A 54,593-nucleotide genomic window follows, 5' to 3' on the forward strand; every position below is an offset into this window, starting at 1 on the left:
GCGACGATTTTCGGCGATGTCGTCGGCGAGCGATTGGCTGGTCGCATTGGTCGTTTCGCCATACTTGTCAACGAGCGCGGAGACGGCGTCATAGTTGCCGGATTCGAGTTGCGCCACCTGCTCGTCCACGCCTGCTTTGAATTGCGGCAACAAGGTCTTGATGCGCTCTGCGATTTCACGCTCCTTGCCGCTGGAAACGCGACCCGGATAGTAGTCGCTCCAGGTCTTGTCGAGGCGCGCCTGAGCTGCGTGAATCTTTTCGATGTTGACTTTCGTCTGGGCCGCGTCGTGAAGAGACTGGGCGCGGCGAACCAGCAGGCGGATTTCGAACTGCCTCGCTTGCAGGTCGGTCAGATCGAGTATCGGAAGCAGGTTCCCTTCATAGGATGCGTTGACATTCGAATTCAACCGCGAGAGACCGAACTGCCCAAAGGCACCGATCGCGACGATGAGCGCCAGACATAAACCGAATGCGAGAACGATCTTGAACCGGATGCTTTGTGTGAACGTGTGCATGCTGCTTTCCTGATGGTCTGCGTGGCTCGCGGTCATGCGGGACGCAGAGGTGGATTTTCGCGTAGTCGGTGCGCGTGAGCGGGTTTACGGTATGTCGCCGCCACGACTGAAACGCAGCGGGGTCAGGTTTTCCTGAATCTTGGGTAAGGAGCCACTGGATTTAGCCGCGTTGCATCGCGCGAAGTCGCGCCGGCACGAGGCAAGGGCAGTACTTCGCCCGTCGATGGCGTGACGCATCGATACCGCGCACCGATCTGGTGAATTCCGTCCCACAACGAGCGAAAACTTGCGCGGTGCTTTTCCAGGCTTCAGCCTCACAGGCTTGGCGCACCGGCACTGGCGCGGTCCTTGCTTCGAGCACGGCACGCTCGCAGTCGACACCCGTTCGCGCGCGAATCACTCTTCGGAAATCCCAGGATGGAAAACCAGTTCAATTCAGTTCGACGTCGTCGTTGGCTCGCTGCGCTGCTGGCCGCGCCCGCGCTCACCTTGTTCGCAACGCAAGCCGCCAACGCCGATGCACTCGATGCCATCGCCAAGCGCGGTACGCTGCGTGTGGCCGTGCCCGAGGACTATCCGCCGTTCGGCGCCATGGGCCCCGACATGCAGCCGCAGGGCTATGACATCGACATGGCGGCGCTGCTCGCGAAATCGATGAAGGTCAAACTGCAACTCGTGCCAGTGAACAGCGCGAACCGGATTCCCTACCTGCAGACCGACAAGGTCGACCTCGTGATCTCCTCGCTCGGCAAGACACCGGACCGCGAAAAGGTCATCGATTTTTCGCAGGCCTATGCCCCCTACTTCCAGGGCGTCTTCGGACCGGCCGACGTCAAGGTCGCCGGACCGGCGGATCTCGGCGGCAAGACCGTCGGCGCCACGCGCGGCGCGCTCGAGGAAATCGCGCTCACGAACATGGCGCCCAACGCCACCATCCGCCGCTTCGACGACAACAACGCCACCATCCAGGCCTTTCTCTCCGGCCAGGTGCAGTTGATCGCGGCGGGCAATATCGTCGCCGCGGCCATCCTCGCGAAGCATCCGCCGCGCGAACCGCAGATGAAGTTCGTCATCAAGGATTCGCCTTGCTTCGTAGGCCTTAACAAAAACGAGCCGCAGCTGCTCGCCAGGGTCAACACCGCCATTGAACAGGCGAAGAAGGACGGCTCGCTCCAGGCGATGTCGAAGAAATGGTTTGGTCAGCCATTGCCCGCCAATCTTTGACGCCCTTGCCGCCGCGCGCGGCAGGCGCTTTCACCTCTGCGCAACACGGATTCCTTTATGACCTATCAGCTTCAGTTCGGCGACCTCGCCGCTTACGCCGGCATGTTCGCGAGCGGCGCGGCTGTCACGCTTGCGCTCACGGCGGCCTCGACGCTGCTCGGCATCGGCCTCGGCATTGCGGGCGCCGCGATCCACCAGAGCCGCCGCGCGGCGGCGCGCACGGCAGTGCATGCCTACGTGGAGGCCATTCGCAACACGCCGTTTCTCGTTCAACTTTTTTTCGTGTTTTTCGGGCTGCCGGCACTTGGCGTGCACATCGGCGAATACACGGCGGCCGTGCTCGCCATGACGCTGAACCTCGGCGCCTATTCCATCGAGATTCTGCGCGCGGGCATCGATGCGGTGCCGCGCGGACATCGCGAGGCCGCCGCGGCACTCGCGATGTCGCGCCGCGAGACCTTTGTGCACGTACTGCTTCCGCAAGCGTTCGCGAAGGTATTTCCCGCGCTCGCAAGCCAGATCGTCATCACGATGCTCGGCTCGGCCGTGGTCTCGCAGATTTCGGTCGCGGATCTCACCTATGCGGCAAGTTACGTGCAGTCGCGCAATTTCCGCGCGTTCGAAACGTATTTCCTCATCGCCGGCGTTTATCTCGCGATGGCGCTCCTGTTGCGCGCCGCACTCACTGTGGCCGGACGACGCCTGTTCATGCGCAACGTGCGGGGCGCGCGATGATCGAATTCTCGTTCGCGCAGATCGTCGAGGGTCTGCTCCTGGCCGCGCGCTGGACCGTCCTGCTGTCACTCGTTTCATTCATCACCGGCGGCGTGGTCGGTTTGCTGCTGCTCGTGATGCGCGTATCGCAATCACGTGTGCTGCGCTCGCTCGTGCGCCTTTACATCGAAGTGTTTCAGGGCACACCGTTGCTGCTGCAGCTTTTTATCGTGTACTTCGGACTGCCGCTGCTGGGCATCGACGTCTCGCCGTGGATGGCGGCCACGCTGGGCCTCACGTTCTTTACCAGCGCCTATCTCGCCGAGATCTGGCGCGGCTGTGTGGAGGCGGTGCCAAAGGGACAATGGGAAGCGTCGGCCAGTCTCGCCATGAACTATTTCGAACAATTGCGCCACGTGATCCTGCCGCAAGCCGCGCGCATCGCCATTGCTCCCACCGTGGGTTTCGGCGTTCAGGCCATCAAGGACACCGCGCTCGTGTCGATCATCGGCTTCGCCGAACTCACCAAGGCCGGCACACAAATTTCGAACGCGACGTTTCGCCCGTTTCTGGTCTATGGACTCGTCGCGCTAATCTATTTCGCCTTGTGCTATCCGCTTACGCGGTACGCGCGGGCGCTGCAAAGGAAATGGCATGCCGCTCGTTAAGACCGAAGGCGTCGAAAAGCAGTTCGGCGCGCACCCTGTACTGAAAGGAATCGACCTCACAGTCGAACGCGGCCAGGTCGTCAGCATCATCGGGCGCAGCGGGTCCGGCAAAAGCACGTTGCTAAGGGCGCTGAACGGGCTCGAAAGCATCGACGCGGGCTCGATCGAAATCGACGGCGCACACGTCGATGCACGGCACGCGGACCTGCGCGCCCTGCGACTCAAGGTCGGCATGGTCTTTCAGCAATACAACCTGTTTCCGCATCTCACAGCCGGTGAGAACGTGATGCTGGCGCAAACGGTCGTCAAGAAGACGTCGCGCAAGGAGGCGCGCGCCATCGCGCAGCAGATGCTGGAACGGGTGGGCCTCGCCGGCAAATTCGATGCGTATCCCGATCAACTCTCGGGCGGACAGCAGCAGCGCGTCGCCATTGCGCGCGCGCTCGCCATGAAGCCGAGCGTGCTGCTCTGCGACGAAATCACGTCCGCCCTCGACCCCGAACTGGTCGGCGAGGTGCTGGGCGTCGTGGAAAGTCTCGCGCGCGAGGACATGACGCTCATCATGGTCACCCACGAAATGCGCTTCGCGCGCGCGGTCAGCGACAACGTGGTGTTCATGCACGAAGGCCGCGTATGGGAAAGCGGACCACCCGAGGAAATTTTCGGCCGCCCTTCTACGTTGGAATTACGACGCTTTGTCCAGTGACCCGGAATCGGCATTGCAATTGCATGCTCCTCATGGACTGGGCACGGTGACTCTCCCGACGCAGCTAATGATCGTGTGCAAGGGCTTCGAGACGAGCGTAGCCCGCGTCTTTCGCGGCGCGCTCCGTGGAGAAGGGTTCTTCGGCTACGAGCGAGCGCCGCACTTCGCGCGCATCGAAGTCGACGAGCGTGATGACCCATACCCAACCGCCGATCTGTTCGGCCGTCTGCACGAATGCGCGCACGTTGCCTTTGTCCTTGGTGTTCATTTGACCTCCTCGATGGAAAAGACGGCAAGCGTCGACCGTGCCGCACCGGACCGCGTGGGGTACGGCCCCGGTCGTGTCGCGCCCCGCGCGACATTTCATTTTAGGCAATGAGAGGGGCGAACCAGGCTGCCTGTGCCGCCTGGTGATGAATGCGGCACGACACGCGTTCGCACCCGTTTCCTGCACTAGAATGAGTTATTGCCAGCGTCGCGGACAATCTCTCCTGCCAGCGTGACGTGCGGGCTTCTCGTTAGAGGAATACCATGCCGACCTACCAGTACAGGTGCGAGAAGTGCGGCGAGACGTTCGAACATGCGGAGCATCTTGCCGAACATCAAACCGCTCATCCGACTTGCCCGAAGTGCGGAAGCGACAAGGTTCAGCACACACCCACGCCATTTGTCGCGAAAACGTCCAGAAAATCCTGAAAATCGATCTGGACGAAAGAGAACAAGATTCGGCCTCGGTGCGAACCGGGTCGTGGACGGTCAACTTCGGGGTCGTCGGAAATCGACTCGTACAAGCCACAATGCGGTCAAGCGCTTTCGCTTGCGTGCTCGTCGTCCGGCGGCGCCGCTGCGGTAATTTAATCAGGATTCCTTCAGATAACGCGTGAAAAGCGCATGCGTACGTTGCGCGGCTTGCCGGGCGCATCCAGCCTGGCCCTCCCAACGAAGCCGATGCATCAGGCGCAGTTGAAGTGCAATTCGAGAGTTGCAGTCCGCTTCAGGCGATCCACGTCCGCCCGGCGGCGCGCCACCTCAGCAAGCGGCAATGTGCGGAATCATCGCGGCCTGCCCGCGTAGCACGCCGGCATCGTCGATCAACTGCCATACGGTCGCGCGTTCGATCCAGAAGCGCTGCCCCGTCTTCGTGATGCGAATGCCGCGATAGTCTTTCACGAAGCCTTCACGTGTCACGGCATCGAGAAACGCCTGCCGCTCGCCGCGCTCAGGCGCCTGCGCGGAAAGGCGCGAAGGCAGCGCCGTTAGCTCTTCCCAGGTGTAGCCGAAGATCGCTTGCGCGCGGCAGTTTCCATACATGAACACGGGATCGGCTTGCGTGCCGTGCGCGAGCAGCCCGAACGGCGCGCTTTCATAAAGCCACGCCGCGCCTTGTGCATCGCTCATGCCTTCGGGCACGAGCGCTTCGCCAAGCAATCGGCGATAACTGTTCGCGATGTGGCGAAAGAGTTCGGTATCCATGCTGGGTGACATCGAGTGGGGTCCTGGAAACGAGGTTTTGCGCGGCCTGCGATTTTACCAACCACAAGCCGCTGGGCGCACCGCGGTTCGAGCTCGTGGAACCGGAAAAGAGCGCGCTGCCAACCGCAAGTGCCCAGTCGCGACGTGCGTGCGCAGCGAATCGGCATGCGGGAATCCGTATGAGGAAAGGCGCCGTGAGCGCCCGGACTCAAGAAGCGCGGACTCGCGCCGTAATAAGGAGGTCGGCGCGCCCAGCGCCATCGTATGTAGCATTCGATCCTTTCTATGAAGCTCAGCCGCAAGATTCCCCTCGCCTTCGCCGCGTCCCTCACCCTGATGTCAGCGGGAGCGTTCTATGGCATCCACACGCTCAATAACGCAATCGAGACTTACCGCGTCACCGTGCAGGACGCCGCTGCAAACGAGCGGATGGTCTCGGCGACGCTCGTCGAATTCAAGCTGCAGGTGCAGGAATGGAAAGACACGCTCCTGCGCGGCAAGGATCCGCAAAAGCTCGATCGTTACTGGAGCGCGTTTCAAAAGCGCGAACGCACGGTGGACGATCTTGCCGCCGCGCTCGAAAAGAAGCTGCCGGAGGGAGATGCGCGCGCGCTCGTCCAGCAGTTCGCGGCCGCACACACGGCGATGGGGCTGGGTTATCGCAAGGGCTTCGAGGCGTTCAAGGCGGCAGGCGCCGATCCCGTTGCCGGCGACAACCAGGTCGCCGGTGTCGACCGCGCGCCGGCCCAACTGCTCGACCGCGCAGCCCGCGAGATCGCCGCCACCAACGCCCAAGTGGCCGCAGAGGCCGGCGTGCAGGCAGAGCGCGCGACGATCGTGAGCGGCGTGCTCATGGTGGTCGCGTTCCTGCTCGCGCTGACGGGTGGCGTGCTGTTCAGCCGCACGGTCACACGCCCGCTGGGCCGGGCGGTGGGTTTCGCGCGCGAAGTGGCCAACGGCGATCTGTCCACGGACCTCCATGCGCACGGCGACGACGAAACGGCCGAACTGCTCACCGCGCTGTCGAAGATGCAGGCGAGCCTCGCGCACGTAGTGAGTGACGTGCGAGCCAACGCAGAAGGCGTGGCGGCGGCGAGCGCGCAGATCGCCGCCGGCAATCAGAACCTCTCCTCGCGCACGGAAGAGCAGGCTGCGTCGCTCGAGGAAACGGCCGCGAGCATGGAGGAACTCACGTCGATCGTCCGCACGAACGCGGAGAACGCCCAGCATGCGAGTTCACTTGCGGGCACGGCGGCGCAGACCGCTGCGCGCGGCGGCACGGTCATGCGCGACGTTGTCGGCACGATGCAGACCATCGCGGAAAGCTCGAACAAGGTTGGCGAGATCATCGGATTGATCGATGGCATCGCGTTTCAAACCAATATTCTTGCGCTCAACGCTGCCGTCGAAGCGGCGCGCGCGGGGGAACAAGGCCGCGGTTTTGCCGTCGTCGCGGGCGAGGTCCGCACGCTCGCGCAACGCAGTGCGAGTGCGGCGCGCGAGATCAAGACGCTCATCGAACAATCGAAGCAGCGCGTCGAAACCGGGTCGTCGCAGGTGGCCGACGCTCGCCGCATCATCGACGAGATCGTCGATGCGGTTCATCGGGTTTCCGGTACCGTCAATGACATTTCATCGGCCTCGAACGAGCAGTCGACGGGCATCGAACAGGTGAACGTGGCAGTGACGCAAATGGACGACGTCACGCAGAAGAACGCAGCGCTCGTGGAGGAAGCCACGGCAGCGGCGCATGCGCTGGCCATGCAGGCGCGCTCGCTTCGCGAGGCAGTGGCCGCATTCCGGCTACGAGACGCAGCCCTGGTCTGAACGCTTCTCCGAGTCCCTTTCTGGACGGTTGGCGCGATAGCGTGCTGCACGGTACGTTCGCGCCCTTTGCCCGATGCCATCGATGGGACGTTACGCCGCACGAATTCATGCAGTGATTACTTGATACCGAATCTTACGAAATGTAAACTAGTCGTAAGTTTCGGATTCAGGAAAACACCTTCCGCAGCCACCTTCAACCCGTAGCTGAATCCGAAGACAAGTTAGTTATCCTTTCTTTATTGCCAAGGGGAAAACATGAACTCGTACTTCAACCGACTCAGCGCCGCCTTCGCTATCGCCGGTCTCCTCGTGATCGCGCCGGTCATGGCCATGGCACGCGTGCCAACGCCAGCCAACGCGCATGGTAATCCGGTCCCAAAGAAACGGACGGCGGCTCCCGCCGTGACCCACGGCGAACGCGCCGGTCAATCAGGTCAACACGCTGCCGACAAAGCCGCCCCGTGAACGGTCCGGCGACCGAAGTCCGCGCACTGAAGACCGAACCTCTTTCTCCTGAACCACAATGGAGCAACTACCATGAAATCGAAAGCCTCTGCATTACTCGTCATTGTTTCCCTGCTCGCAACGTCCGCGACGGCATTCGCAGCGCAGCCGCCCCACCCTGCCCACCAGCCGAACCCCTCCATTGAGCGGGCGAACCGACCGGTCGGTGCGATTCCGCATCGCGACTGGCAGCGTGGCGACCGGTTGCCCGCGCAGTACCGTGATCACATCTTCAGGGTCGACAACTGGCGTCAGCATGGCCTTAAGGTACCTCCGCGCGGCCATCAGTGGGTTGGCGTGGCCGGCGACTACGCGCTTGTGGCCAGCGCGACCGGCGTGATCGTCGACATCGTTCCGGCCCGTGCGCACTGACCGCCCCTTGCTGCGACAGACAGCGTTGCGCCGTGGCGCTAAACCGCTTTGCCTGGATGTTGCCGGTGCTTCGGCCATTCAGGCTTCGCTGTCGCGGGGGAAATCTTTCACATTTCGACTCGGCTGGCGGCTTGCCTCCATGTAACGCGTAGCAGTGCAGATCAATGCGCGCGCACTTTCATACCCTCGCGTTGAGCCAGCAGTTCACGTATGCGCGCGAGGTGCAGATCGCCAACAGACGTATCGGCGGCCTTGCCCAGTCGCGCTCGACGCGCAGCCGGCGGCCACGCACCGAGGTAGCGGCATAGCGCCGAGACGAACGGCCGCTTTCCGCCACCACCCAGCCGTTGCGCCGCTACGGCGACGCGCTCTGCGCCGACGTTTGCGACCAACCATTCAAACGCCTGACGGTCCTCGTCATTCACAATGCGAATCAGCGAATTCATGTCGCGCTCCCACTGGACGTAAACACATACTGTTAATTTATACAGTACTTTGCGCTGCCGCAAGGGGTTTTTGACTTGACAGTGCTTCCAGATGATCCGTACTAAAAATTCCGGCTAAATCGCCCCGTCGATACGGGCAGGAGCGGCGGGTAATGCGTCGCCGGTGACAACTCGTTCGAATGTTGCGTAACGACTGTACGTCGCCAGTTGTCACCGGCCACCGCTGGCTGCCTTGTCTGGCTCAGTCACCCATCCGCGGCATGGGGGCGTCGAGGGGCGAACGGCATGCTTTAGATTGGCTTCATGAAACGGATGCCGGTGGCCTAGGCGATGCCCATTACCTTGGGCAGGTCGCGCGGCAGATCCTTCACCTCGCGGCTGACACGCTTAAAGAAGATGCCGGTGTGCGCTGGCGCATCGAAGATGAGCACTCGCGCAGGCTGTTCGGAGGCACCCCAAAAGCCGTGCGGCACACTGCCGGGCGCGTAGACGAAGTCGCCGGCGGACGCGGTGAAGCTTTGCTGCCCCACGCTGAAGTGCACTTCGCCAACGGTAATGAAGTAGGCCTCGTTCCAGTCGTGCGTGTGCGGGACGGGTTGCTGGAATATGCCCTTCACCCTGCTCGTTTATTGCACGTATCGCGCGTCGCAGAAAACCTTCATGCCATCCCCCTGGCAGGGCCATTTGCGCACTCAGAGAATTGCACGAGGCAGGCGCGATAGCGACGAACAGGAGATGGCCATGCATGCCAATTGCCGATTCACTCTTCTCGCCAGTGCGATTGCACTCGTGACGACTTCGAATGCGGGCTGGGCGGAGCAAACCGTCAACGCCACATTGCTATCGAACTCGATCCAGCTCGGGACACACAACGTGAAAGCCGGGCGCGTCACACTCGAAGTCAGGAATGCTGCGGACAACAACATGGAACACGAACTCGTTGTCCTGAAAACCGATCTCTCGGACGATGCACTCCCCGTCAGCAAAGGAGCGGTGCTGGAACGCAGGCTGCACAAAATCGGCGAAGTTGAAGATATCGCGCCTGGCAAGAGCAAGCGCGTGTCGTTCAAGCTTGTGCCCGGCCACTACGCGCTGATCTGCAACAAGCCGGGACACTATGCGGCGGGAATGCATACCACGCTTGTCGTGACGCCGTGAGCCTGGAGGCAAGCTCCGAAGATCGCCGGGGAAGTATGTCGTCCGCGCGTGTTGAGCGAAGCAGAAGTGCTCTATCCACGCGTCGACTGAAACTTACCCAGATCGTCAAGCAGACCAGGGCCGGTCGGACGCCAATCGAGGCGCTCGCGCGTCAGCTGACTGGAAGCCGGAAGGTCGAAGCCGACGAACATCGCCATCCATCCGAAATGAGCCTGAGCTTGTTCGGCCGTCAAGGGCACCGTCGGAATGTTAAGCACACGACCTATTGTTTCGGCGATTTCCTTCATCGGCACCCCATCTTCGGCGACTGGGTGGTAACGCTCGCCCGCCGTTCCCTTTTCTAGCGCGAGCCGATACAGCCGTGCGGCATCGCTCACGTGCACAGCGGAATAGCGGTTACGGCCTTCGCCAACGTAAGCCGAGATCCCTTTTTCGCGGGCAATTTCGATTGCCGGCGAGACCAGCCCGAAGCGGGTCGTGTCGTGCACTTGCGGTAGTCTCACCACGCGCACATCCACACCGGCCGATGCCACTGCGGCCCCGGCCAGTTCTGAGGCAACGCGCGGATTGGGATGATCGGGATTGAATACGTTCTCAACGCCGGGTTGTCCCTGCGCTGGAATACCCATGCCTACGCCCGAAGTGATGAGCAACGGACGCGCGGTGCCGGCCAGCGCTTCTCCAATCGCCATGATTGCAGACTTGTCCTTTTCGCAATTGGCCACGAAATTCGAGAAGTCGTGGTCGAAGGCCAGATGAACTACCGCATCGCATTGCGCTGCACCGGAGCACAGTGTCTCCGGCTCTTCGAGCGTGCCACGATGCGCTCGCGCACCCTTTGCCGCAAGCGCGGCGGCGCCGGCGTCGGAACGGGTGAGGCCAAGCACTTCGTGGCCTGCGGCTAGCAACTCATCCACGACGCGGGAACCGATGAAGCCCGTTGAGCCGGTAACGAATACGAACATTGAATTTCTCCGAATTGGGACACAGGCTGATAATTTAGACAGGCGACCCTTTGCGAAAAAGCGCAGACGTTATACGGGTATCGAAACTAACAGGATTTGTATGCCGGCAACGAACAGCAACTCGCTTGGAACCTACCTGAAGGACCGTCGCACGAGGCTCGATCCGGCGGCGCTCGGCTATCCCTCCCTGCGCCGTCGCACGCCCGGCCTGCGACGCGAAGAGGTTGCACAGCGCGCCAACGTGAGCACGGCGTGGTACACCTTGCTTGAACAGGGGCGTGGTGGTGCGCCCTCGACCGAGGTGCTCGAACGCATCGCGCAGGCGCTGATGTTGAGCAGCATTGAACGCGAGCACTTGTTTCTGCTCGCGCAAAACCGGCCGCCGGAAATCCGCTATCAGGAAAGCGTCGGCGTCACGCCACGTCTGCAGCGCGTGCTCGATTCGCTGGAGTGGAGTCCTGCGCTGGTTCGCAGTGCGACCTGGGACGTGCTCGGCTGGAACCGCGCCGCAGCAAAGGTGCTGACCGACTACGGTACGCTGCCGCCGGAGCGCCGCAATGCGCTGCGGATGATGTTCCTCGATCCTGACGTGCGCGCGGCGCAACTCGATTGGGAAAGCGTCGCGCGTGCGATGGTGGCAGTGTTCCGTGCCGACGCGGCGCGCGCTGGCGCTTCCGGACGCATGGCAACGCTCGTCGACGAACTGGGTGCTGCAAGTCCGGAATTCGCCGCGATGTGGCGCGACAACGATGTCAGCAGTTTTGGCGAGGGCGTCAAACACATCCGCCATCCGCTCGGCGGCCCGATGGCCTTCGAATATTCGTCTTTCGCTGTCGATGGCCGGCCCGATCTGGGTATGGTTGTTTTTAACCCGGCAACGCCAGGAGACAGGGAGAAGGTCAAGGCGTTACTCGCCGCATGATTTCCGTCGCGGCGCTATCCGCCCGTCGCGCCGGAGCATCTGTGGGCGAAATACTCCCGCAGCTCGCGCCACCCAACCAATTTTTCCTGATCGGAAACAGCCGCATACGCAGGGCTGCTCCACGGCAAGTGGAGAATCCGATACCTGTTCGCTGTTTCACTCAACGTTCGCATCCCTGTCTGTGTTGACGGTGTGGATGAAGACCCGCTATGCGTCTCAATCGCAAAGTGCTGTGGCTACTTCGCCTCTTGCGGTCGGATCGACGTATCAGAGTCGTCCGAAAACGGCTCAGCAAGAGCCATTCGCCTCCGCGAACCGAGTGGCGCTTGTGACGCCGTCGGTCACAAGAACTGTCCGTCGCGACGGACGAGGTGCCCTGAACCAACAAATGATCAATTTGTTGCGCATGTCGCGCAGGCTTTATCGGTGAGCTTTTGTGGGAGATCCGCCGAACAGCCGGGCGCAGATCGGGCGCGTCGTTTGCCGCCGGACGTAAAAGCGGCTACCCGAAGGCAGCCGCGTTACTGCAAGTGTGGCGCGCCGCTTCGCCGTCGCGATCGCCCCAAAACAGGCGACGCTCGCGAGCCGTTAGCCCGCCAGATCCGGCGGCAACTTCCCGCCGTTTGCCGCCAGCGCTTGCATCACCTGTTTGTGCAGCCAGACGTTCATGCTCGCCGAATCGTCCAGGTCGCCGTCGTATTTCAGTTCCTGCGCGAGCTGCTTGCGATGCGCGAGGCTACTGTCAACGCCGAGCGCCTTCATTGTGTCGACGATCGACGTGCGCCAGTTCAACGTTTGCCCGCTTTCGCTCACGAGCTGGTCCATGACGGCAGCGACGTCAACGTCAGTCAGCGGCGCGGGCGCGGGTGTGGCGTCGGGTGCGCCAGCCTGCGCTGCAGCGGGATCCGGTGTCGGCTCGGCCGCAGGCGGCGGCTGGTCGGGCTTCGCCTTGCCAAAGAGCTTGTTCACGATGTCACCAAAGATGCTCATTTTGAATCCTCCGCAGGTGGGTTATTGACGCAAGCACACTCCGCTCGCGGTACGGGTACTATCGAGATCCTACGCGACCTTTGTGTCCTCGCAACGGGGCGATATTTAAAAAAGCCCCGACGCCGGGGTTACCCGTCGACTTCGCCATGAAGTCGACGTTCGACGAGAATATGTCGGTTGTTTCCTAATGTCGCAAACCGGGCCAGTTCCAGACATTGGCCCGCACTCTTGGACAAGACATTCGAACGTCCGCATTGCCGCTGCTTTCAGCCACCATGCGTCAGATACTGGCCTGATTGAAGCGCTTCGTCAGCCCCTCGGCGCTTTCCTTTCGCTCGCTATGTCGATCAGGATCAGGCGTTCGCCGCTGCGCACGAGCGCAATATTCAGCGCCCAGTCGAACATGTCGCGTTGCAGGAAGCGACCGTCGAACCATTCGTTGCGATCCGCTTCGCTCACGTTGGTGGACATGGTTGAGGTCGGAAGCGGCAGAATGCCATCGCTGATCAGTACGACGTCGACGTCACCCACGCGCACGGCGTAGCGGGCAGGCACGAGTACGGCTGATCCTTCTTTGCCAAGGTTGGCGGTAACCGGCTGCACATTGCGGGTTGCTTTACTCACCTTATGTAGTCCTATTAATAAATTGGGTGAACCGCGCGCCGGGCGACGGCGTGGTCTACTTCGCTGGCACGAGAACGGGTGCGCCCTTGTCCTTGAGCAGCACTACGATGAACGTCGCGGGCTTCGTCTGGCTCGCATTGCGCCCAACCGTATGAACGTCGTTCGGCCCCTCATAAAACGTCTGTCCCGGACCGAGGGCGACTTGTTTGCCGCCCCTGACCTGCATCACGATGTTGCCTTCCAGCACGTAGATGAAACCGTGCGCATTGTGCCGATGCACGGGGTCCGACGCGCCGGGCGGATATTCCACGCGGATCATCAGCGCTTCCTTGCCCGGATAGTCGTCCAGCGCCTTGGTCGATACCGCTGGTTGTTCGTCGTGGCACGTAATTCGAGCTTCACGTACAAGCATCGAAACGTGGATGTGAAGCAGATCGGGCGCGAGCTGGGCGTGCGGTACGTGCTCGAAGGCAGTTGGCGTCAGGCTCAGGGCCGCGTTCGCATCACCGGCCAACTCGTCGATGCGAGCACCGGCGCGACCCATTGGGCTGGCCGCTTCGAGGGCATGCTCGACAATATTTTCGAGTTCCAGGATCAGATCGCTCACAGTGTGGTCGGCGCGATTGCGCCGCAGCTCGAACAGGCGGAGATCACGCGCGCCCGGTATAAACCGACCGAGAGTCTCGATGCATACGACTGCTACCTGCGCGGCATGGCGCGGCTTCATCGAGGCACCCGCGAAGCGATTGACGAAGCGTTGCCGCTATTCCAGCGCGCGTTTGCGTGCGACCCGGAATACGCCTCGGCGTACCTGCCGTTTTCGCGGAAGGCTTGGTGAGGGCTGGATTCAGCCCTGCACGCTGCAAGGATTGATGCGGGCTGGCGAGCACACCGATGTTACTCCCAGCTGCAGATCCGTTTCCGGCGAAGGCGAGCGTCCCTTTCGGGGCGCGTGATGCCGTTTGCAGGCCACGCGCGCACGAATCAATCGTGGCACGAATCAATCGTGGCACGAGTCATCGGGCGCTAGCCGGCCACTTCCGGTCCTTCGTGATGCTGAGCCGACGGGCATTCAAACGGCGGCTTCAACCTCTGGAGCCGCCGTCCGTCTGTTTCAGGATACGCGGAACAAACGCACAACTCGCGCAACGCACAGGAATCGTTTAGCGCCAGCCACGCACCACTCAGTTGTCCGCCTGCTACTTATGCGTAAATCGCCTCACGGTACTGGTAACGAGGTCGACGTAGAAGAGGTCCCCGTCCGGACCGGATTTCAAATCCACCGGTCCTCCCTGCAGGCCCCTGGCAAACGTCTGTGGCGTGTTATTCGGCGGCTGCATTGTCCAGATGCATTTCCGAAGAAGATCGCCAAAGTACAGGGCCTTGTTGAACGCAGGCGGGTAGGTTGTGCTGGTGCCGTCAGTGAATCCAATTGCGGAGATCACACTACCGTTTTGATCGGGCCCCAAGCCGGACGGCTTGCCACCGCAGGTCCTTCCCTTGCTGTCTTCGGCCGTAACGTAACTCGTGTGAGCGTACGCATAGAACGGTTTAGTGACACTCGCAGGGCTGACGCTTCCGCAATAGCCAGTGCTCTGGTAGGCGGGTTGAAGAGCGGCACCGAAGTTGTTGTTGGGGTCCCATCCTTCAAAACACGGCCACCCAAAGTTCTGGCCGGCGACGGTGAAGTGATCGATGGATTCCCAGAGGTTCCAACCCACATTGCCGATATACAGTTCATCCGTCAAACCGGGCAGCCGGGCGAAGCGGAAAGGATTGCGCAGGCCGTTTGTGACAACGGCAACGCTTTGGGTCGTCGCGCCCGGGTTCGTTACCTTGAGAATAACGCCATCGTAGTAGGGCGACGTGCCCTGACTGCGAAACGCCCCCTGCGGCACACTTGTACCATCGCCGCAAGCGGTATCCAACTGGCCGTAGTCGACCTGCTCGAAGCTTGCGCCATCGCCGGCACTTACATATAGCGTTTTGTTATCGGCTGCGAAGACCAAGCCCCCGATGCTGTGAGACGTATAGTAGAAACACCACGGCTGGTTGGTGGAGCCTGCGGGGGGGAGAATCTTCGTTTCGCCCGACCCTGTTAAAAGCGAAAGTTGGCCGCCGGTAAGGACTTTTCCACTACACGCTCCTGTCATAGGACGCGTCGTGTAAAGAACGTAGACGTTCCCATCATTCTGCGGATCGACTGCAAGTCCGAGGAGCCCCCGGTCAGCATCATTGCAAACTTCACTCCCCAAGTCGGCGAACAACGTACAGGTAGGTGTCGCCAAATCGCAATTCCAGACCTTGCCCCCTTTTTCGGCGACGAAAACCCTGGTCTTGCTTCCGTTGAAGCTTATCGCGGTCGGCTGGGTGAGACAGCCTGCGTACAAGATCTGCTCGGTAAAACCAATGGGAAGCTTCGGCTGCGGCCTGGTCGTGGACGTGGGCTGGCATGTAACCGACGGCCCGACAGCAGCCACATTGGGTACAGCAGCGGGCTGAGCGCGCGCCACATCAGTGAACGCCGATAACATGAGTAACGCTGCCAGCGCGGCGATCACGCGGCTTTGGCTTAGCCAGCCTTCTATGCAGTGCGGCATCTTATCCTCCTGTCCACGAATTGACTCATCGCGAAACCATTTAACGATAGGCCGTTTGCCCACGGGCGCTCCCGACACATCACCATGAATGTGCACGCCCGGGAGCGCATAACACGTGCCCCAACAGGGTCGCCTCGAAACCGTGATAAGAGTCGCCTTTCGGGAGCCGACACTGCAAAGGCTGGAAAGACATGAAAGCCGCCGTTTTGGCCGTCCAGGAAGCGGCAGGGGGTCGACTTCCGCCGACCGCATCGGACAGCGGCCGTGCCACATGCGGAGATCCAACCTGGCTAGTGGTGAACCATTCGAAAGGCAGGATGTGCCGTTAAGAGCTGACTCTACGGATCAGGAAGTGTCACTGCAGATTGTCCAGCAGGCAAAACTGAGGTTGGAAGCGCCCTTACTGGATTCTCGGCCCACTGGGTCAGCCGGCGTGCAGATGACTCGATCCTTGCGCTAGTATGGACGGGCAAAAAGGAGGATCGAAGACAGCCCACGACCTGGTGCTGCCGTCACCTGCCCGCTTTGTCCCGCTGTTCAGTCGCTGGCATCGCCGCGTTCAGACGGAGGTCGAAATGAACCAACAATCCGTGCTCGGTATCATCCATGCGCAGGAACTACTGATGGTGTCGCTCATTCGGATACTTCCGCCCGACGAACGGCGCAAAGTTTCCGACGAGTTCCACAGCCAGGTCGAGCTGGCCGAAGCGCCGCATCTGAGTGACGGCCATGACCGCGCGATGGTCGAAGCCTTCAGGGCGCATATCCGCAAGCTGTCGATGTTGCTGGCATCGTTAAGTTGATCGGGCCGACGTTCGCGCTGCAGACTGCCGCGCGCAAACGGGAGCGCAGAAGGCAGGCCTGCGCGCGGCCGTCATGAATGCGTCGACGGTCTCCACGCGGCAATGGTCACGAAACGCGCCCGTGATGCACTGATCGTCGCCGGGTTAGAAGATGCCCTCCGGTTCGGGCTCATTCATCGCGCGCTCGGCCAGAAGAGCTTGACATAGCGTCCCTGCCTTTGAGAGGTTCCCGGAAACCCGCGCGCGACGGACGCAGGAGGGAGCGAGTTGAGCGTTTCTTGCACATCGCCTTATCAAGAGGGCAACCCGGGAGGAAAAACCGCGAGCTCCTTTCTTTCGCACCATCGTGCGCCCGGCTCAGAGAGCGTTGCGCGCCTCACGGACGCAAGGCCGCAGCCCGTGCAAGCACTTCGATCCGCTCAAATGTGAACTCGATGCTGGCGTCATGCCCAGCCTGGTACACTCGCGTTCGGCTTGCCGACACGACTTTGAGACTGCCAATGCGTTCAAGATAGAGAGCGTGCTCCGACATGCCATTGAGTGATGTATAGACCGTCCCTGTTCGGGCGACTATCGCTGATTCGCGTCATGGCGCGGCGCAGGTTTTCCCGCTGATTTTCCGCGCGATTCAGTTTCTACTAGCTGCTCCAGGACTCGATGTTGAGGACGATACGTGCGACCGGATTGTCGTCGGCGGTCTTGGGAGAGAACTTGAGCTGGGCGAACGTTGCGAGACCGAAAGCGACTATCGCTAACGTCGCAGTCGCTGCGATGCGGTTGACGTATTTCACAGTTACCTCATTTTTGTTCAGGAGCATGTCCGCCCGCAACCCGGCGAAGCCGGCCACGGCCGTCAGAACGCGCCAGTTGACCGCCATTGGACTGCTCCGAGGACGAGATGCCCAAACTATAAATTGATGTTTAGCAGCTTGTTTGCGACAAGCCGTCGCAACCGATGCCTAAATTTGAAAGTCTCTTCTGTGGGAGGTTTTCCAAAGACGCATCGGCTCGAATTTCAGTCCGTCCGGTGGGTGCCAGGCACGATGAGGACGACAGTACCCACAGTGACAACTGCCATGCGTGGTCGAGCGAGCGTGAATGGCTGACGAATGACCCGAGGCTGCCGCCGGCAACCCGATCCCTGAAGTCGCGAGAACTCTCGGCGTTTTTTGCAGGCCGCCGCGCTTCGCACCGGAGCGCAGATCACAAGAAACGCTATTGGCGTTGAAATCTCATCTCGCCGACAGGCCGAGCGGCGTCCCGGGACGCCGCCCCCCTTCCGCCAATCGTCTAGCCGATGCGCGAGACGTCACTCACTGGCCGCCGCATCGCCCTTTTTCTCGGTCAATCTGTTCCTCACCGCGGTGACGCCCAGCACGGATCTTGCCGCGTTGCCGGCGCGCGAAATCTGCCAGCTCTCCGGCACCGACCCCGTCAGCGTGACGACGCCATGGCTCACCCTGATGTGAATCTCTGAATGATCGAGCTCCGGTACCCGCCCGAGGGCACGGCGAACGTCACGAACGATCGATGTATCCGGCCGGGTTCCGGGCGTCGACGCCGCTACCCGTTGCACGCTCACATCGGCCGCGTTTGCGCCTGTCTGCGCGCTCGCTTCGACGGCGCAACTCGCGATGGCGACGCACAACACTGCGCCGAAGACTCCGTTCGCACCGTTTCTGCTCATGTTGGCTCCTTGGGTCTTTGTCGACCGGTTTGACGATACACAGCTGGAACGAGTCGAGCGCAGGGCGCGCAATGCTCCAGCATAGCCTCGATCGTCAAAACGCCGCCGTCTTGCGCGCACACAGTCACATGGCGCCAGGCTCGGCGGGTCCGCCACTGTGTCGCTTCAAGGCCCCACGCGAGGGGCGCGGTTGCCCGAGATCGTGCACCCGTTCGACGTCAAAGCGTCAGCAGCCCACGATACAGACCATAACCGGCTGCGACTGCCGCCACGAGGACCGCCGCGAAAGCGCCTTTCTCGATCCGGCTGAACACCGGTTGACCGGCCTCTCGCCTCGCCTTGGCGAACAGGACGACGCTCGGCGCATAGAGCAGCGAGGAAAGCAGCAGATACTTGACACCGCCCGCATAGAGCAGCCAGGCCGCATAAAGCACGGAGATCGCTGCGATGATCGCGTCCCTGCGCCGCTCGCGCGCCGAACGTTCATAGGTTTCGCCCCGGATTGCCAGCAGTAACGCGTAGGTCGCCGACCAGAAATAAGGCACGAGAATCATCGACGTGGCGAGATAGATCAGCGAGAGATAGGTGCCTTTTGAAAAGAGCGTGATAAGCAGAAATCCCTGCACCATGACGTTCGTCAGCCATAGCGCGTTCGCGGGAACCTGGTGCGCGTTTTCCTTGCGCAAGAACGCCGGCATCATGCGGTCCCGCGCAGCCGAGAAAAGAATCTCCGCACACAGCATGACCCATGACAGCAGCGCGCCGGCAAGCGAAATGGCCAGGCCTACGCTCACCAGCACCACGCCCCAATGCCCGATGACATGCTGGAGCACGCCTGCCATCGATGGGTTCTTCAGCGCGGCGAGCTGGCGCTGCGTCATGATGCCGAGCGACAGCACGTTGACGAGCACCAGCACCAGCAGGACGGTGAAAAAGCCGATCACGGTCGCCTTGCCGACGTTCTTGCGCTCGGCCGCACGGGCCGAGAATACGGTGGCGCCCTCTATGCCCACGAACACCCACACGGTTACGAGCATCATGTTGCGGACCTGGTCCATCACGCCGCCGAGAGCGGGATTGCCGCGCGCCCAGAAGTCAGCCGAGAATATCTCCACGCGAAACGCTAGCAGGCAAATCAAAATGAAAAGCAGGAGCGGAACGATCTTCGCAACCGTCGTGAACTGATTGATGAAACTCGCCTCTTTAATGCCGCGCAGCACCAGAAAATGCACGCTCCACAACAGGACGGAAGCGCACGCGATGGCGGGCAGCGTATTGCCCTCGCCGAATATGGGAAAAAAATATCCCAGCGTGCTGAAGAGCAGCACGTAGTACCCGACATTGCCGAGCCACGCGCAGATCCAGTAACCCCACGCTGAGGCAAATCCCATGTAATTGCCGAATCCGGCTTTGGCGTACGCATAGACACCGCCATCGAGATCCGGCTTGCGGTTGGCGAGGGTCTGAAATACCAGCGCGAGCGCGAGCATTCCAAACGCCGTAATGATCCAGCCAATCAGCACGGCTCCCGCACCGGCGGAGGCGGCCATATTCTGGGGCAAGGAAAATATCCCGCCGCCGATCATCGAGCCGACCACCAGTGCGACGAGCGCGCCCAGCCCCAATCCGCTCGTGGACTTGCGCTCGCCGGCAGCATCGAACCCGTGGGTAGCGTCGCTCATATGCGCTCCGTCTCTGCACTATCAGGTTGACGGGTCATCCAGTGGTTTGCGGGCTCTGGTCACACGGCGCAGCACCGCAATCCGTTCCCGCCTGTACGACGGCCCCGGCGACGCCGTTCCACTGCGTAGTCATTGTTGGCAGGAATGCAGGCAAACGCAAGGAAAACACGGTGAATCAGCGAGCGCCCGGGTTGCCGCAGTTTATGCCTTCCGGGTGACGGCGAGGCCGTTGCAGACGTTGCGATATGATCGCGCTTTTAATGTCATGGAAAAGCCTTCATGCAAGTGCTGGTCGACGCCGACGCCTGCCCCGCCGTCATCAAGGACATGCTCTTTCGGGCCGCGCGGCGCGCCGAGGTCCAGGTGACGCTCGTTGCGAACCAATATCTGCGCACCCCGCCATCGCCCTTTATCAAATCGATTCAGGTGCCGGCGGGATTCGATGCGGCCGACGCCCGCATCGTCGAACTGGTCCAGCCCGGCGACCTGGTGATTACCGCCGACATCCCCCTCGCGGCCGCTGTGCTCGACAAGGGCGCATACGCGCTCGACCCGCGCGGCAACTGGTTCACGCGCGAAAATATTCAGGAGCGCCTGACAATGCGCGACGTGATGGATCAACTGCGCAATGCCGGCATCGAGACCGGTGGCCCGTCTGCCTTCAGCGCACGCGACAGCAAAGCGTTTGCCAGCCAGTTCGACCGGTTTCTTGCCCGGCATCACGCGCCGCCTCGCGGTACCGATTAATACCAGCATGCGCGCACCCGCACGTTTGGAATCGTTGCGCTAATCGTGCCCATGGCGCACACAGGCGTCGCAGAACCGTATCGGTTGCCGCCCGAAGACGGCATGCGCCATTGCCACGCGCGGTATCGGCGCATTGGCGGCGCCGCTCTGCCTCGCCGCTTGAAACACAGGGGCGATCACGCTCAACGGCGTGATCGCCATTCTCCGCGAGAGCAATGCCGACTCTCAAGCACTCCTTAGAACGCCACGTAAGGCGCCGTGCCGCCAGGCGCCGTTCTCCCGGCGATCGCGAAGTACACATTACGCCCGAAGAAGAACGGCAACCCCCAGTCGAATGTATTGTTCAAGCCTGTCGCGGCGAGGTTGTCGAAAGCGGAGGCCCGTGTCCGCGCAAGGTTGTTTTCGTTGGCGACCATGAAGGACATGTTCGCAGGCGTCGCGGGTCCGGCGTTGCCGGTGGACGTCGCCGACAACGCCAGCGTGGCCGCCGGGCAGTACCATCCCGCCGTGCCAGAGCAAGGGACAATGCTGCTGTCCACGAAGAACAGGCCGTTGGATCCACTATCGATGTATGACTCGGTCATGCTCTTCCCGCTGTACTGGGTCGTAAAGGTAAGAGCCGGGTCATAGCCGAGCACCGACGTAGCGGCAAACGTGTTGTCCGATTGCGTGCCGATCCCGAAGACAAGGGAACCGTCGACGGAAGCCTGTCCCGTCGCCGAAATGGCGGGCAACTTCACGATCACGCCATTGTTGTCCACTGCAAACGCCGCCACGGGATTCTGGACCTGGTTCGCTGCGCTTTGCGTCGTCGAATGGCAGATTCCAGTGGACGTGTTGCACGAAAAGTAAATGTCGTTCGTCGCGTTGGTCGTGCAGCCGGGACAATCCTGCACCAGACTGCCAACGCCCAGAATGCCATTCGCACCAATGAGCGAAGGCGCGTCCGCGAGCGTGTAACCCGTTGCGCAACCGCTCGGCGTCGAAGGAAAGCCCGACGTCGCGCCGTCGATCTGCATCGGCACGTCGGAAGCGACCTCGCCGGCCAGCTTGATGTCGGCGCTCACCACCGGCCCCCAGAAATACCGTCCATCCGCGAACGCATAGCACTCGCCAATGGCATTGCCACTGCTATCGGTTTGCGTGGGAAGCGAGGTCGTCAAGCTGCCGAGCGCCGAGGCCGCAAGACGCAGCCCGACCGAGCCGGTATCCACCAGCACGTCATCCACCGTCACGCATTGATTGGTGCCGTGCACGCACACCGTTACCGTCGTCACCGGTAGATTCGGTGCATAGCCCGCACCTGTCGGCGCCAGCGAAGTATCCACGTGAATCGCCAATACATTGCCGCTGCCCGACGAACCCGGCGTGCTCGATTGCGCAGTCTGACCACCGTTGCTGCTGCCACCGCCACCACCGCATGCGGCCAGCAGGAGACAGAGCGCCATCGCCCAAAGTGTGTTGCGCATCGAACTCATTGCAGATCCTCCGGCGAGACGCCCGCGGGAATCGCCGCAGGCAACCACGCCGTGCCGTGCATGTTGTTCATCCGGCCGCCGCCTACATACATCATTTGCGACGTCTGGACCTGAACGTGTCGGTGCAGGTCGCCATGGACAGGCGTCTGCAGCGAAGCCCTGAATTCGGAAAAGTGAACGCCGAGGAGTTGCGACAGATCCGGCGGGCGCGGTCCCTTCCATGAGACGGCAAACACCTGCCCCGCGGCGTTCGCGTATTCGCGCACCGTCGTGCCCGTTTCCAGCGTGATCACCTGCGTGGTGTAGGCGGAGGTCGACGACGTCGAGGCCATATGCCCACGCAGACTCGATGCTTCGATTTGCATCGAATAGAGTTTGTCGCCCAGTGCAGCTTGCGCAGAGGACTCGCAGATTGCAAATGAAGCAACGCCTGCCATTGCTGCGAACAGCAAGAAACGCGTTGCCCGGCATTCACACAGTCGGATTTTCATGTTTATCGTCTGTTGTCTGATCTTTTGTATCGAGATCGCCGCCACCAGAAATGGCGGATCTCTTCAGCTATCGCCGCGGCGCCGGAGACCTGCATCTGAGCTTTCCTGGCCACCGTCATCGATCTGGTACACCCGCGTACGCACCGCAGGAAGCTCGGGGGGCTGCTGGGCAATTCCCCATGCTCTCAGCAAACCGTCGAACGACGCCACGACGGTGGTCGACCGGGGCTCCGGCAGAGGCACGCCGGTCGAGCGGTAGCGCGCGGATCCTCGCGCCCCTGTGCCGGTGCCGATCCGCTCGGCGGCGCCGTTGCGCAGGGCGTAGCGAACGACATCCGACGCTTCGCGAGAACTCATCAGCCCCGACGCCGTCATCTCGCTGACCGACGCACTCTCGCGTTGCGCCAGCCAGCGCAGCAGCGTGAGCGCACTAGCGTGAACTTTCATTCGAGGCCTCTCTCCGTGCACTTTGCTTCGATTTTGTTCCGGCCTTGTCCGCGGATCTGCGCGCGAAGGCGATTGCGCCGGCCGGCGTGAACGAGGGCGCAAGGAAGGCACACGAAGGGAGAGCGAAAATCGCGCACAGGCGTGGGCTGCGCGCATGGATATGCCACTGGCTTTGCATTGCTTTTTTCACCGCGCACGCAGGCGCGCGCGGTAACCCCCCGGTACGGCCGGTGCGCCGCGTGTTTGAATTTGTGTCCATCTGCTCATCAGAGGCTATCGGCAGCCGGCTGATGAATCTTTAGCCGCGTGTCGACGCAAAAGCAGATCGATCGGCTCGCAGCGCGAAATTGGAGGATGGGCCCAGAATGTGGGAAGTCCGCAATGAAATATTGCTGCTCAGTCAATCGCGCGCCATGCGCCGCAGCCGCATCGAATGCAGCCGCTGGCTCAGGCCCTTGAACACGCTGTTCTCGTGCGGATCGCCAAAGTGCAGCAGGACCGTGCAGCGCACGCTGGAAGGCGCACAGGCCTGATTCGCGTGAAGCGAGCGCATGCCCCAGAAGAAGTACAGATCACCCGGAGTCAAAGATACGACCCTGGCCGAAAGCCACCGCTGGACGAGCGGCAAACGCCATACGGGCCCGAGCAGCTTTTCGACGACGACCTTCTCGACGATATTGACGATCGCCGAGCGCCGCACCTCGCGCAGGTTGGGAAACATGACCAGGCTTCCCTCCGGTTCGTGCAGCCCATGTGGAATCTGCACAGGAAGCAGTATCGACACCACGTAAGAATCGTAGTGGAAATTATTCGAGTGCCGGATTCCCTGCGTTCCCGTCAGCACGCGCATCACCGGCAGGATCCGGTCACTGGGTGGCGGCGCGCCCATCTTGCGCTCGTACAACTGGCGCAATAGCGCGAGCAGGCCCGGATCATGGTAAAGCTCGGCGAGACAGCTACTGGCCATCCATTGAGCGCCGTAGAAGCCGAAATATCGGGCGCCCTGCTGCTCGATCAGCTCCGCTATCGAGTTGCGGAGCCTCGCGAGAAGGGCTTGCGGCAAGACATCGCCCAGCACGGCCACGCCGGTTTCGTCCATCGACCGTGCCAAAGCCTGCGCGCTGACCGCGCTCATGGGCTTGATCGCGTCATCCGGCAATTCGTGATTCAACGCGATCATCGCAGTCCCTCGCCCGGCTCGCCGGTCTTCGACGAGCGCGCTTGCAGTCAACGCAGATTCGCCAGACTGAAGCGAAAAGCCCATGCGTTCCGTGCGCCTTCGTACAGAAACGCGTCGCATTGATGAGGCGGGCATATTCTGCGCGCATGCAACAATGCCCGGCATAACCGGGGCGTGAACAGGTTCCGTGAGCGATGCACCACTCGAGCACCGGATCCATCGTGACTTTGTCAGAATATGCAGCAAGGAGGGGCCGACGGCGGCCAGCTTTCTGTAAGGAGATCGTCATGCCAGAGCTAGTGACTTGTGTGTGGTTCGATGAAGGCAGAGCGCTTGAGGCCGCGGAGTTCTACGCCGCGACATTTCCCGACAGCCACGTCGACGCGAAACATGCGTCCCCGATACCGGGCATCGGACAAGGTGCCGAACTGCTGGTCGAATTCACGCTGCTCGGCCAGCGCTTCGTGGGCCTGAACGGCGGACCCGACTTCAAGCCGAGCCAGGCAGTGAGTTTCATGGTCAAGACCGACGATCAGGAGCAAACCGACCGCTACTGGAACGCGATCGTCGGCAACGGCGGCGAGGAATCGGAATGCGGTTGGTGCAAGGACCGTTGGGGCTTTTCGTGGCAGATCACGCCGAAGCGCCTGCTCGAATTCGTCAGCGGCGCGGATCGCGAAGCCGGCAAACGTGCGATGCAAGCGATGATGACGATGCGCAAGATCGATATCGCCACGATCGAACGCGCGGCGGCAGGCAGCTAACCGAGGCAGACGAGAGCGTATGGAACGATATCTGTGAGATTCGCTGGTACGCGCACGGGCAGCGCCCCGCAACGCCTGGCGTGGCGCATTGCCGGCCATTGCGCCCCGCCTTTCTCATTCGCGGGCGTCCGGGCGATCGTTGTCGTCGCGTTGACGCTCGCCGCCAGCACCCGCGCAATCGCCCAGCGCACGCCTTCCCTGCCGCTGCACTGCACCGATCTTGCTGGCGCTGTGCTGCCGCCCGCCAGCATCGGCTTGCCGACCAACGGCGCGCTCGTGATGAGCGCGGCCATGATCCCCGCCACGGCGACAGGCAATCTCAACGGCGACTTCTGCCGCTTGACCGGCGTGATTCGCGCACAGAGCGCAGGCACCCCGGACATCCGCTTCGAAGTGAACTTGCCGAGCCAGTGGAACCACCGCGCACTGCAATTCGGCGGCGGCGGCTACAGCGGTGTCGTCGTGACGGGAACCGGCCCGATGCCCTTCTCGCCCGAACGCGCGCCGCTCGCGCGGGGTTACGCGACCTTCGGCGACGACTCGGGCCACAACGGCACGTCGTCGGAGGCAAACTTCGGACTGCTTGAGGAAGCCGTGACGAACTTCGGCTTCGCGCATCTGAAGAAAGCGCACGACGTCGCGCTCGCATTGATCGAGCGCGGCTACGGGCAGGCGCCGGAACACGTCTATTTCGGGGGCGGCTCGACGGGCGGCCGCGAAGGCTACACGGTGATCCAGCGCTACCCCGACGACTACGACGGCGTGATCGCGAATTCGCCGGCACTGAATTTTTCGGGCGTGCGCCTGACGGGCGTCGTGGTGGGCAGACACGAATACCGCACGCCCGGCGGGTATCTTTCGCCGCAATTGCTGGAGCGCGTGTACGAGCGCGTGATGCAGGTGTGCGACACGCTCGACGGCGCCGCCGACGCGATCATCAGCGACGTCGAGGCGTGTCGCGCGAAAGAACCGGAGATCATCGATTCGCTGCGCTGCCAGAACGAGGACCAGGCGGATCGCCGGCACGTCGGCGACGACTGCCTCACGCCGCCGCAGGTCGCGACGCTGGAAACCCTTCGTGACGGCCTGCGGCTGCCCTACGCCCTCGCGTGGAACGTGGATAGCTACCGCGGCTACAACGTCTTCGAGGGAACGCGCTTGACGAGCACGCTGGGGCTCGCGCACTCGCCGCAGCGGCAAACGCAGCCCGCCTTCGCGCCAAACGGGTACCTGTACGCGCAGGGCGACGCCTACCTCAAATACTTCATCACGCACGACCCGAACTTCGATTCGACGAACTTCGACGTGACGCATCCTGGCCGCTATCGCGAGCGGCTCTTCACGCTATCGGCGACGATCGGCGCGATGAATCCCGACGTCTCGCGCTACATCGCGCGAGGCGGCAAGCTCATCACGTTGCAGGGACTCGCCGACGAGGTCATCAGCCCGAACCAGACGATCGCGTACTACCAGGCGCTCGTCGGCCGCTACGGTGAGGAACGCGTGGACAGCTTCATGCGGCTTTACATGGTGCCCGGTTACCAGCACGGCAACGGCGTGTTCATTCCCTCGGTGGATCTGCTCGGCGCGCTCGACGACTGGGTCTCGCACGGCAATGCGCCGGAAACGCTGTTCGCGACGGACATCGCACAAGCCACCAACGGCCGCACTCGCCCGCTGTGCCGCTATCCGGCGTTCCCGCGCTATCTCGGCAAGGGCAATCTGAATCTGGCGACCAGCTTCACCTGCGCGATGCCGTGACGGTCGAGGCGCCCCGACTACGCCGACGGCACCCGGCGCGCGGCGCGCTGAGGCAGCACCACGATGCAGCCGACGACGAAGATCAGCAAAAGCGCGGACGCATAAAACCGGCTGAAATGCAGGCCGCCGTCCGCTATGGGTTTGTCGAGGAAGTCGCCCAGCGTGGCGCCGAGCGGACGCGTGAGCACGAACGCGAACCAGAAGAGCGCCGTGCGCGAGACGCGCGGCCACAACCAGAGCAGACCCACGACGACGAGACCCGCGCCGAAGATAGCGGCGCCGACTTCATAGCCGAGACCGAGACCGCCACGGTCGTCGCCCGCCACCCAGTCGCCGAGCGCGGTGCCGAGCGTTTGCGAAAACAGGATCGTGATCCAGTAGAACCACTCTACGCGTGCAGTCGCGACGCTCTCGATCGAAACCGAGCCCTCCACGCGGTACCAGATCCCGAGGCTGGCGACGAGCAGGAGCAGGATGATCGACACGCCACCTGGATAGCCGACGCCGAGCGAGCGGTCGAAGAAATCGGCGAGCGTCGTACCGAGCGTGGTCGTGGCCACGATCGTCGCCCAGTAAAGCCACGAATAGAAGCGTTGTGCGCGGATTTGCGCCGAGACCAGCACGACAAAGCCCGCAAGGAAAATAAGCGAGCCGATCAGATAGCCGAGATTCAGCGACATCGACACCCAGTCCCCGCCTGTCTCCCCGAGCGTGGTGCAGGCAATCTTGATGATCCAGAAGCCGATGGTCACTTCGGGAACCTTGCTGACTGCGTGTTCGACGAGACTTCGGGTACTGGTGGACATGAGAGCTCCTTGCGCCGCTTGAGGGGCAAAATAAACCAAGGCTGGACTATAAGCGCCCCTTGCTTAACTGACGCTTAAATGGCGCCCGATAACAATTTGATACACGGTTGACACTTCGGCGCACGCCTTGTTCTCTTGACATAAGCCATTTCTAAGGTTGCCGGCGTACTCTTTGGACATAGGCGGTGAAAAAACGTGGGCTTTACTGCAAGCGGTTTTGCAATACCTGCGCCCACTTTTTAGTAATCCGAATCTATGTCGTTTAAATGGAGTGTCATCATGAAAGTGCTCTTCGCTTCCGCGATTTTCTCGCTCGGCCTTGCTTTGTCTCCCGCGGTCTTCGCCCAGAACACCGCCCCCAATGATCAGGCGCCGCAGATGCAACAACAGGCAACGTCCCAGCAGTACGGCACTCAAGCCGGGACCGATTCCGGCTATGGAATGGAAAGCACCGGCACGTCGAATGCGTCGTACGGGCGCACGAGCCAAGGCGCGATCATGTCTCACCAGGGACGCAACGATCTTTTCGCGCATCATTGATTCCCGATGACAATGCGCGCCACCCGCCTGCGCAGCGGATGGCGCTAGCATCGTCAATCGGTACACCGATGCAACCGGTCGCGACCGCCGCGCTCAACAGTAGCTTGCGTCGCGCCGCATCTCCCTCACCCGCGGCGCTTGTCGTGCGCCAGTTCGTTGGCTGACATTGCGTTGCCTTCCTGCAAAGGCTCACCGGCTAGCCGACGCTTGCCGGCCTGATCGCTTGCGACATTCGAAGTCTCGCCTTCCGCGTCGTATTCCGCGGCGATCTGTCTCTCTGCGCGGCCCCAGTATTCATCCGCCTTGCCCTGCTGCGCGCCGCCCTCTTGCCAGAGTTGATACGCGCGCCGCCGGATCCGCTCTGCCCGTTGCTCGTCCATGGTCGTTCCCTCCGATGTGCGCGCGGCCGCAGCGTGGGAATCCGGCCGAAAGCCGGGCGTCGACTCGCGCGCTGCATGTGGCGAATGCGCAAGCATAGTGCCCAGAACAAGCGTCAAACTGGAGCCGACAATGCGACCCGTTGAAAAGAATCGCCGTGGTGAGCCGACGCTTCCGTCCCTCACCGCGAAACGGCAATGCCGATGCGAGCGGCCCATCGATGCTGGTTGTATTCAAGCAGGTCTTCGGCATAGCCGTTGAAATAGTTGAGAAACACGTAGCCGCCCCATGCATTTCCGAACAGTTTGGCGAGCGGGTACGTGAATTGCACATCGACGCTTCCATAGGTCGATCTCGTGCCCTTTCTCAATGTGGTCGCGAGTTGCCAGCCATCGGGGCTGCCGTATTTCATCAACAGATCGACATAGCCCCGATAGTGTGCGATATCCGAATTCGTTTCCTGGATGTGCTCGTACGCGTAGATTTTAGGTGCAATGGTCAAGTGGTTGGCATTGATGTCGCCGAAATCCCAGATCGGCTGCACGTACAGAATGTCGACACCGCGCGAGCCGGCACCCGCAGTCCCATTCGACTCGTGCTCGTAGCCTGTCTCGATGCCCATCCGGGTGAACCACTTGGTCCTCCACCCGGTGTCTTCGAGATAGTAGAAAAGCGCGGGCTTGTAGCTCGTATCGTGGAACGGCGAGTCGTACCCGCGAATATTCCAGAGCGAAGTCTGCGTGTAGGCAAAATAGAGGTTGTCGACGAAACCGCGCGAACGCGGATCATCGGGCAGCACGAAGCGGAATTTGACACTGATCTGGAATCTTGCGAGGTCCGCGTCGTTCGAGGACCAGCCGTCCGAGAAATAGTTCGGCTGGTAGAACGAAAGACGCCCCAGCAGAAAGGTGCCGAGATCCGGCACGATCGAATTCGAAGGCTTCACGGTCGAAGGCGGCATTTGCGCGGCGAGCGACTCGTTGCCCGCCATCGGCCCTTCGGCCGGCGCAATCGCGAGTGGACTGGATGCGGGAGCAACGGCCACTGCAGCGGTTGCCGATGCCGGCGACCCGGCGTTCGCCGTAGCGGAGTGCGGCTTGCGCGTGAGCAGGACCAGCGAAGGCGAAACGTCTACGCCGGGTACGTCCACACGCACCGCGCCGCGCGCCCACTCGGGCCATGGCGCGCTATAGCTCACCGCTTTCAATTCGCCGGCCGCGAGCCTTACATGCTCGGGTGCGCCCGAATCACGCGTGAGCAGCACGGCTCTCGGCAACTGCTCGCCGTTCGTGAGCGTGATGCTCAACGTGCGGGGCACATCGACCGAGGTTCCGCCAGGCGCGTCGCCGCTGTACACGATCGTCACCACCAGCGGCTCGTCGGAGCGCGCTTCGCGCGGCGGGCGCATGATCGACACAGCAGCGCGACTTTCCGACACATAACCTGCGAACGTGGTCATGGCTAGCGCTGCGCATGCCAGCCTTCCCCACCGCGTCCGCGAAGTCGCAACGGAGCGGAAAGCGTAGCCCATGCAAGATGCGAATCGAATCGCCACGTTGCCTCCTTTTATCGCCAGAATGGCTCCCCGCGAGCCAGATCCAGTTGATGCTTTTCGTGAGTGAAGCGTGGTGCCGGTGCGAATCGTGCCCCATTCCCTCTTGCAAACGCGGCGCCGAAATTGAATTGTTCGCTGCCGCTGCCTATGATCAAAACGATTCATTCCTGCTTGCCGGACAGCGCAGGCTATCGCCGGCGAGCGCATCTCGCGAGGACTGACATGAAACCTGTCCTGGTAGCGCTAGCCCTGCTTGGCGCTTCAACGTGCTGGGCGCAGGCCAGCGCTCCCGCCGCTTCGGCGCATCAGGCTCACACCGAGACAGTCGACGACCGCGTGAACGAACTGCATGCTGAACTCAAGATTACTCCCGCCGAAGAAGAGAAGTGGGCGAAAGTGGCCGACGTCATGCGCAACAATGCAAAGACTGTCGATGACCTGATCCAGCAAAGGCACGACAACGCGCACACGCAAACCGCGGTGGAGAACCTGCAGTCGTGGAACGAGATCGCCCAGGCGAATGCCGATGGGAGCAAGGCGATGCTCGATGCTTTCTCGGCGCTTTATGCGGACATGCCCGACGCGCAAAAGAAGGTTGCGGACGCCGCTTTCCGCCCCGCGCAAGCGCACATGAAATAAGCGGCCGGGTGCCGCGGGAAGCGCACGACCCGGCCTGACTCGTCCAGAGGCACGACGATGAAACCCTGTGTGGTGAAGTTTGCTTTCGTCCCGGCGCTGGCCGTCCTCTGTGCCATGCAAACCGCACAGGCGCGCGTGAACGTCAACCTGGGCGTGGGCTTTGGCATTCCGGGCGCCTTTTACGCACCGCCGCCGCCCGTATTCTTCGTGCATTCCGGGCCCATGTGGCCGCCTCCTGTCATGTACAGCCGCCACGGCTTTTCTCCGTGGCATCATCCGCCGCGATTCGCGGGCCCGAGACACGTCCGCCATCCGGGCTGGGGGCCGCCGCCGCCGCGTTGGCGCTAGATGCAACGCTCATCATTGCGCGGCAAACGAATAAAGCCACGGCTCGCGAGGCTTGCAAAGCCGTGGCCCATCTCACTGCTTAGCCCGCATTGCCGGCCTTACGCGCCCAGCGCGGGGTCGCTATAGCTCGGGCGGCCCGTTTCGACGTGACCCGCAATGCGGCGCACGAAGGTCGCGTCGCTATCGACCGTGATCGTCAGGTCGTACCAACCGTATGCATTGCGCAGGTCGAGATAGAGCGGCTCCGTGTCGCCGCCGCGCACGGTGCGCTCGATCTTCGTTTGCGGATCGTAAGCGTTGACGATCGTGAACTGGCAGCGCGCGCTGCCCCTGTTCTCGAGGCGCAGTTGCAGGTTGCCGTTCGCCACGTCATAGCCCTCCGCGACTTCGGGCCGTGCCGTGTCGTCGCGGCCCAACCAGCCCGACTTGAGCAGCGTGCCTGCGAAGCGGCGCAGAAAGCCGTTGGGGCCGTGCACGCTGAAGTCATAGGCACCGGTGGCGCCAATCGCGAGCTTGTCCTGCAGATGCTTGCCGGCTTCGACCGTATAGGTGCGCGGCGCATCGGTGCTGCCCGCCGTGTAGACGAGGAACACTGCACCGGCGCGCCCGGAATTGACGAAGCGCGCGGAGACCTCGCCCGAGTTGCCGTTCGCATCGAAGCGAACGAAGAGCTCGTATGGCAGCGCGCGCGCATTGCGCACGCCTGCTTCCTGCTTCGGCACGCTGCCCGTGACGGGCGGCACCGGCACGTAGTCGGGGTGACGGAGCTTGTCGGGCGGCGCGTAGCCCGTCGTGGAAGGTAGCGCGGGCAGCGCCGCGTTGGGCGTGGCAAAGTTGAACGCCGACGTGAGGTCGCCGCACACGGCGCGGCGCCACGGGGTAATGTTCGGCTCGCGCAAATCGTGATGGAGTCCAAAGCGCTTTTCGATGAAGCGGATCACGGAAGTATGGTCGAACGTCTCCGAGCACACCCAGCTGCCGCGCGACCACGGCGAGACCACGAGCATCGGCACGCGCGGCCCGAGGCCGTACGGCCCCGCGGCGTACTTGCTGCTGCCCGGGAAAATTTCGTTGGTGGTGTCGACAGTCGAGAGGCCATTGGCACTCGAAGCCGGCGGGAACGGGGGCGCCAGGTGATCGAAGAAGCCGTCGTTTTCGTCGTAGTTCACGAGCAGCACGGTCTTGCTCCACAGGTCCGGGTTCGACGTGAGGATCTGCAGCACCTGGTCGACGTACCACGCGCCGTAGTTCGCAGGCCAGTTCGGGTGCTCCGAATACGCCTCGGGCGCGACGATCCACGAGACCTGCGGCAGCGCATTGTTGGCCACGTCCTGCTTCAGCACATCGAAATAGCCGCCGCCAGCGAGCACGTTCGTGCCCGTGCGCGCACGGTCGTAGAGCGGGTTACCGGGCTGCGCGTTCTGGTATTGATGGAAGTACAGCAGCGAGTTGTCGCCGTAGTTGCCGATGTACGGGTTGTCGCCCGTCCAGCCCCACGAGCCCTTCGCGTCGAGACCTTCGCCCACGTCCTGATAGATCTTCCACGTAATGCCCGCGTTCTGCAGCACCTCGGGATACGTGGACCAGCCATAGCCCGCTTCCGCGTTGTCGATCACCGGGCCGCCGCCGCTGCCGTCGTTGCCCACCCAGCCCGTCCACATGTAGTAGCGGTTCGGGTCGGTCGCGGTCATCGTCGAGCAGTGGTATGCGTCGCAAATCGTGAAAGCATCGGCGAGCTGGTAGTGAAACGGAATGTCCTCGCGCGTGAGGTAGGCCATCGTGGTCGTGCCCTTGGCGGGCACCCACTGATCGTAGCGGCCGCCGTTCCAGGCCGCGTGCGTCGTGGTCCAGTCGTGCGGCAGATCCTGGAGAAACTGCATGCCGAGGTTGGCCGCAGTGGGATGGAACGGCAGCACTTCGCCCGCCCCGGCCGCGAGCGGCTGATTCCACACGGGCTTGCCGTTGGGCAGCGTGATCGCACGCGTGTCGCCGAAGCCGCGCACGCCGCGCAGCGTGCCGAAATAATGGTCGAACGAGCGGTTTTCCTGCATGAGGACGACGATGTGCTCGACATCGCGGATGCTCCCCGTGCGATTGTTCGCGGGAATCGCGAGCGCATTGCGGATGCCCTGCGGCAGCATCGTCAGGGCGGTGGCCGAACCGGCGCTCATCGCGGCAGTACGGAGAAAGTCACGGCGGCTTCTCGATGTCATGTTCTGGTTTCCATCTTCAGGTTGAGAAAGGCACGCGCGGCATGCCGCCTTGACGGCGGCAGGCGGCGAAGGCCGCGCGGCCGGGTTGTCAATCGACGGTGTGAATGACGGGTGTGACGAGCGGGTCGATTTGCACCGCTTGTGCGCTCGCATCGGCCGGCGACCTGGCCGGCGAGCGCACGGCGTTTGCAGGCAAAGCGGCGCCGTCTTTCCCCGTATCGTTTGCATTACTGAATGAACTGTCGTGAAGATTCGCTGCGGCCGCATCCGGTGCGAGCGTGAATGCATTCGCAAACTGCGGGCGCTGCGATTGGCCCGGCTGCGCTTGCGAGAGTTCGCGTGCGGCGCTCGTGGTGAGCGCGACGCGCGCGTCGCTGTCGCGCGCGCTGCATGCGCCCAGCGTGCAGACCGCCGCCGCGCACGCCAGCAGCACGGCGGGCACACGCATCGTCGCGAATGCAGCGGGCAGGCTCAAACGTCTGCGCGGCGCGCTTTGCAAAGGCAGAAGCGCCGGCGCGGATTCGACCGTCATCGAAGTCTCCGTCCCAGATAGAGGCACAACAACGGCTCGAGGAGCGGCCCGAGCGGGAGCCTTGCGCGCGAGGAAAGCCGCGGCAAGGCAACGTCAGAGAGTAACGAAGCCGCTTTTAAGTTTTGTGACGGCGTGAGAAAGAAGCCGGGGTGCCGCGCAAGCGGATCGGCCTTACGCCTGGTGGATCTGCAATTCCGCGTAGCCGGTCAGCGGGTCGGGCGCCCGCGAGAAGCGATGGTCGGGGAGCAGCACCAGCAGCAGTTCGACCGTGGTACGAACCACGCAGCCGCGCGCGACATGCCCGCCGAACACGCGGCCTTGCGCGTCGGACACAGCCATGTGCAGATGCGCGCCATCGGGCGACACCGAGCCCGCCAGCGTGAGAATTTCGAGGTCGCCGCGCAATTCGGCCGGCGACTCGGCGCCTGCGAATCGCAATTGGGCGGCACCCAGGCTGCCGATGCCCTGGATGACGAACGCCGCCTGCGATGCGTATCGATTCAGCAAGCCTTCGACGGCGACGCGCAGATCGTCGCCGGGGGATAGCCGGACGGGTGTGGTTTGCATGCTGGTCTCGGGGTGGTCGTGTCCGGCACAGGTTAGGGCTGCGAGAGGAACGAGGCAAGTGAGCATGTGCAACGGCCCGCACGAAGCGGGCCGTCGTTGAATTCGCGCGCTCAGTCACCGATCACCGATGCGCGTAGATCGAACCCAGACCGGGAATGTCATGTGAAGCCGAAACCATTGCCGCACCCGCTGCCGACGCTGCATTGGCCACGCCGCCATACGCCGACGCCAACGCGCCGTTCTGGGCATCCACTCGCGCTTGCGCGGCCTGGATGTTCTGCGGGTAGTCGTTGTAGTCGGCCGCCGGGTTGTAGCCGGCCTTTTCGAGCTGCACCAGTTCGGCGCGAACCTGAGCACGCGTGAGCGGCTCGCTGGACTGCGCGAAGGAGACGACCGGAACTACGACAGCAGCGGCAACGATCAGCGACTTGAAGAGTTTCATGGTATCCACCTTTAAGCATCGGTTGAGTCGGGCCACGGTTGCATGGCACGTGCATCCAGTCATCTCGAAGTCTCGTTTGCGACTTCGCTGGCTGGCATGGGTGTATTTGACCCCCCGCACGTATCCCGCTTGTTTCCGTGGCCCCCGCTTTTGCAAGCCGCTTTGTCCGTTGCCGCGGTGGATACACAGAGATACGAAAGTCCCGCCCGGCCCGGGCTACCTGCTACCCGCGCAGATCGCGCAGCGACGCACCGTTCGGGCGCAGCCGCAGACCCGGATCGATGCGCCGCCACGGCAGGTCGGCGGGATCGGCGGCCATGGGCCCAGGCGCCTTCGCCACGAGATGCGCGGAGGCAATTGCATCGAAATCGGCGCGATAGTGGACCGAACTCTTGTTGACGAGAATCTTCATGCGCTCCGGTTCGATCCCCGCCGCACGATAGAGATTGCGGTCGAAGATCTGCATCTTGACCGAGCTGACCGCGATCCTCACGCCGTCGATACGCAGGCACGCCACCGGCCCGATCCCGGTCCACATGCCGTTCATCATGGGGCCGTCGAAGCGCACCCGCCCATCGGCGACATGCTCCACCACGAAGCGCCCGGCGAGCGGCGCGTCGCCGGGCACCCCCGAGCCGCCCGCGAGCGAGAGCTCGATAGTCGCGCCCACGCCCGCCTCGTGCGCCTTCGCGGCGGCCTGCGGGTCCCAGATCAGGCCCACGGCCGCGTCGCGTGCGCCGTGGCGCAGCAAGGCGCGCACGAGGCCCATGGTGTTCGAGTCGCCGCCCACACCCGGGTTGTCCTGCGTGTCGGCGATGACCACGGGCTGCGTGGCATGCGCGGCGAGGCGCATGGCTTCGCGCACGGCGGCGTCGGGGTCGAGAAAGCGCACTTCCCAGTCGCGTTCCTGTGCGACGATGGCCGAGGTCAGCGTATCCACCGCCGCCATCACGGCGGCTTCGTCGAAGCCGTAACCCCAAACGGTCGCGCCGCACTCGGGGAAATCGGCAGCGGGAAATCCGGGCGCGAACGAGAGCGAAACGACCGCATCGCTCTCCAATGCCGCAAGGCGCTCGTACGTGCCGCGCGCCGGTTCGACGAGCGTGCACATGCCGTTCACCGGGATCAGGAACGGAATGCGGCGCGCGAAACGTTTGAGCCTGCGCCCGGGCGCCTCGACGAGGCGCATGAGAATCTGCGCGGCGCGCGCGCCCGTCTCGGCCATGTCCACGTGCGGATAGGTGCGATACGCGACCATGGCGTCGGCATGCGCAAACATCTGCCCGGTCACGTTGGCGTGCAGATCCAGCGAGACCACCACGGGCATGTCGCGGCCCACGACGGCCCGCACGCGCGCAAGCAGTGCGCCTTCGCCGTCGTCGAGATGCTCGGCGACCATAGCGCCGTGCAGATCAAGGTAGATGGCGTCGAAGCCGCCGCGCCGCACCGCATCGACGATCTCTCCGGCAATGCGCTCGAAAGCGTCTTCGGTCACGTGCGCGGAAGCGCTCGCCCCCGCCCAGATGACCGGCACCAGCGTATGGCCCGCCGCCTCGGCCGCCTTGATGAAGCCTCCGGCGGGCACGTTCACGTCGCGCAGCGAGAGCACGTCCGCGCCGCGCGCGAGCGGCGGGAAGCCCTCGCCCTGGACGAAACTCTGCCAGCTTGCTTTCGTCGGCGCGAACGTGTTGGTCTCGTGCTGGAACCCCGCGATGAGAATTTTCATGTCCCTTACCTCATTTATATAGGATGACTGATCAAATGATATTGCGTGGGCATGCGTTGAATACGCCACGCGCGTTCAGTGCTTCGCGCTCGAGAGCCCGACCGTGAGAATCAGCAGCGCGGCGACGAGCGAAACGCCCGCCATGGCGAGCAGCGCCGGCTGAAGGTTGCCCGCCGCCGTCTTGATCCAGCCGATCGCCGCGGGCCCCCAGAAGCCGCCCGAAAGCCCAATGGTGTTGATGAGCGCGATGCCGCCCGCCGCGGCCGGCCCCTTGATGTATTCGGGCGGAATTGCCCAGAAGACCGTATAGGCCATCCACAGCGCCATCGTCACGAGCGTGAGCAGCGCGAGCGTTGGCGCCAGATGATTGCCCGTGGCGGCGCACATCGCGAAAAGCAGCGCGGCGGCCGCTGCCGGCACCGCGCAGTGCAAGCGCCGCTCGCCGAGCCGGTCCGATCGACGGCCCATATAGAGCATGCCAACGGCTGCCGCAACGTACGGAATCGACGTGTACCAGCCGAGTGTGATGAGATTGCCCACGCCCTGCGCTTTCAGGATGGCGGGCAGCCAGAAGCTGATGGCGTAAATCGACGCAATGATGCAGAAGTACGCGAGCGCCAGCACATACACCTTGCGATCGCGCAGCACGCTGCCAAACGACGTGGCGTGCGCCTCGGGCAGACCGACTTCGGCTTCGAGCCGGCGCTTTTCGGCGTCGCTCAGCCAGGCGGCATCCGCCGGACGGTCGGGCAGATAGAGGAAGGTCGCAATGCCGAGCGCGATGCACGGCAGGCCTTCCACGAGAAACATCCATTGCCAGCCCGCGAGGCCCGCCCTGCCCGCCAGCGAACTCATGATGGCCGCCGAAACCGGGCCGCCGACGATGCCGCCGATCGGCCCGGCCAGGAACACCATGGCAATGGCGCGCGCCATGCGCGAAGGGCCGTACCAGCGCGAAAGATAGAAGATCATGCCCGGCGCGAAACCGGCCTCGAAAACGCCCAGCAGGAAGCGCATGGCGTAGAACGCGTTCACGCTGCGCACGAACAGCATGCACGCCGACGTGATGCCCCACAGCACCAGAATGCGCCCGAAGGTCTTGCGCGCGCCGATTTTCGGCAGCAGCAGATTGCTCGGCAATTCGAACAGCACATAGCCGATGAAGAAAATGCCCGCGCCCACGCCATAGGCGGCATCGGAGAACCCGAGATCGGTCTGCATCTGCAGTTTTGCAAACCCGACGTTCACGCGATCGAGGTAGGCAAACAAATAGCAGATCAGCAGAAACGGCAGCAAACGCGTGTTGATCCTGCTATAGAGCGCGGAAGCGTCGAGGCTTCGCGCGGTGGGAAGAATGGCCGCCATGTCTGTCTCCTGTCGATGGGCGTCGTGCGCAACGCCATCCTGACCAGGGCATTCCACGCTAGCAAGAGCAACAAAGTTCACATATCGTTCTTTTTCAGTCAACGGTCCTTGTACGGAACCGAGAGCCATGCGCGAAATCAATCAGCAGCGGCTGCGTTATTTCCACGAAGTGCTCACGCACGGCACGATCCGCGGCGCCGCGGACAGCCTGAACACCTCGCCTTCCGTCATCACGCGGCAAATCAAGCTGCTGGAGGACGAACTCGGCGCGCAACTGTTCGAGCGGCAGGCCCGCGGTGTGAGGCCCACCGAAGCCGCGGCGCATCTGCTGGAGTTCTGGCGCGGCTATCGCGCGCAGCAGGAAAAGTTCGAGGACCAGTTGCACGCGTTGCGCGGGCTCCAGCAAGGCCGCGTGGATCTCGCCGTGAGCGAGGGTTACGTCGATGCGCTGGTGAGCGAAGTCATCACGCCGTTCTGCGCCCAGTATCCGAAGCTCGAAATCGGCCTTACGACCCTGCCCGTCGACGACGTGCTCAACGAAGTCGTGGAAAGCCGCGCGCATATCGGTATGGCGTTCAATCCGCCGCCGCATGAGCGCATCGAATATCGCGCGAGCAGCGCGCAGCCCGTTGTCCTGCTCGTGCGCAGTGATCATCCGCTCGCGCGGCGCGGCACGCCAGCCACGCTCGACGACCTCCGCGCGTGGCCGCTCGCGTTGATGCCGAGCACGTTCGGCATCGGGCATCTCGCGACGATGCTGGCGTTCGCGGAAAACATCGAGATTCGCGCCACGCTCACCACAAATTCGCTTACCGCGCTCAAGCGTTTCGTGGCCGCTGAAAACTTCGCGACGTTGATCGGCGCGTTCGCCGCCTCGCGCGAGATCGAGGCCGGCGAACTCACGACTGTGCCGATCGATCACCCGCTGTTTCTGGGCACGAAGGCTCGCGTGCTCGTGAAGTCGGGGCGGCCGCTCGTCGCGGCCGCGCATGAACTGCTCGAGTGGATCCTGAAGCGCATGACGATGTTTCAGGCGGCGCACTAAAAGTGGCCCACGTCCGCGACGGCCTGGGCGAACGCCTGCGGCGCTTTCTGCGGCAGGTTATGGCACCTGCGTGAGGCGGCGTCCGGTTCCGCTCCTTCAGCGTTCAGCCTCTAGCCTTCAACCGAACCGGACACAATAAACCGGCGGCAAATGCGCGGAGATCAGCCGCCAGCTTTCGCCGCCGTCGGCCGACGTCCACAGTCCACCCGTCGTCGATCCCATGGCGAGGCGCGTGCCGGACTCGTCGATGTCGAGCCCGTGCCGGTACACGAGGTCGTACGCCGGCGCGGCCGGCAAGCCGTTCGAGAAACGCTCGAACGTGCGCCCGCCGTCGCGCGTGCGCGTGACGACGAGCCGGCCATCCACGGGAATGCGGTACTGATCTTTCACGGCTGGCACGAACCACGCGGTATCCGGCTCGCGCGGATGCACCGCGACCGCGAAGCCGAAGCTCGATGGCTGCGCTTCGATGCGCCGCCAGTGAGCCGCGCCGTCGGTCGAGCGGAAGATCGCGCAGTGATGCTGCGTCCACAGCACGTCGGGGTTGGCCGCGCATTGCACGACGCGGTGCGGATCCTGCACATTGGCTTCGCCGCGGCGCTCGGGCGGCATATAGTCGGCCTCCATGCCATCGGCGGTGAGGCGCCAGGTCGCGCCGCCGTCGTCCGTTTGCCAGACGCCGCCGCACGATACGCCAACCGTGACGTGCCGGCTGTCGCGCGGATCGACCATCACGGAATGGATGCCCGGCGCATCGTAGCCGCCTCCTACCCATTCGCGACGCTCGGGGCGGTCCCAGAGCGCGCGGTTGAGTGTCCAGGCGTCGCCGCCGTCTTTCGAGCGGAACAATCCGCCGGGGATCGTGCCGGCCCACAGTACGCCCGGCTCGTCCGCGCCGCCGGGTTCGAGCGACCAGATCTGCTGGAGCGACCAGGGCGCGGGCGGCCGGCCCAATGCGTCGGCGACCGCGGACTGCACGTCGTCGGCGGGTTGCGGCGGGTAGACGGGCACCGCGCACTCCTCCCAGTCCGTCATGCCCGCGCGCCGTCTATGCAGCTTCACGCCGAAGTGGCCCAGATTGAGCGCGGCATAGAGCGTCCCGTCGCGCGGATCGTGCATCGCCATGCTCACCGGCTCGCCGACGAAATGCGGTTCGCCGAGCAGCCAGCCCTCCCGGCCATCGGCTTGCAGAACGAACAGCCCCTTGCGGGTCGCGACTAGCAATCGATCGCTCATCTACCAGTCCTCCTCAACCGCCCGAAAGCGCCTGCACGACGTAGACGCGGCTCGCCTCGCCGAGCGCATCGGACAGATGCTCCCGGTCGCGCAAGCGCACGCCGTCCACGAACACCGCCAGATGCTTTCGCAACGCGCCCTGATCGTCGAGGATATAGCCGCGCAAACGAGGCTGCTCGGCGAAAACGGCATCGAACGCTTCGCCGAGCGTGCGCGCGTGGATCTCGCGTTCGGGCATCGCGACGTGCCGTTGAATCGAGGCTGCGAAGAAGATGTGCGCCATGGCGGGCCGGCGGTGCGGAAGTGGCCGCATCCGCTGGTTGTGTAGTGTAGGCGATCCGCCGCGAGCTTCGAGGTGCCGCCGGTGCGCGCCCGCGAGCTGCGTTGCGCCGCAACAGCTGCAGGGGCCTTGGCGCGGCTACGGCGCGCTGCCTTCGGGCCTCGTCTTGCTGCGCAGGCACGGCGCCGGCAGGCGCATGCGGTAGAGGGAAATCGCCTGGATCGTCAGCACGCACAGAATCGCGCCGCCATACGCGGCCAACAAGTGCCAGCGCGTGAGCGTGAGGCTCAGCACGAAGAAGAACGAGGCGAAACCGAGCAGCCCCGTCGTCATGCCGCGCATCAGTTGCTGCGCCGCTTCATGGCCGATCATGCGGTGCGCGAACACGGCGAGGATGATCGCCATGAACGGGAAAGACGCCAGCACGCCGCTCGCTTCGGGCCCGACGTAAGGCGCGATGAGTGTCACGCCGACCACGAGCCCCGCGATGAGCGCCATGCGCGAAGGCAAGTCCCACCAAGGCGGCGCGAGCCGAGCGGTGCGGGCGGGCAGGTTGGGAATGCGGTGGAGCGCCAGGGCGATAGCGAGAATCGCGACGGGATACAGGCCGTTTGCAGGCAGCGCGCTCCACTGGAGCGCAGCGGCCACGAGGGCGAACGTCGCGCCGGCGCCTGCGAGCGCCACCGTCCACCCGCCATTGGCGAGCCGGCAGTACGCCACGCAGAAAGCCGCTTGCGCGGCGGTCGCGACGAGCGAGCCCGATGTCGCGTGCGAGGCAAATGCCGGCCCGTGCTCGAGCGCGAGAAAAACCGAGACCGGTCCCGATGTGAGCGGCAACCCCACGAGCAGCCCGCCGACTGCTTCGCCCCAGCGGCGAGCGGCGAGACTGGCGGCCAGCAGCAACAACGGCGTAACGACGAGTTTGAAAAGCAGAAGATCCATGAGGAACGATGCAATGCGGAGAACACCAACCTTCGGGAATGCGCCAATGGCGTAGCGCTACGTCCCGCCTTGCTGCCCATATTGAAGGTCGCCAATGCGGCTGACAAACCATTTGTCGTCATATAATGCGTGAGTCAAACTCACACGTCGCACACGCCTTCCGCTCCATGTTCGACCGGCTGCCCCCTCTGCAAACCCTGCGCGCCTTCGAAGCCACAGGGCGGCTCTTGAGCATGACGCTGGCCGCGCAGGAACTGCACGTCACGCACGGCGCGGTGAGCCGGCACATCAAGACACTCGAACGCCACCTGGGGGTGGCGCTGTTCCAGCGCCTCACGCGGCGCATCGTCCTGACCGAAGCGGGCGCCGAATTCCTGCTGGCCGTGAACCGCGCGCTCGCGGAACTGACCAAGGAGTCCGAGCGCCTGCGAGCGCACGACAGCGTCACGCGACTGAAGATCAACGCGAGCGTGTCCTTTGCGAACCGTTGGCTCGCGCCGCGCCTGCACCGGCTCAAATCGCGCCATCCGGAACTCGACGTCCACCTGGACGTGACCGACAAGTACGTCGATCTCAACGACTCGGATGTGGACGTGGCGATCCGCTACGGAAGCGGCCGGTATCCGCGCGTGCTGGCCGAGCGCATTCTCGATGAGACCGTGACACCCGTCTGCAGTCCCGAATATCGGGCGAAGATGGGCGGCATGGCATCGGTGGAGAGTCTCGCGCGCTGCACCCTGCTGCACGAGGGCGGCATGCTCGCGAACTGGGAGCAATGGCTGGCGCTGGCGGGTTTGAGCGGCGTGCGCAGCGATCGTGGCACGGCGTACAGCCACGGCAGCCTCGCCATCGAGGCGGCGATCCGCGGCGAAGGCGTGGCGCTGGGGCGCAGCGTGATCGTGGCAGACGACATCGCGACCGGCCGGCTCGTGGCGCCGTTCCCGCAATTGCGCCTCGAGTCCGAGCGCGGTCATGACCTCGTCTACCGCATGGACAGCCGCGACGAACCGAAGGTGCGTGCCGTGCGCGACTGGCTCACCGACGAGATCCAGCGCTTTCTCGCCCAGGGCGGCGGCTAAGCGAAGCGGTCAGCCGCCAAAAGCGAGTGAATCGAACATCGGGCGGGGATGGCCATCGCGTGCCGATCAGAGCGCTGCCGCAACCGGCGTGCACGGCGCCACGGCGCGAAGCATGCAGTCCGCCGCGAAGTCGACGTCTTCCTGCGTCGTGAAGCGTCCGAGGCTCAGGCGTACGGTGCGGCTCGCCGCCTCCTCGCCGAGCCCGATCGCCGTGAGCACGTGCGAAGGCGAGCCCGCGGCCGAGTTGCAGGCCGAAGTCGAAGAGATCGCGAGGTCGCCGGTCAGCAGGAACGGGAAGAAGCCCGGCAGATCGAACGTGAGGCTCAGCGTGTGCGCAATGCGCTTCGCGTGCGCGGCGTTGAGCGTGACGCCCGGCACCGCCAGCACCTGCTCCAGCAGACGCTCGCCCAGCCGCGCGATGCGCTCGCTGTCTTCCTGCATCTCGTTGCGCGCGATCTCGCACGCCACGCCCATGCCGACGATCTGGTGCGTGGCCAGGGTGCCCGAGCGCAGGCCGCGCTCATGGCCGCCGCCGTGCATTTGCGGCGCGATGCGCTCGAACGCCTCGGGGCTCACATAGAGCGCGCCGATGCCCTTCGGTCCATACACCTTGTGCGCCGACATCGAGAGGAGATCGATGCCCATCGCTTTCACGTCGATGGCTGTCTTGCCGAGCGCCTGCGCCGCATCGACGTGCAGCAGCGCGCCGGCCGCGTGCACCACGCGCGCGATCGCCGCGATGTCCGTGAGCGTGCCCACTTCGTTGTTGACCAGCATGAGCGACACCAGCCCGGTATCCGGACGCAGCGCGGCGGCCACGGCCTCGGCCGTGATTTCGCCTTGTGCGTTCGGCGCGAGGCGCGTGACCGGCATGCCGCGCGCTTCGAGGCACGTCATCGTGTCGAGGATGGCCTTGTGCTCGAGCTGGCTCGTGATGAGGTGGCGCTTTTCGGTGGCGCGGTCCGCATAGCCCTTCAGCGCGAGATTGTTCGACTCGGTCGCACCGGAAGTCCAGACGATGTCGCCGGCGTCGGCGCCGATGAGCGCCGCGACGTCCTTGCGCGCCTGCTCGACGAGCCGCCGCGCCCGCTGGCCAGCGCCGTGCGAGCTGGACGCCGGATTGCCGAAGTCGCCTTCGAGGCCCAGACAGCCGAACATCGCCTCGATCACCCTCGGGTCCGCCGGGGTGGTTGCGGCATAGTCAAAGTAACGCAAATCGCCTTTCTCGCTCATCTTCTTTCTCGCGCAACGGAACTGCCGAAAATGGTACGCGCTGGGTGCCAAAAAATGGTTCCAAAATACGGCGCCTTATCGGACAAGAAGAGGATTGAATTCTATTTAAAAAGGCGTGGGAGAAATTAAATCCTCCCTGCACAGGCATTGGCGCAAGCGGAAGGCGCACAATCCGATCGCAAAGCCAGACGAACATCGCCCCACCAATGCCCAGGCGATGCGCTAACTGCGCCGGCGCGGCGTCACGCCTCGGGCATCGCGATATCGGCGCGAATCAACTCGTCCGCGAGCGAGAGCGCCTGTTGCCGCGCCAGCGCGCCACTCGCGCATGGACCAGGGCGCGGGCATCCGTCGAATGGATAGATGAGCCGTCCATCAGTCTTGCGGCGAATGCGCAGCAACCCGTAGAAACGGCCCGCTCCATCGATCTGCTCGCCGCAGAAGACCTCGTAGTCTTCCGCGCTGACCGGGTTGCGCACGAGCGGCTTCGGCCTTCTCTCTGGCATGTCGGCACTCCGCATCTGTCCACTGAACGAGACAGGCGGATCCCAGCAAGCGCCGCGCCTGGCGACTCAACCTCGCGGACGGCCTGCCGAGGGCGCATCAGTGGACCAGGCGGGACGAATCGGGGCGCAGCCCGATATGATCCTGGCCGCGTCCGCGCGCGGCCCGGCCCATGGATCCAGCTATCGACATCGAGCGGCGCACCCTGACTTATCGCGGCGGCGCATGGGCGACCCGACCGCCCCTGCCGGCGCAAGGGGTGTCGCACGAAAGTGACCGATAACAGGCACAATACGCGACTACGCCGCCGCGCCCCTGCTGAGTTCGCGATCCGAACCGCCTTTCGCGCGGGTTTCGAGACCCTGCCCGCCCGGCCGCACCGGAATCGCCTTTTTCACGCTGTCATGACCCAAGATCTTCCCGAGCGCTCAGGCACCGCCGCGCGAGCGCAGAATTCGCCGCGCTTTCTGCTGTTCCTGATCTGCCTGTTCGCCTCTGCCGGGCAACTCGCCATCGACATCTACGTGCCCGCGCTGCCGGCCATGGCGCGCTACTTCGCGACCTCGCCGCAGGCGATCCAGTCGAGCGTATCGGTCTATATGGCCGCGTACGCGTTCGGCCAGCTCATCTTCGGACCGATCTCCGATGCCCTGGGACGCAAGCGCGTGCTGGCCTTCGGCCTCGTGGTGTACACCCTCGGTTGCCTGCTCTCGCTCGCCGCTCCGAATCTGGAGACCTTCGTGCTCGCGCGCTGTCTGCAAGGCTTCGGCATTGCCGCTACCAATCTGCTCGCGAAGGCCATCATCACCGACTCGTTCGCGGGCACCGCGCTCATGCACGCGTTCACCTATATGTCGATCACGTGGGGGCTCGCGCCGATCGTCGCGCCCGTGATCGGCGCGCATCTGCAGGAGTGGTTCGGGTGGCAGGCCTGCCTCGTGTTCCTGCTGGTCTATTCGCTCGTGATGTGGGCGCTGCTGTGGCGCTTTCGCGAGACCTTGCGGCAACCCGTGCGTCTCGAGCCGCGCACACTCGTCGCGAATGCGGGCAAGGTGCTCGCGAGCCCCGTGTTCCAGAGCTGTTTTCTCGCCCAGGGGCTCTGCTACAGCATCCTGCTCGTGTTCAACATCATCGGGCCGTTCATGGTGCAGAACACACTGCACAAGCCGCCGACGTTCTTCGGCTACCTCGCGCTCGGCATCGGCCTCATGTATTTCCTTGGCGGCCTCTCGAACCGGCTGCACGGCCCCCGCCTGCCGACGCCGGAGCAGCGGCTGCGCGTGGGCGCACGCGTGATGGCGGGCGCGGCGGTGGTCATGCTGGTGCTCGCGCTCACGGTCGGGCTGCGCGTGTGGACGCTCGCCACGCCGGTTCTCGTCATGGGCCTGTGCGCGGGCGCGATGTATCCCACGCTGATGGCCAAGGGCAATTCGCTGTTCCCGCATATCGCGGGTTTGACGAGCGCGATCCTCGGTTGCGCGCTCCTGCTGGTTTCCTCGGCGATGATGGGCCTGGCCGGCTTCGTCTCCGTGCACGTGCTCACGCCGCTCGCGGTGTTTTTCGTGCTGCTCGCGTTCACGGTCGTCGCGATGGTGACGAAGCTGCTGCGCCACCTCGCGCAAAACCAGGCCGCCGCCGCGCTCGCGCAGCGCAGCGGCGAGGCGGCTTGAGCCGATACTGGTCGCCTTCGTCCTGCTGCACAGAAGGCAATGCCGAGCCCCGCGCAAGGCATGTCTGTTTCGCGCATCAGCGCTTGAAAATCGCCTTCGTCGTAGCGGGATCGATCGGCGAGGACGAATGCTGGTGGACGATCCGCCAGCCGTCGCCGCCCTGCCTGAGCGTCACGGTGAGCCGGTTGTCCATCGAGCGCAATGTCTCTCCGTCGGCGGCCACCGCCTTGAATGACACGAAGGCGTGAACAACGGCGAGGTTCTGCGCGACGATCGTCTGCGCTTCGCTGAAATCCACCACGACGCGGTCCGTACCCAGCGAGCCGAACCAGCCCGCCACCATTTCGCGCCACGACGCGATGCCGCGATACGTCCACGCACCCCACATGTCGAAGACCAGCACGTCAGGGTCGTAGAGCGCGACGAACGCGTCGACGTCTTTTGCGAATACCGCGGATTTGTACTCGTGCAGGATATGCAGAATCGGATCGTCGGGTTTGTCCACTGTGTTTCCTCCTGAACCACGTTGAAATGGCGGTGGGAAATCGGATGATGCGGTAAAACCGGGCGCGTGGCCGCGCCGCTCATTAGAGCAATGACGATCGGATTCTGTCCAGTGCTCTTCGTCCGGATCGCGCAAACGCATCGGATAGCGTGCGGATCTGCTGGAGCGAAAACCCTCATCCGCCGCCGCGCCGGAATAATTGGCGCAGCGACAGCACGTGCAGCAGGACCGAGGCGGGCACCACGAACGCGGGCGTCAGCACGTACGGATAAATGCCTGCGTTGAGGCTCGGCATGTCCGGAGCGATCAACTCGAAACGGCCCGGCGCCCTGATGATCCCCAGGCTCACCGCGACGACGAGATCGACGAGGCCGAACATGTTCCAGGCGATCGCCGCCCTGCGCCCCTGCGCCGTCCCGCTCGCCACCGCGATGGCGGCCGGCACGGCGAACAAGCCGGTCAGCACGTCGCCGGTTCCCGCGGGCAACGCGTCCACGGTGGCCATCGCGCCATGCAGCCAGGCCGCGATCGTCCAGCCGCCGAACACACGGTAGAACTGCAGCGCGACGAGCCAGGCGAGCGGCATCGCGTCGAGCACCTTCCCCACCCGCTTCGACAACAACAGCAGCGGCGCGCCGACGATCACGGGGAGAAAGATCGCGATCGGCAGCAACGGCAGCGCCGCCGGCGAGGCGCTCAGGCGAAAGACGCCGTGAATCGCGGCGCTCCAGACGACTGCGAACCAGAACGTATGGGGGATCATGAGCGCAAGCCAGGTCGCCTGCCGCTGGCCACGCGTCAGGTCCGTGCGCTCAAGGCCGAGCCACAGGCCGAGTGCGATCAGCACCTGGGCCACGAGCTGGTGGGCCGTGGTCTGAAAACCGCTGGACGGAATGACCGGCTGCCAGTAGATCACCGCGATCCACAGGACCGTGAGTGGCGCGAACCAGAGCAGGCTGCGCCAGGCCGGGCGCGTCGCCATGATGCTAGCGGAAACGACGGGAGTACTCATCGAGGTGTTCTCCAGATAGATGATTGCCGGGATTCATGGACGGACCGGCCTCTCGCGCGAAGGCGTTCGCGCACGTCATCGACGACGACGCCAGGTGTACCATCGCTTCGCATGAGCGACTATTCATCACAATGTTGACGAGCCATGAAGCAGAACTTCACAGTGCGACAGGGCGCCCTCGATGGCGTGGAGGCGTTCCTGTGCGTTGCCCGGCATCGCAGCTTTCGCAAGGCGGCGGCGGAGCTCGGCGTGACGCCTTCGGCCATCAGCCAGGCGGTGCGCGTGCTCGAAGCGCGCATTGGCGCGGCGCTCTTCGTGCGAACCACGCGCAGCGTTGGCCTCACGCAAGCCGGTGAGCGGTTTTTCTCGCGCGCGAAACCCGCCTTCGAGGAGCTCGTTGCCGCAAGCGAAGTGGCGCGCGATCTCGGCCAGCGCCCTGCGGGCTTGCTGCGGCTCTCCGTGCCGCGAGCGATCGTTCCGTTGCTGCTCGAGCCGCTGCTCGCGTCGTTCTGCCGGGCCTATCCCGAAGTCGAGGTGGAAATCGCCGCGAGCAAGGAGGTGGTCGATCTCGCGGCGGAAGGGTTCGACGCGGGCATCCGGCTCGGGCACCTCGTTGCCGCCGACATGGTCGCCGTGCCGTTGACGCCGCCGTTTCGGCTCGTCGTCGTTGGCAGTCCTGCTTATTTCGCCGGACACAAACGCCCCCGGCGCACCGACGATCTGCGCCAGCACGCATGTTTGCGCTGGCGGCGGTCCACGGGCGCGATTGCAACATGGTCATTCAACGACGACGGCCAGGCGGCCGAGATCGCCGTATGGGGGCCGCTCATCGCCAGCGACTTTCCGACCATGCTCGGCGCGGCGATGGAAGGCATAGGCCTTGCCCAGCTACCCGAGCCGATGGTCTCCAACGCCGTGAAAGCGGGAAAGCTCGTGCGCGTGCTGGACGGCTACGCGCCCACGCTGCCAGGGGTGTTTCTCTGCTATCCGGACCGCCGGCAGATCATGCCGAAGCTGCGCGCGTTCATCGATCATGTGAAGGACCACAAGGCGGGCGGCGGCAAGGCACGCTGATGGCCGCACGCCAACGTCGACCGCATGTGCCCGATCGCGGCATCGATGCGGCGCAGCCATTCAGCTTGCCGGAAGACTCTCCCAAGCGCCCGTTCGAGCCGAGCGGAACACGGCATCGATGACTCGCATGTTTGCGCGCGCATCTTCCAGCGGGATCGCCTGTGGGTTGCCGTTCAATATCGCCTCGGCAAAAGCCGTTGCGGCCACACCGTACTGATCGCAGACGGGAAGCTCCAGCCAGCGATCCGCATTTCCTTGCTGACTCACCAGGAGACGCGTGGGCCGGTCGTTCGGCGCGTTGAATGGAATTTCGACCTCGATACGCCCCGTGGTGCCATGAAACTGCATCCGCTGATAGGGATAAACCTGGGTCGAGTAAAAGAAGCTTGCCTGCACGCCATCGAAATCCAGCAGCACGGAGCCGAGCCGGTCCACCTCGAACGACGGATCGCGCTCCATCAGCGCGACCACCCGCTTCGGTTCGCGGCCAAGTATGAAGCGCGAGGTCGTGATCGGATAGCAGCCGATATCCAGGAGGCCGCCGCCGCCCAGTTCGTTCTGGTTGCGAATGTCGCGCGCGTTGGTGTTGTAGTAAGTGAAGCCCCCGGTCACGGCCCGCAACTCGCCTATGGCGCCTTCCTCGATCAAAGCCCGCACCTTCAGCCACTGCGGATGCGTGCGAACCATAAAGGCTTCCTGGACGTACCGGCCGCTCTTGTCGCGCGCGGCGATGAGACGCTCGGCCTGTTGCGCGTCCAGCCCAACCGGTTTTTCACACAACACGTGCTTGCCCGCTTCGACGGCCTTGATCGTCCATTCCATATGGAGATGATTGGGCAACGGTATATAGACCGCGTCGATTTCCGGGTCTGCCAGCAGCGCTTCGTAGCTGCCGTACGCGTGCGCGAGACCATACTTCGCAGCGGCTTCCCGGGCCTTTTCCTCTGAACGCGAAGCAATCGCTTTTACGCGGCACTTCGGTGCGCTGTGCATGGGCACGACGACCTTGTCGTTGATTTTCGAAGTGCCCAGGATACCCCAGACGATTTCATCCTTTGCCATGACGTTCCCTATCGATTCGATGACGTGAATTCCGGAATGGACTGAAAAACGAGCGCACGACAAGCAATGGCCAACGCTCGACCGGTGGAGTCTACACCCGGGGGAAAACCATGATCGCCTCGTCATCGGGCGGACCGCGTAACAACTGACTACAACTGATGGGTAGTTGAAAGCACAACGTCATCAGAGATTCGCCTTCGCCCGACACAGTGCTCAGGTTGTGCGCAGCTCCCTCGCAATTCCCCGCAACGTTCCCTACAACGCAATTCAAAAACGAGGTAAAACATGGAGAATACGACCCGGTGGTCACGGATAGGCGCAGTCGTTGGAGCGAGTGCTCTCGCGCTCGCGGGCGTACAGTCGACGGCGTACGCAGGCGACATGAAGGACGTGAAGCACGTCCTGCTGATCAGCTTCGACGGCCTGCACGAGCAGGATGTCGCCCGCTGCATCGGCAGCAACAGCTGCCCCAACCTCGCATTGCTCGCCAAATCGGGCGTCACCTACACGAACGCGCACACGCCCCATCTGTCCGATTCGTTCCCCGGTCTCGCGGCGCTCGTGACGGGCGGCTCGCCCAGGAGCGCGGGTCTCTTCTATGACGTCTCATATGACCGGACGCTCTACGCTCCGCTCGATTCGAAGTGTGCCGGCCCGCAAGGCTGGAACGTCGTGTTCGACGAAACGACCGGCATCGACGCGCAGAACGGCGGCGCGCTGGTCCACCTCGACGGCGGCGGCGCATTCAATCCGCAAGCCATTCCGTATGCGAAGATCAACGGCGTCTGCACGCCCGTGTACCCGCACAATTACATCAAGACCAACACGGTCTTCGAAGTGATCAAGCAGAATCTGCACGGCTCGCACACGGCGTGGGCCGACAAGCACGCGTGGGGCTATGACTGGGTCAACGGGCCGTCCGGCAAGGGCGTGGACGATCTCGCGCGCACCGAGATCAACTCGATCGATCCGAAGACCAACTCGGACTATACGGACGTCTACACGCATACCGAGGTCTTCGACAACCTCCACGTGCAGGCGCTGATCAACCAGATCGACGGCCTCGATTCGACGGGCAAGACGAGCGCGCCCGTGCCCACGTTGTTCGGCACGAACTTCCAGACGCTCAGCGTCGCGCAGAAGGCGACGGTCGCGAAGCAAGGCGGGTACCTCGACGCCGACTTCACGCCAGGCCCGCAGGTCGCTGCGGCGATCACGTACCTCGACAACTCGCTCGGGCGCGTGGTCACGGAGTTGAAGCAGCGCAATCTTTATGCCTCGACGCTCATCATCGTGACGGCCAAGCACGGCCAGTCGCCGACCGATCATACGAAGCTGGTGAAGAACGGCGATACGCTGACGGCGCTGCTGGAGGCTAACAATTATCTGGATCCGAACGGCAACTTCGGTCAGAACAATACGAAGACGGGCAGCCTGAACGACGGCACGGGCCTTTCTGGCACCGGCATGGTGCAGACCGACGACGTCGGCCTGATCTGGCTGCGCGACCAGAGCCAGAAAGATGCGGTCGTGAAGACGCTGAAGGCCAACCTGGGCTGCAACGCGCCGGGCATCTGCGCGGACGGCCCGCAAGCGTACATCCTCACCGGCGACCGTCTCGCGGACTGGTTCGGCAATCCTTCGAACGGCCGCACGCCCGATATCGTCGTGCAGCCGAACCCGGGTGTGATCTATACGTCGAGCAAGAAGAAGGATGAAGAGCACGGCGGCAACGCGCCCGACGACAGCCATCTGGGTCTCGTCGTGTCGTTCCCGGGCCTCAAGCACGCCGGCCGCACCGACGACCACTACGTGTTCACGACCCAGGTCGCGCCGACGATCCTGAGCGCGCTCGACCTCGATCCGCGTCTGCTGCACGCGGTGCAGGTCGAAGGCACGCATCGTCTGCCGGGTCTTGGCCTCGACGACGACAAGTAAATCGTTAGCAATCGGCAGCGGCAGTCATCGGGCGTTCGATGGCTGTCGCGCCGCCGGTCCCGCTCAGACCGTCTGCAGCCCTTCGATATCGCAGATGCGAATCAGCTTGCCCTGCGCATCGATCAACCCGCGCTTCTGGAAGCGCGACAGAATCCGGCTGACCGTTTCGAGCGTGATGCCGAGATAGCTGCCCATGTCTTCGCGCGACATGCGCAGGCGGAACTCCGCCTGCGAATAGCCGCGCTGCCAGTTGCGCGACGAGACGTCGAGCAGGAACGCGGCCACGCGCTCTTCGGCGCTGAGCGAGCCCAACACCATCATCTGCGAAGCTTCCTGATTGAACTGGTCGCCCATGAGCCGATGCAGCCGGTCCTGCATCGTGCCGCTTTCGCGGCAAAGCGTCTTGAGCGCGGCGTAGGGCAGCGTGCAGATCGAACTGTCTTCGAGCGCGACCGCGCTGAACGCATGGACGTCGTTGGCAATGCCGTCGAGCCCCAGCGCATCGCCCGCGAGACGCAGTCCCGTGATCTGCTCGCGGCCGTCACGGTTGACGATGAACGTCTTGAGCGAGCCGGAGCGCACGGCGTAGAGATTGTCGAAGCGGTCGCCCGAGCGGTAGAGCGCTTCCCCGCGGCGCACCTTGCGCGCGCCGCAGATCAGGGCCTCGAGCTTGGGAAGCTCTTCCGCCGGCAAGCCTTGCGGCATGCAAAGATGGCGCATTGAGCACCCCGAGCAGCGCGCACTGGGCTGCGTAGCCCCGAGAGGAGCACGACTGCTTTGGCGCACGACGATAGCGGATCCTGCGACGGGTGACAGCATCGGACGACTCCTTCGTTAGCTTATTTTGAAGATTTCGACGCATTGTCACACCATGCGCGTGCGTCAATGTGGTGGCAAAATGCCGCGCACCTGAACCGCGAGCGCTTGCGCCTTGTCACGTAACGGTTTCGCCGGCTATCTCGCCCGCTTGCGCAAACGCAAGCGACGCAAAAACAACACCGCCGATGCACGACCCGCGCGCGCGCTGAAGGTCACTCGGCGCATTGTTCGGCACGGTCCGGTCCGACTGCGGATTTTCCCGAACGAGTTGACTTCGCCGGTATCGCCGGCGCTGCTCCATCCGCAATTTCTTCCGCTGTTGCCGGCCGTCCACATCCGTTGACCGGTCATTTCGACTGTCATGTTAAGCGACGAAAGGCGTGAACGTTGCATTTGGCACCCCCTCGCATTCTGCAGACCATCCGTCAGCTGGTGGACTTCGCATCGATCGCGCCGCACGCACTCATATTCGGCTGGCAGGAAGCAAATCAGGTACTAGAATGCATGGATGCAGGTGAAGCGAAGGCGGTCTGTTCGATCGAAACATTCAGCGGTCGATGTTTCGAGTTCGTCATTGGAGGGTTCCTCATGACGTGCCTGAACGAAAAGATTGTCGGTGCAGCCTTTCTTATGCTGAGCGGTTACGCTTACGCTCAGAGCACCTTCATGAGCGCTCCCGAAACCATGACGCTCGCCAATATCGCGCCGATGCCCATGGAGGTCGTTCCTTCACTGCCAGAACCTCAGGTGTATCTGCACCGTTACGAACTGGAATATCAACAGAATCAGGAAAAGCCGTTTTACGCGCAATTGGAGAATTTTTATAGCGCGCCAATCGCACACGACAAATACCATTACGAGTTCACGAAGTCCGCACACGGCAGCGGGTATGGTGAGCCGCAGGCCGCGCTGCCGTCTTCCGGCTATCTGCACATCGGCCCTTCCACAGCGCCGCAAATTTCGATTCTTCAGGTGCCCGACAGCACGTTGAACATCGGCGCGCAGCCTCAACGCAGGCTCTCGCTCACCATGGACCAATGGGTGTTTTCCGCCACTGCGCGAGTCGCCATTCTTCATTCGCACAGCACTGGCGCGACAGTCACCGTTCGGCGCAGTTTCTAATCGAGCGCGCGAGTTCCGGGCACACATTCGGCCGCGCCTTCAAAGCATTGGCAAGTTCGGAGATCCCGCAGATAAGAATTCGGACTTGGCGTGAGCCGGTATTTCGCACCTGCTTACGTGGTTCGCTCTTCTGCGGCCATTCGGGAACGGGCCATGCTACAGCCATCCCGACCGAACCCAGCCCTGCCCGATGAATCCGCACCATACGCACGATAGGCCCGATACGACCACTACGTCCGATAAGCCCGTCATCATCGAAACCACGCTGCCCGCGCGCCTCGACCGCCTGCCGTGGGGGCGCTTTCATGTGCTCATCGTCGCGGCGTTGGGCGTCACGTGGCTCCTCGACGGCCTCGAAGTCACGCTGGCCGGTGCGGTGGCGAGCGCGTTGAAAACGAGCCCGGTTCTGCATCTGGACAATGCGCAGGTGGGCCTCGTGGGCAGCGCCTATATCGCGGGCGCGGTGTGCGGCGCACTCGGCTTTGGCTGGCTCACGGACCGGCTCGGCCGCCGCAAGCTCTTCTTCATCACGCTGGCCGTCTATCTGCTCGCCACCGCGGCCACGGCGTTCTCCTGGAGCTTCGCGAGTTTCCTGGTCTTTCGTCTGATCACCGGCGCTGGCATAGGCGGCGAGTACGCGGCCATCAATTCGACGATCCAGGAGTTCACGCCCGCTCGCGTGCGCGGCTGGACCGACCTCTGCATCAACGGCACGTTCTGGGTCGGCGCGGGCGTTGGGGCGGCGGGCTCGCTCGTGCTGCTCGACCCGCATCTGCTGCCCGCCGACTGGGGCTGGCGCGTGTGCTTTTTCATCGGCGCGGTGCTCGCGCTCATCATCCTGCCGATGCGCCGCTGGATTCCGGAAAGCCCGCGCTGGCTCCTCACGCACGGCGGGCACGGCGAAGCCGGACGCGTCGTGCAGGACATCGAGGCGCGCTTTCGCGCTGCCGGCCATACACTCGACGAGCCGTCCGGCGCCCCGCTGCGCCTGCACGCGCGCAGCCATACGCCGCTGAGCGCCGTGTTTCACGCCCTCTTCGTGCGGCACCGGCGGCGCGCGCTGGTCGGCCTTTCGCTGATGACGGCGCAGGCCTTCTTCTACAACGCGATCTTCTTTACCTATGCGCTCGTGCTCACGGAGTTCTATGGGGTGCCGGGCAGCGAAGTCGGCCTCTACCTGCTGCCGTTCGCGCTCGGCAACTTTCTCGGGCC

At 63.4% G+C, this 54,593-nt stretch carries 56 protein-coding genes and 3 pseudogenes (2 of these 59 running past the window's edge); 24 read left to right on the plus strand and 35 right to left on the minus strand.

Annotation, left to right across the window (positions count from 1 at the left end; translation table 11 throughout):
- Positions 1 to 516: the beginning of a methyl-accepting chemotaxis protein gene (locus VSR34_RS10470; protein WP_342962458.1), read on the minus strand. It extends 1,212 nt beyond the left edge of the window; the window shows 516 of its 1,728 coding nt (coding positions 1–516); the start codon lies at positions 514 to 516; the stop codon falls past the left edge of the window.
- A 417-nt stretch (positions 517 to 933) separates the two neighbouring features.
- Here VSR34_RS10470 and VSR34_RS10475 point away from each other — a divergent pair, with 417 nt between their 5' ends.
- From VSR34_RS10475 to VSR34_RS10490, 4 genes are read left to right on the plus strand one after another with little or no spacing between them, the layout of a single operon-like run.
- Positions 934 to 1,740: a transporter substrate-binding domain-containing protein gene (locus tag VSR34_RS10475; RefSeq protein ID WP_342962459.1), complete on the plus strand. Its 807-nt coding sequence runs from the start codon at positions 934 to 936 to the stop codon at positions 1,738 to 1,740.
- A gap of 57 nt (positions 1,741 to 1,797) precedes the next feature.
- On the plus strand, positions 1,798 to 2,475 hold the full coding sequence (locus tag VSR34_RS10480; protein WP_028212976.1) for an amino acid ABC transporter permease: 678 nt from the start codon (positions 1,798 to 1,800) through the stop codon (positions 2,473 to 2,475).
- Complete coding sequence (locus VSR34_RS10485; RefSeq protein ID WP_028212975.1) at positions 2,472 to 3,122, plus strand: amino acid ABC transporter permease; 651 nt, start codon at positions 2,472 to 2,474, stop codon at positions 3,120 to 3,122. The genes VSR34_RS10480 and VSR34_RS10485 overlap by 4 nt, the downstream gene beginning before the upstream one ends.
- On the plus strand, positions 3,109 to 3,828 hold the full coding sequence (locus tag VSR34_RS10490; RefSeq protein WP_028212974.1) for an amino acid ABC transporter ATP-binding protein: 720 nt from the start codon (positions 3,109 to 3,111) through the stop codon (positions 3,826 to 3,828). Before VSR34_RS10485 ends, VSR34_RS10490 begins: the two co-directional genes overlap by 14 nt.
- A gap of 64 nt (positions 3,829 to 3,892) precedes the next feature.
- On the opposite strand, the gene VSR34_RS10495 is transcribed toward VSR34_RS10490, so the two are convergent.
- Positions 3,893 to 4,096, minus strand: a complete 204-nt coding sequence (locus VSR34_RS10495) for a hypothetical protein (protein ID WP_028212973.1) — start codon at positions 4,094 to 4,096, stop codon at positions 3,893 to 3,895.
- Positions 4,097 to 4,359: 263 nt separating this feature from the next.
- Between VSR34_RS10495 and VSR34_RS10500 the strand changes: the two genes are divergently transcribed.
- The gene (locus tag VSR34_RS10500; RefSeq protein WP_028212972.1) at positions 4,360 to 4,524 is read left to right on the plus strand and encodes a zinc ribbon domain-containing protein; all 165 of its coding nucleotides are present in this window, start codon (positions 4,360 to 4,362) and stop codon (positions 4,522 to 4,524) included.
- Between the two features lie 333 nt (positions 4,525 to 4,857).
- Here the strand turns inward: VSR34_RS10500 and VSR34_RS10505 are convergent, their stop codons facing one another.
- Positions 4,858 to 5,313 (minus strand): MEKHLA domain-containing protein, encoded by a 456-nt coding sequence (locus VSR34_RS10505; protein WP_028230259.1) that lies wholly within the window; start codon positions 5,311 to 5,313, stop codon positions 4,858 to 4,860.
- A 273-nt stretch (positions 5,314 to 5,586) separates the two neighbouring features.
- Between VSR34_RS10505 and VSR34_RS10510 the strand changes: the two genes are divergently transcribed.
- The 3 genes from VSR34_RS10510 to VSR34_RS10520 all read left to right on the plus strand — a co-directional run bounded on the left by VSR34_RS10510 (position 5,587) and on the right by VSR34_RS10520 (position 8,004).
- Positions 5,587 to 7,128 (plus strand): methyl-accepting chemotaxis protein, encoded by a 1,542-nt coding sequence (locus VSR34_RS10510; RefSeq protein WP_342962460.1) that lies wholly within the window; start codon positions 5,587 to 5,589, stop codon positions 7,126 to 7,128.
- Positions 7,129 to 7,383: 255 nt separating this feature from the next.
- Complete coding sequence (locus VSR34_RS10515; protein WP_155836888.1) at positions 7,384 to 7,593, plus strand: hypothetical protein; 210 nt, start codon at positions 7,384 to 7,386, stop codon at positions 7,591 to 7,593.
- A gap of 72 nt (positions 7,594 to 7,665) precedes the next feature.
- Positions 7,666 to 8,004: an RcnB family protein gene (locus VSR34_RS10520; RefSeq protein WP_028212969.1), complete on the plus strand. Its 339-nt coding sequence runs from the start codon at positions 7,666 to 7,668 to the stop codon at positions 8,002 to 8,004.
- A gap of 161 nt (positions 8,005 to 8,165) precedes the next feature.
- Here VSR34_RS10520 and VSR34_RS10525 read toward each other — a convergent pair whose 3' ends face one another.
- Positions 8,166 to 8,450: a hypothetical protein gene (locus VSR34_RS10525; protein WP_028212968.1), complete on the minus strand. Its 285-nt coding sequence runs from the start codon at positions 8,448 to 8,450 to the stop codon at positions 8,166 to 8,168.
- Positions 8,451 to 8,773: 323 nt separating this feature from the next.
- Positions 8,774 to 9,067, minus strand: coding sequence for a cupin domain-containing protein (locus tag VSR34_RS10530; RefSeq protein WP_028212967.1), 294 nt, complete (start codon positions 9,065 to 9,067; stop codon positions 8,774 to 8,776).
- Positions 9,068 to 9,191: 124 nt separating this feature from the next.
- Between VSR34_RS10530 and VSR34_RS10535 the strand changes: the two genes are divergently transcribed.
- Positions 9,192 to 9,608: a plastocyanin/azurin family copper-binding protein gene (locus VSR34_RS10535; RefSeq protein WP_028212966.1), complete on the plus strand. Its 417-nt coding sequence runs from the start codon at positions 9,192 to 9,194 to the stop codon at positions 9,606 to 9,608.
- A gap of 71 nt (positions 9,609 to 9,679) precedes the next feature.
- Here the strand turns inward: VSR34_RS10535 and VSR34_RS10540 are convergent, their stop codons facing one another.
- Complete coding sequence (locus VSR34_RS10540; RefSeq protein ID WP_028212965.1) at positions 9,680 to 10,573, minus strand: SDR family oxidoreductase; 894 nt, start codon at positions 10,571 to 10,573, stop codon at positions 9,680 to 9,682.
- Between the two features lie 100 nt (positions 10,574 to 10,673).
- Here VSR34_RS10540 and VSR34_RS10545 point away from each other — a divergent pair, with 100 nt between their 5' ends.
- Positions 10,674 to 11,495 (plus strand): helix-turn-helix transcriptional regulator, encoded by an 822-nt coding sequence (locus VSR34_RS10545; protein ID WP_342962508.1) that lies wholly within the window; start codon positions 10,674 to 10,676, stop codon positions 11,493 to 11,495.
- 588 nt (positions 11,496 to 12,083) lie between these two features.
- Here VSR34_RS10545 and VSR34_RS10550 read toward each other — a convergent pair.
- The 3 genes and pseudogenes from VSR34_RS10550 to VSR34_RS10560 form a co-directional block, all read right to left on the minus strand.
- On the minus strand, positions 12,084 to 12,485 hold the full coding sequence (locus tag VSR34_RS10550; RefSeq protein ID WP_028211366.1) for a DUF3597 domain-containing protein: 402 nt from the start codon (positions 12,483 to 12,485) through the stop codon (positions 12,084 to 12,086).
- Positions 12,486 to 12,827: 342 nt separating this feature from the next.
- Positions 12,828 to 13,109, minus strand: a pseudogene (locus VSR34_RS10555) (MBL fold metallo-hydrolase); the annotation flags it as partial.
- Positions 13,110 to 13,164: 55 nt separating this feature from the next.
- Entirely contained in the window at positions 13,165 to 13,521 is a 357-nt protein-coding gene (locus VSR34_RS10560; RefSeq protein WP_036044345.1) for a cupin domain-containing protein, read from the minus strand.
- Between VSR34_RS10560 and VSR34_RS10565 the strand changes: the two are divergent.
- Positions 13,420 to 13,920, plus strand: a pseudogene (locus VSR34_RS10565) (CadC-family transcriptional regulator); the annotation flags it as partial. The gene VSR34_RS10560 and the pseudogene VSR34_RS10565 sit on opposite strands and share 102 nt — an antisense overlap.
- A gap of 388 nt (positions 13,921 to 14,308) precedes the next feature.
- Here the strand turns inward: VSR34_RS10565 and VSR34_RS10570 are convergent.
- Entirely contained in the window at positions 14,309 to 15,709 is a 1,401-nt protein-coding gene (locus VSR34_RS10570) for a PQQ-dependent sugar dehydrogenase (RefSeq protein ID WP_028211362.1), read from the minus strand.
- A 575-nt stretch (positions 15,710 to 16,284) separates the two neighbouring features.
- Between VSR34_RS10570 and VSR34_RS10575 the strand changes: the two genes are divergently transcribed.
- Entirely contained in the window at positions 16,285 to 16,512 is a 228-nt protein-coding gene (locus VSR34_RS10575) for a hypothetical protein (RefSeq protein ID WP_028211361.1), read from the plus strand.
- 638 nt (positions 16,513 to 17,150) lie between these two features.
- On the opposite strand, the gene VSR34_RS10580 is transcribed toward VSR34_RS10575, so the two are convergent.
- From VSR34_RS10580 to arcD, 3 genes are all read right to left on the minus strand, one after another.
- Positions 17,151 to 17,390, minus strand: a complete 240-nt coding sequence (locus VSR34_RS10580; protein WP_028211359.1) for a hypothetical protein — start codon at positions 17,388 to 17,390, stop codon at positions 17,151 to 17,153.
- Positions 17,391 to 17,821: 431 nt separating this feature from the next.
- The gene (locus tag VSR34_RS10585) at positions 17,822 to 18,199 is read right to left on the minus strand and encodes a BON domain-containing protein (RefSeq protein WP_028211358.1); all 378 of its coding nucleotides are present in this window, start codon (positions 18,197 to 18,199) and stop codon (positions 17,822 to 17,824) included.
- Between the two features lie 218 nt (positions 18,200 to 18,417).
- Positions 18,418 to 19,881: an arginine-ornithine antiporter gene (gene arcD / locus VSR34_RS10590; protein WP_028230251.1), complete on the minus strand. Its 1,464-nt coding sequence runs from the start codon at positions 19,879 to 19,881 to the stop codon at positions 18,418 to 18,420.
- A 279-nt stretch (positions 19,882 to 20,160) separates the two neighbouring features.
- On the opposite strand from arcD, the gene VSR34_RS10595 reads away from it, so the two are divergent.
- Positions 20,161 to 20,628, plus strand: coding sequence for a YaiI/YqxD family protein (locus VSR34_RS10595; protein ID WP_028211356.1), 468 nt, complete (start codon positions 20,161 to 20,163; stop codon positions 20,626 to 20,628).
- Positions 20,629 to 20,864: 236 nt separating this feature from the next.
- On the opposite strand, the gene VSR34_RS10600 is transcribed toward VSR34_RS10595, so the two are convergent.
- The 4 genes from VSR34_RS10600 to VSR34_RS10615 all read right to left on the minus strand — a co-directional run bounded on the left by VSR34_RS10600 (position 20,865) and on the right by VSR34_RS10615 (position 24,224).
- Positions 20,865 to 22,106, minus strand: coding sequence for a DUF3443 family protein (locus VSR34_RS10600; RefSeq protein WP_028211354.1), 1,242 nt, complete (start codon positions 22,104 to 22,106; stop codon positions 20,865 to 20,867).
- Entirely contained in the window at positions 22,103 to 22,642 is a 540-nt protein-coding gene (locus tag VSR34_RS10605; RefSeq protein ID WP_154671152.1) for a DUF2844 domain-containing protein, read from the minus strand. The genes VSR34_RS10600 and VSR34_RS10605 overlap by 4 nt, the downstream gene beginning before the upstream one ends.
- 18 nt (positions 22,643 to 22,660) lie before the next feature.
- Positions 22,661 to 23,044 carry a hypothetical protein gene (locus VSR34_RS10610; RefSeq protein WP_028211353.1) on the minus strand — a complete coding sequence of 128 codons (384 nt, stop codon included), beginning with the start codon at positions 23,042 to 23,044 and terminating at the stop codon, positions 22,661 to 22,663.
- Between the two features lie 400 nt (positions 23,045 to 23,444).
- Positions 23,445 to 24,224: a hypothetical protein gene (locus VSR34_RS10615; protein ID WP_051381309.1), complete on the minus strand. Its 780-nt coding sequence runs from the start codon at positions 24,222 to 24,224 to the stop codon at positions 23,445 to 23,447.
- A gap of 287 nt (positions 24,225 to 24,511) precedes the next feature.
- Between VSR34_RS10615 and VSR34_RS10620 the strand changes: the two genes are divergently transcribed.
- Both VSR34_RS10620 and VSR34_RS10625 read left to right on the plus strand, forming a co-directional pair.
- Complete coding sequence (locus VSR34_RS10620) at positions 24,512 to 24,988, plus strand: VOC family protein (RefSeq protein WP_028230248.1); 477 nt, start codon at positions 24,512 to 24,514, stop codon at positions 24,986 to 24,988.
- Positions 24,989 to 25,138: 150 nt separating this feature from the next.
- Complete coding sequence (locus VSR34_RS10625) at positions 25,139 to 26,749, plus strand: tannase/feruloyl esterase family alpha/beta hydrolase (protein ID WP_238327755.1); 1,611 nt, start codon at positions 25,139 to 25,141, stop codon at positions 26,747 to 26,749.
- A gap of 17 nt (positions 26,750 to 26,766) precedes the next feature.
- Here VSR34_RS10625 and VSR34_RS10630 read toward each other — a convergent pair whose 3' ends face one another.
- Positions 26,767 to 27,555 carry a membrane protein gene (locus tag VSR34_RS10630; protein WP_028211350.1) on the minus strand — a complete coding sequence of 263 codons (789 nt, stop codon included), beginning with the start codon at positions 27,553 to 27,555 and terminating at the stop codon, positions 26,767 to 26,769.
- Between the two features lie 279 nt (positions 27,556 to 27,834).
- Between VSR34_RS10630 and VSR34_RS10635 the strand changes: the two genes are divergently transcribed.
- Complete coding sequence (locus VSR34_RS10635) at positions 27,835 to 28,095, plus strand: hypothetical protein (RefSeq protein ID WP_028211349.1); 261 nt, start codon at positions 27,835 to 27,837, stop codon at positions 28,093 to 28,095.
- A 125-nt stretch (positions 28,096 to 28,220) separates the two neighbouring features.
- Here the strand turns inward: VSR34_RS10635 and VSR34_RS10640 are convergent, their stop codons facing one another.
- Both VSR34_RS10640 and VSR34_RS10645 read right to left on the minus strand, forming a co-directional pair.
- On the minus strand, positions 28,221 to 28,475 hold the full coding sequence (locus tag VSR34_RS10640; protein WP_028211348.1) for a DUF2934 domain-containing protein: 255 nt from the start codon (positions 28,473 to 28,475) through the stop codon (positions 28,221 to 28,223).
- A gap of 179 nt (positions 28,476 to 28,654) precedes the next feature.
- Entirely contained in the window at positions 28,655 to 29,932 is a 1,278-nt protein-coding gene (locus VSR34_RS10645; protein WP_342962461.1) for a phospholipase A, read from the minus strand.
- Positions 29,933 to 30,250: 318 nt separating this feature from the next.
- Between VSR34_RS10645 and VSR34_RS10650 the strand changes: the two genes are divergently transcribed.
- On the plus strand, positions 30,251 to 30,667 hold the full coding sequence (locus tag VSR34_RS10650; RefSeq protein WP_036018680.1) for a Spy/CpxP family protein refolding chaperone: 417 nt from the start codon (positions 30,251 to 30,253) through the stop codon (positions 30,665 to 30,667).
- Positions 30,668 to 31,113: 446 nt separating this feature from the next.
- Here VSR34_RS10650 and VSR34_RS10655 read toward each other — a convergent pair whose 3' ends face one another.
- The 6 genes from VSR34_RS10655 to VSR34_RS10680 form a co-directional block, all read right to left on the minus strand.
- The gene (locus VSR34_RS10655; RefSeq protein WP_342962462.1) at positions 31,114 to 33,228 is read right to left on the minus strand and encodes a phospholipase C, phosphocholine-specific; all 2,115 of its coding nucleotides are present in this window, start codon (positions 33,226 to 33,228) and stop codon (positions 31,114 to 31,116) included.
- Between the two features lie 88 nt (positions 33,229 to 33,316).
- On the minus strand, positions 33,317 to 33,760 hold the full coding sequence (locus VSR34_RS10660) for a hypothetical protein (protein ID WP_028211345.1): 444 nt from the start codon (positions 33,758 to 33,760) through the stop codon (positions 33,317 to 33,319).
- Positions 33,761 to 33,931: 171 nt separating this feature from the next.
- On the minus strand, positions 33,932 to 34,327 hold the full coding sequence (locus tag VSR34_RS10665) for a PPC domain-containing DNA-binding protein (RefSeq protein WP_028211344.1): 396 nt from the start codon (positions 34,325 to 34,327) through the stop codon (positions 33,932 to 33,934).
- Between the two features lie 121 nt (positions 34,328 to 34,448).
- Positions 34,449 to 34,769, minus strand: a complete 321-nt coding sequence (locus VSR34_RS10670) for a DUF4148 domain-containing protein (RefSeq protein ID WP_028211343.1) — start codon at positions 34,767 to 34,769, stop codon at positions 34,449 to 34,451.
- A 223-nt stretch (positions 34,770 to 34,992) separates the two neighbouring features.
- Positions 34,993 to 36,495: a M81 family metallopeptidase gene (locus VSR34_RS10675; RefSeq protein ID WP_342962463.1), complete on the minus strand. Its 1,503-nt coding sequence runs from the start codon at positions 36,493 to 36,495 to the stop codon at positions 34,993 to 34,995.
- 75 nt (positions 36,496 to 36,570) lie between these two features.
- Positions 36,571 to 37,860: an MFS transporter gene (locus VSR34_RS10680; RefSeq protein WP_028211341.1), complete on the minus strand. Its 1,290-nt coding sequence runs from the start codon at positions 37,858 to 37,860 to the stop codon at positions 36,571 to 36,573.
- 127 nt (positions 37,861 to 37,987) lie between these two features.
- Between VSR34_RS10680 and VSR34_RS10685 the strand changes: the two genes are divergently transcribed.
- Positions 37,988 to 38,905, plus strand: a complete 918-nt coding sequence (locus VSR34_RS10685) for a LysR family transcriptional regulator (protein WP_028230243.1) — start codon at positions 37,988 to 37,990, stop codon at positions 38,903 to 38,905.
- A 117-nt stretch (positions 38,906 to 39,022) separates the two neighbouring features.
- Here the strand turns inward: VSR34_RS10685 and VSR34_RS10690 are convergent, their stop codons facing one another.
- The 3 genes from VSR34_RS10690 to VSR34_RS10700 form a co-directional block, all read right to left on the minus strand.
- A complete protein-coding gene (locus VSR34_RS10690; protein WP_028230242.1) occupies positions 39,023 to 40,141 on the minus strand; it encodes a hypothetical protein in 1,119 nt (372 codons plus the stop codon).
- A 13-nt stretch (positions 40,142 to 40,154) separates the two neighbouring features.
- Positions 40,155 to 40,424 (minus strand): MoaD/ThiS family protein, encoded by a 270-nt coding sequence (locus VSR34_RS10695; RefSeq protein ID WP_028211338.1) that lies wholly within the window; start codon positions 40,422 to 40,424, stop codon positions 40,155 to 40,157.
- A gap of 135 nt (positions 40,425 to 40,559) precedes the next feature.
- Complete coding sequence (locus tag VSR34_RS10700) at positions 40,560 to 41,363, minus strand: hypothetical protein (protein ID WP_342962464.1); 804 nt, start codon at positions 41,361 to 41,363, stop codon at positions 40,560 to 40,562.
- Between the two features lie 167 nt (positions 41,364 to 41,530).
- Here VSR34_RS10700 and gcvA point away from each other — a divergent pair, with 167 nt between their 5' ends.
- On the plus strand, positions 41,531 to 42,442 hold the full coding sequence (gene gcvA, locus VSR34_RS10705) for a transcriptional regulator GcvA (RefSeq protein WP_342962465.1): 912 nt from the start codon (positions 41,531 to 41,533) through the stop codon (positions 42,440 to 42,442).
- 99 nt (positions 42,443 to 42,541) lie between these two features.
- Here the strand turns inward: gcvA and VSR34_RS10710 are convergent.
- Positions 42,542 to 43,675 (minus strand): annotated as a pseudogene (locus VSR34_RS10710) (aminotransferase class V-fold PLP-dependent enzyme); the annotation flags it as partial.
- Between the two features lie 242 nt (positions 43,676 to 43,917).
- On the minus strand, positions 43,918 to 44,181 hold the full coding sequence (locus VSR34_RS10715) for a DUF6723 family protein (RefSeq protein WP_042288558.1): 264 nt from the start codon (positions 44,179 to 44,181) through the stop codon (positions 43,918 to 43,920).
- Positions 44,182 to 44,583: 402 nt separating this feature from the next.
- On the opposite strand from VSR34_RS10715, the gene VSR34_RS10720 reads away from it, so the two are divergent.
- Positions 44,584 to 45,849: a multidrug effflux MFS transporter gene (locus VSR34_RS10720; protein WP_028230239.1), complete on the plus strand. Its 1,266-nt coding sequence runs from the start codon at positions 44,584 to 44,586 to the stop codon at positions 45,847 to 45,849.
- A gap of 76 nt (positions 45,850 to 45,925) precedes the next feature.
- Here VSR34_RS10720 and VSR34_RS10725 read toward each other — a convergent pair whose 3' ends face one another.
- Together VSR34_RS10725 and VSR34_RS10730 are read right to left on the minus strand one after the other, a co-directional pair.
- Positions 45,926 to 46,354 carry a nuclear transport factor 2 family protein gene (locus VSR34_RS10725; RefSeq protein WP_028230238.1) on the minus strand — a complete coding sequence of 143 codons (429 nt, stop codon included), beginning with the start codon at positions 46,352 to 46,354 and terminating at the stop codon, positions 45,926 to 45,928.
- Positions 46,355 to 46,529: 175 nt separating this feature from the next.
- Positions 46,530 to 47,366, minus strand: a complete 837-nt coding sequence (locus tag VSR34_RS10730; protein ID WP_342962466.1) for an MFS transporter — start codon at positions 47,364 to 47,366, stop codon at positions 46,530 to 46,532.
- A gap of 144 nt (positions 47,367 to 47,510) precedes the next feature.
- Here VSR34_RS10730 and VSR34_RS10735 point away from each other — a divergent pair, with 144 nt between their 5' ends.
- The gene (locus VSR34_RS10735) at positions 47,511 to 48,440 is read left to right on the plus strand and encodes a LysR family transcriptional regulator (RefSeq protein WP_342962467.1); all 930 of its coding nucleotides are present in this window, start codon (positions 47,511 to 47,513) and stop codon (positions 48,438 to 48,440) included.
- Positions 48,441 to 48,500: 60 nt separating this feature from the next.
- On the opposite strand, the gene VSR34_RS10740 is transcribed toward VSR34_RS10735, so the two are convergent.
- The gene (locus tag VSR34_RS10740) at positions 48,501 to 49,502 is read right to left on the minus strand and encodes a Gfo/Idh/MocA family oxidoreductase (RefSeq protein WP_342962509.1); all 1,002 of its coding nucleotides are present in this window, start codon (positions 49,500 to 49,502) and stop codon (positions 48,501 to 48,503) included.
- Between the two features lie 285 nt (positions 49,503 to 49,787).
- On the opposite strand from VSR34_RS10740, the gene VSR34_RS10745 reads away from it, so the two are divergent.
- Entirely contained in the window at positions 49,788 to 51,440 is a 1,653-nt protein-coding gene (locus tag VSR34_RS10745; protein ID WP_342962468.1) for an alkaline phosphatase family protein, read from the plus strand.
- 63 nt (positions 51,441 to 51,503) lie between these two features.
- Here the strand turns inward: VSR34_RS10745 and fnr are convergent, their stop codons facing one another.
- Positions 51,504 to 52,259 carry a fumarate/nitrate reduction transcriptional regulator Fnr gene (gene fnr / locus VSR34_RS10750; protein ID WP_081715946.1) on the minus strand — a complete coding sequence of 252 codons (756 nt, stop codon included), beginning with the start codon at positions 52,257 to 52,259 and terminating at the stop codon, positions 51,504 to 51,506.
- Between the two features lie 387 nt (positions 52,260 to 52,646).
- On the opposite strand from fnr, the gene VSR34_RS10755 reads away from it, so the two are divergent.
- Positions 52,647 to 53,381: a hypothetical protein gene (locus VSR34_RS10755; RefSeq protein WP_244145291.1), complete on the plus strand. Its 735-nt coding sequence runs from the start codon at positions 52,647 to 52,649 to the stop codon at positions 53,379 to 53,381.
- A gap of 190 nt (positions 53,382 to 53,571) precedes the next feature.
- Positions 53,572 to 54,593: the 5' portion of an MFS transporter gene (locus tag VSR34_RS10760; protein WP_042288564.1), read on the plus strand. The gene runs 463 nt beyond the window's last position; only the first 1,022 of its 1,485 coding nucleotides appear in the window; it begins with the start codon at positions 53,572 to 53,574; its stop codon lies off the right edge, out of view.

Origin of the sequence: Paraburkholderia sp. JHI2823 (assembly GCF_038900695.1) — a bacterium.
Lineage (GTDB): Bacteria > Pseudomonadota > Gammaproteobacteria > Burkholderiales > Burkholderiaceae > Paraburkholderia > Paraburkholderia mimosarum.

Excerpts from the sequence above, each read along its gene's own strand:
- VSR34_RS10585 (WP_028211358.1), bottom strand. The coding sequence starts at position 18,199 with ATGAGCAGAAACGGTGCGAACGGAGTCTTCGGCGCAGTGTTGTGCGTC.
- VSR34_RS10715 (WP_042288558.1), bottom strand. The coding sequence starts at position 44,181 with ATGCCAGAGAGAAGGCCGAAGCCGCTCGTGCGCAACCCGGTCAGCGCG.
- VSR34_RS10505 (WP_028230259.1), bottom strand. The coding sequence starts at position 5,313 with ATGTCACCCAGCATGGATACCGAACTCTTTCGCCACATCGCGAACAGT.
- VSR34_RS10640 (WP_028211348.1), bottom strand. The coding sequence starts at position 28,475 with ATGGACGAGCAACGGGCAGAGCGGATCCGGCGGCGCGCGTATCAACTC.
- VSR34_RS10500 (WP_028212972.1), top strand. The coding sequence starts at position 4,360 with ATGCCGACCTACCAGTACAGGTGCGAGAAGTGCGGCGAGACGTTCGAA.
- VSR34_RS10660 (WP_028211345.1), bottom strand. The coding sequence starts at position 33,760 with ATGACGGTCGAATCCGCGCCGGCGCTTCTGCCTTTGCAAAGCGCGCCG.
- VSR34_RS10535 (WP_028212966.1), top strand. The coding sequence starts at position 9,192 with ATGCATGCCAATTGCCGATTCACTCTTCTCGCCAGTGCGATTGCACTC.
- VSR34_RS10510 (WP_342962460.1), top strand. The coding sequence starts at position 5,587 with ATGAAGCTCAGCCGCAAGATTCCCCTCGCCTTCGCCGCGTCCCTCACC.
- VSR34_RS10495 (WP_028212973.1), bottom strand. The coding sequence starts at position 4,096 with ATGAACACCAAGGACAAAGGCAACGTGCGCGCATTCGTGCAGACGGCC.
- VSR34_RS10735 (WP_342962467.1), top strand. The coding sequence starts at position 47,511 with ATGAAGCAGAACTTCACAGTGCGACAGGGCGCCCTCGATGGCGTGGAG.
- VSR34_RS10480 (WP_028212976.1), top strand. The coding sequence starts at position 1,798 with ATGACCTATCAGCTTCAGTTCGGCGACCTCGCCGCTTACGCCGGCATG.
- VSR34_RS10620 (WP_028230248.1), top strand. The coding sequence starts at position 24,512 with ATGCCAGAGCTAGTGACTTGTGTGTGGTTCGATGAAGGCAGAGCGCTT.
- VSR34_RS10525 (WP_028212968.1), bottom strand. The coding sequence starts at position 8,450 with ATGAATTCGCTGATTCGCATTGTGAATGACGAGGACCGTCAGGCGTTT.
- VSR34_RS10645 (WP_342962461.1), bottom strand. The coding sequence starts at position 29,932 with ATGACCACGTTCGCAGGTTATGTGTCGGAAAGTCGCGCTGCTGTGTCG.
- VSR34_RS10600 (WP_028211354.1), bottom strand. The coding sequence starts at position 22,106 with ATGAGTTCGATGCGCAACACACTTTGGGCGATGGCGCTCTGTCTCCTG.
- VSR34_RS10720 (WP_028230239.1), top strand. The coding sequence starts at position 44,584 with ATGACCCAAGATCTTCCCGAGCGCTCAGGCACCGCCGCGCGAGCGCAG.
- VSR34_RS10675 (WP_342962463.1), bottom strand. The coding sequence starts at position 36,495 with ATGAAAATTCTCATCGCGGGGTTCCAGCACGAGACCAACACGTTCGCG.
- VSR34_RS10520 (WP_028212969.1), top strand. The coding sequence starts at position 7,666 with ATGAAATCGAAAGCCTCTGCATTACTCGTCATTGTTTCCCTGCTCGCA.
- VSR34_RS10550 (WP_028211366.1), bottom strand. The coding sequence starts at position 12,485 with ATGAGCATCTTTGGTGACATCGTGAACAAGCTCTTTGGCAAGGCGAAG.
- VSR34_RS10740 (WP_342962509.1), bottom strand. The coding sequence starts at position 49,502 with ATGGCAAAGGATGAAATCGTCTGGGGTATCCTGGGCACTTCGAAAATC.
- fnr (WP_081715946.1), bottom strand. The coding sequence starts at position 52,259 with ATGCTGTCACCCGTCGCAGGATCCGCTATCGTCGTGCGCCAAAGCAGT.
- VSR34_RS10485 (WP_028212975.1), top strand. The coding sequence starts at position 2,472 with ATGATCGAATTCTCGTTCGCGCAGATCGTCGAGGGTCTGCTCCTGGCC.
- VSR34_RS10730 (WP_342962466.1), bottom strand. The coding sequence starts at position 47,366 with ATGAGTACTCCCGTCGTTTCCGCTAGCATCATGGCGACGCGCCCGGCC.
- VSR34_RS10570 (WP_028211362.1), bottom strand. The coding sequence starts at position 15,709 with ATGCCGCACTGCATAGAAGGCTGGCTAAGCCAAAGCCGCGTGATCGCC.
- VSR34_RS10665 (WP_028211344.1), bottom strand. The coding sequence starts at position 34,327 with ATGCAAACCACACCCGTCCGGCTATCCCCCGGCGACGATCTGCGCGTC.
- VSR34_RS10685 (WP_028230243.1), top strand. The coding sequence starts at position 37,988 with ATGCGCGAAATCAATCAGCAGCGGCTGCGTTATTTCCACGAAGTGCTC.
- VSR34_RS10695 (WP_028211338.1), bottom strand. The coding sequence starts at position 40,424 with ATGGCGCACATCTTCTTCGCAGCCTCGATTCAACGGCACGTCGCGATG.
- VSR34_RS10490 (WP_028212974.1), top strand. The coding sequence starts at position 3,109 with ATGCCGCTCGTTAAGACCGAAGGCGTCGAAAAGCAGTTCGGCGCGCAC.
- VSR34_RS10595 (WP_028211356.1), top strand. The coding sequence starts at position 20,161 with ATGCAAGTGCTGGTCGACGCCGACGCCTGCCCCGCCGTCATCAAGGAC.
- VSR34_RS10575 (WP_028211361.1), top strand. The coding sequence starts at position 16,285 with ATGAACCAACAATCCGTGCTCGGTATCATCCATGCGCAGGAACTACTG.
- VSR34_RS10545 (WP_342962508.1), top strand. The coding sequence starts at position 10,674 with ATGCCGGCAACGAACAGCAACTCGCTTGGAACCTACCTGAAGGACCGT.
- VSR34_RS10615 (WP_051381309.1), bottom strand. The coding sequence starts at position 24,224 with ATGATCGCGTTGAATCACGAATTGCCGGATGACGCGATCAAGCCCATG.
- VSR34_RS10700 (WP_342962464.1), bottom strand. The coding sequence starts at position 41,363 with ATGGATCTTCTGCTTTTCAAACTCGTCGTTACGCCGTTGTTGCTGCTG.
- gcvA (WP_342962465.1), top strand. The coding sequence starts at position 41,531 with ATGTTCGACCGGCTGCCCCCTCTGCAAACCCTGCGCGCCTTCGAAGCC.
- VSR34_RS10635 (WP_028211349.1), top strand. The coding sequence starts at position 27,835 with ATGAAAGTGCTCTTCGCTTCCGCGATTTTCTCGCTCGGCCTTGCTTTG.
- VSR34_RS10670 (WP_028211343.1), bottom strand. The coding sequence starts at position 34,769 with ATGAAACTCTTCAAGTCGCTGATCGTTGCCGCTGCTGTCGTAGTTCCG.
- arcD (WP_028230251.1), bottom strand. The coding sequence starts at position 19,881 with ATGAGCGACGCTACCCACGGGTTCGATGCTGCCGGCGAGCGCAAGTCC.
- VSR34_RS10690 (WP_028230242.1), bottom strand. The coding sequence starts at position 40,141 with ATGAGCGATCGATTGCTAGTCGCGACCCGCAAGGGGCTGTTCGTTCTG.
- VSR34_RS10560 (WP_036044345.1), bottom strand. The coding sequence starts at position 13,521 with ATGCTTGTACGTGAAGCTCGAATTACGTGCCACGACGAACAACCAGCG.
- VSR34_RS10650 (WP_036018680.1), top strand. The coding sequence starts at position 30,251 with ATGAAACCTGTCCTGGTAGCGCTAGCCCTGCTTGGCGCTTCAACGTGC.
- VSR34_RS10580 (WP_028211359.1), bottom strand. The coding sequence starts at position 17,390 with ATGGCGGTCAACTGGCGCGTTCTGACGGCCGTGGCCGGCTTCGCCGGG.
- VSR34_RS10745 (WP_342962468.1), top strand. The coding sequence starts at position 49,788 with ATGGAGAATACGACCCGGTGGTCACGGATAGGCGCAGTCGTTGGAGCG.
- VSR34_RS10655 (WP_342962462.1), bottom strand. The coding sequence starts at position 33,228 with ATGACATCGAGAAGCCGCCGTGACTTTCTCCGTACTGCCGCGATGAGC.
- VSR34_RS10610 (WP_028211353.1), bottom strand. The coding sequence starts at position 23,044 with ATGAAAGTTCACGCTAGTGCGCTCACGCTGCTGCGCTGGCTGGCGCAA.
- VSR34_RS10540 (WP_028212965.1), bottom strand. The coding sequence starts at position 10,573 with ATGTTCGTATTCGTTACCGGCTCAACGGGCTTCATCGGTTCCCGCGTC.
- VSR34_RS10680 (WP_028211341.1), bottom strand. The coding sequence starts at position 37,860 with ATGGCGGCCATTCTTCCCACCGCGCGAAGCCTCGACGCTTCCGCGCTC.
- VSR34_RS10475 (WP_342962459.1), top strand. The coding sequence starts at position 934 with ATGGAAAACCAGTTCAATTCAGTTCGACGTCGTCGTTGGCTCGCTGCG.
- VSR34_RS10630 (WP_028211350.1), bottom strand. The coding sequence starts at position 27,555 with ATGTCCACCAGTACCCGAAGTCTCGTCGAACACGCAGTCAGCAAGGTT.
- VSR34_RS10515 (WP_155836888.1), top strand. The coding sequence starts at position 7,384 with ATGAACTCGTACTTCAACCGACTCAGCGCCGCCTTCGCTATCGCCGGT.